The following is a 56,749-nucleotide window of genomic DNA, read 5'->3' as shown; positions in this document are numbered from 1 at the left end:
CGCCGGGGTGCCGTCGGCGGAGGCGATCGCCGTGACGCCGAGCGTGGCGGCCGCGGCGACGGCACCGCCAACGAGCCAGCGGGACATGCGCTTTGACATGCCTAATCCTTTTCGTTCATCTCGCGTTGCCCTGATGGGCAGATCTTCGGAATCGGGTGACCGGCCTGAATGGTGGGCGAACCAAACGGGCGTGGCGCGACGTCATTGTCGGTGCGAATGACACGAATTGACTGAGCCACAGATGTTGGAGCCGCAGGCGGAATCCGGTCCATCGAACCAGACGGGCCGGTGCCCGGACAACCGCTTTCGGCGACTGGCCAGGCAAGATGTCACGCTTTCAAGGTCATTGGGTGCTTGTAGGCGATGCGGCTGTATTTGCTTGGCTATGCTCGCCGTCGGGTGTTTCATTGCGCTCGCTTTGCCCGGCAACTCCCAGAATTCGTGGACGCTCTGATGTGACGTCATTTATCGTGGCTCCGCCGCGGCCGGGATACGGCCGATGTCGACAGTGGAGGTTTCCCGTGCGCCAATCGATATCCCGCTCACGACGGCGAGGGAGGGGAGGGCCGCCGCTGTTGGGCAGGCTCTCCCTGGGGCTGTTGCCGCTCGCGCTCACGGCGGGGCTGGTGGGGGCGGGCGTCCCGAGCGCCGGCGCCGCCACCGGGCCGGTCGACGAGTCGACCCGACTGAACGATCGTGGCCGCGCCGTGCAGGCGTGGCTCAACGGTGGTCCCCGGCTCCATGCGCTCGCAGAGGCCGCACTGACCGGCTCCGATCAGAGCGTGAAGCAGTTCGTCGACAACGAGTTCGCCGGTGCCCGACGCGCGGACGACCTGCTCGCCGCGACGCAGATCTCCAGCGTGGGCGGGCCGAAGGTCCGTGAGGCGGCCGACAGGGCCATCGACGGCACCGCCGCCGAGCTGCGCGCCTTCCTGGAGGGCGGCTGGCAGGCGGCGCTCGACGCGGACCGGCGGCTGTGGATCACCCGGCTGACCGACCCCGCGATGGGTGCCGGACGCAGCCTGCAGGCCGCGGGTGATGCCGCGCTGCGCAGCAACACCAGCAACGATCTGCAGCAGTTCCTGACGGATGGCCAGTTCGCGGCGAAGGACGCCGACGACCGGGTCAAGCTGGTCCAGATCCTGAGTTCCGGTGGGCCCAACGTCCAGGCGGCGGCGCGGATCGCGCTGAACGGCTCGATCCAGGACGTGCGCGAGTTCCTGGCGACCGGCCGGTACATCGCGCAGAGCCGTGACCTGGAGCGCGCGAGCATCGCGCAGCTGGCGCAGCAGGCCAAGGACGCGAGCGCGCAGGCGGCGCAGGAGACGGCCGCGGCGATCGAGGCCAAGGACCAGGCGGTCCACAATTCGGAGCTGGCCAAGGCGGATGCGGCGAGGGCCGCGGCCGAGACGCAGCAGGCCGGCAATGACACGGCCAAGGCCACGGAGGCGGCGAACAGGGCCGCGAGTGCGGCCGAGCGTGCGGGTGCGGCGGCGCAGACGGCGATGACGGCCGCCCGTGCGGCCAACGCGGGTGCGCGGGCTGCCGCCGTCGCGGCGTCGAACGCGGCGGCCGCCGCGGCCGGGGCCCAGCGGGCCGCGGCGAACGCGCGGACGGCGGCTGCCGCTGCGGCCGGTGACGAGACCAAGGCGCACGAGGCGCGGGTGGCGGCGGACGCCGCCGACGCGGCATCCAAGATCGCCGCGGACGCGAACGCCACGCTCGTCAAGGCGAACGAGGCCGCCAAGAGCAGCAAGGACGCGGCGGGTGCCGCGCTGAGCGCCAAGGGCAACGCGGATTCCGCGGCGGGTTCGGCCGAGCAGGCCGGTGCCTACGCGGACAGCGCCGGCGGGCAGTCTGCCAAGGCCAAGCAGGCCGCGGCGGCGACGCGCCGCTCGGCCGCCGAGGCCGGCCGTGCCGCCGCCGCCTCCCAGCAACTGGCCGGCGAGGCCGCCACACAGGCCGAGAACGCCAAGACGCTGCTGGCGTCCGCGGCCTCCCACGCCGCCGCGGCGGCGCAGGCCGCCCGGGACGCCGCCGACCACGCCGGCCAGAGCGCCAACGCCGCCCAGGAGGCGACCGACCACGCGAACGCCGCCTCCGGCTTCGCCGCGGACGCCCAGACCGCGGTTGACAGGGCAAACGCCCTCCAGGACCTGACCCGTCGCACCGAGGCCGAGGACCTGGCCAACCGCACCGCGGCAGCGGTGGAGAAGGCCCGCAAGGACAAGGCCGACCTGGCGGACAAGCAGGCGCAGACCGACCAGGCCGCCCAGGACGTCCAGAAGGCGAAGGCCGAGGCCGACCGCCTGGCCCAGCTGGCCAACCAGCCCGGCGCCACGCCGGCGCAGGTCGCCACCGACGGCCGCAAGCTCGCCCTCATCTCCCGCAAGATCTCCGGAGAGTGGGGAGCCGCAGCGGCCGAATCCGCTCTCACCGGCAACGACACCGCCGTGTTCGCCTACCTCAAGAGCGGACGTCGGGCGGCTGAGGAACGCGATACGCGGCAGAGTGCCACCGCGCTCTACACGGATTCGGACAATGACGCGGTCCGTACCGCCGCCTACACCGCCCTGCAGGGCAACGCCACCCAGGTCGCCGCGTTCGTGACCAGTGGCCGGGACGAGGCCGCGGCGCCGGACAACCGGCTGACGATCACCCGCATCAGCGACAACGCCGGCCCGGCCGTCAAGGCCGCCGCCGACGCCGCGCTGCGGGTCAACACCCCCGCCGCGCTGCGGGACTTCCTCGGCAAGGGCCTGTCGGACGCCCAGGCCGCCGACGACCGGCTGACCGCGGTCCGGCTGGAGGACGCCCCGGACACCGAGCCCGAGCTCAGGGCCGCGGCCAAGGTGGCCCTCGAAGGCCCCGTCCAGGACCTGCGCACCTTCGTGGCCCGGGGCCAGTTCACCGCCCAGCAGAAGGACCGGCTCACCGCCGTCCACGTCGCCGACGTCAAGGGCCTGATCGCCGAAGCCACCGCCAACGCCGCGACGGCCCAGAAGAACGCGGCCACGGCCCAGGCCGCCGCCGCCACCGCCCGCAGCGCCGCCGAGGAGGCCAAGGGCTATCAGGCCTCGGCCGACGCCTCGGCCGCCACCGCCGCGGACCAGGTCACCAAGGCCCAGGCCGCCGCCGATGCCGCTCAGGCCTCCGCCACCAGGGCAGCCGCCTCCGCCAAGAGCGCCAATGCCGCCAAGGCCTCCGCCAACCGCGACGCCGCCAGCGCCGTCTACTCCGCCAACAGGGCCGAACAGTCGGCCCGGCAGGCCCGATGGTCCGCAGCGGACGCCAACGAGTCCGCGAGTGCCGCCCGGGCTTCGGCGGAGGCGGCCGGCAAGGACGCGACGGCCGCCCAGGCCGCCGCCGATGACGCCCACGCGACCTACGAGACGCGGCGGGACGCCGAGGAGAAGGCCCGGCTCGCCAAGCTCGAAGCCGAGCGCAAGGAGGCCGAGAAGCAGGCCCAGGCCGCCAAGGAGAAGCAGGACTCGATCGCGGCGATCGAGGAGGAGATCAAGAAGGCGAAGGAGGACAGCGAGAACGTCAGCTACCTCTACCACCTCTTCTCCGAGAGCATCCACCTCACCCTCGACGTCATCGGCGGCGCCGGCGGCGTCATCGCCCCGGGCCTCGCCGACATCGCGGACCTCGTCAACTGCGCCTACTACGCGGTCGAGGGCCGCACCACCGACGCGGTCACCTCCTGCATCGGCGCGATCCCCTTCATCGGTGACGGTGCCGCCGTCGCCAAGCTCGCCCAGTGGGCCAAGAAGTTCGGCTCCTGGGGCGAGAAGGCCGTCGAGTTCATCAAGAAGCTCGTCACGCGGCTTCCTCCCTCGTGCCCGCTGAACAGCTTCCCCGCCGGCACCCGCGTCCTGATGGGCGACGGATCCGCCCGTGCCATCGAGACCGTCAGGATCGGCGACGAGGTCCTCGCCACCGACCCCACGACCGGGCTGACCGGACCGCGTGAGGTCTCGGCCACCATCTACACCCCGGACGACCGCGACTTCACCGACATCTCCCTCGGTGTCGGACAGTCGCTGACCAGCACCGACCACCACCCCTTCTGGTCCGAGAACCGGAAGCAGTGGACCGACGCCGCCGACCTCAGGACCGGCGACGCACTGCGCGACCCGGCCGGACAGCCCCGGCCGATCGAGAGCGTCCGGCACTGGAGCACCCTCCAGCCCGCCTACAACCTCACCGTCGACGGCCTCCACACGTACTATGTGCTGGCGGGCCGGACCCCCGTGCTGGTTCACAATTCCAATTGCGGGGAGATCGCACTCGGTCTCAGCAGCTTTGATGACGAACCGATGTTCCTGCAGCTGTTCGCCAGTAAGGTCGGCGCCAAGTCTTACCACGATTGGCCCTCTGGCGGTGACAGGTGGGTCAGCGAGTTCAAGGCCTTTGTCGATGACGGAAAGACGAAGATCCACTTCAATCTGGATGGCATCGACAACGCGAAGGAAGCCGCCCGTATCGGCAGGGGGACGGATCCGATCTTCGACGGTCACTCGACCGGCTGGGAGTTGGCCTACATTCAGGACAATCCGAGTTCGTGGTCGCGCGTGATCTTCTACAAGGGAGGGAAACGCCTGGATGACAACCCACTTGCCGGCTGACGAGGAGCTGCCGAAGCCGGTTGCGAGCCTGCCCGTCCTCTTCGACGGGGAGTTCCAGCTGTGGCGGTACGGCTCCAGTCATTCGGAGCTCAAGCTGCGAAGCGTCGGGCCCTCCTCGGCGCGCGATTTCATCGAGATGACGTTCTACGGCGTCGTGGGAATGAAATTGAGGTCCGTCTATCGGCCGCTCACGCTCGCCAGTGCGGAGCCGGCGCAGATCGAAGAGATTCTGGGAATCTCCGAAGTGCGGGAATCCCAGTCCTCGCGGGTTCGCTGCCTGGCACTGAAATCGGGTGGCATCGACGGCCTCGTGGCGTGCCTCAGCTACAGTGTTTGGTCACACCCCAGAGGCTCGGAGCGTGACGTCACCGGAATCCAGAGCCCGGATTCCGTGCTGATACTCAGAGGGTAGCGAAGGGCCCCGCCGGAGCAACTCCGGCGGGGCCCTTTGTGTGCGGACCGGGGAAAGCGCTCGGCCGGGTGTCCCGGCCGAGCGTTCGGCGTCGCGGCCGGCGGTTACGGGTGGGTGAGGCGCAGCGCCAGGTCGCGGGCGTGGGTGGCGGCGGTGGGGCCGCGGGTGGGGTCGGGGGCTTCGGAGAGGAAGACCAGGGCGAGCATCAGGGCGGCGTCCAGGCGGCAGGCGAGGAGGCAGGGGTCGTCCTCGTCGGGGACGGGGGCGACGGTGGCGTAGCCGGCGCGCAGGGCGGCCAGGTCGAGGTCGTTCTCCGGGTAGCGGGCGTACTCGGCGAGGCGGCCGAACTCCAGGGCGGGGGTGCCGAGCAGCGCGTTGGACCAGTCGAGGAGGGCGGTGGTGCGGCCCCGGCTGCGGCGGATGTTGGAGCTGCGGACGTCGAGGTGGAGCAGGCTGGTCCCGGTGAGGGAGGAGAGGTGGCGGGCCAGGAGGTCGGCGGCCGGGGGCTCGGGCAGGTCGTCGACGCGGCGGGCGAGTTCGGCCCAGCGGCGGCCTATCCGGGTGGTGAGGACGTCGACCGTGCTGCCGCCCTCGGCGGCTACTGGGTGCAGCCTCGGTGGCGTCACCTGGTGCAGCTGGGCGAGGAGTTGCCCGAGGGTGTGGGAGTCGAGCGGTGAGCCGTCGTCGTCGACGTAGTCGGAGAGCAGCACGTCGGGGGAGTTCGGGTCGTCGGCGAGGACCAGTTCCCGGGCCCGGGCGACGGGCAGGCCGCGCTCGGCGAGGTGCCGGGCGATGGCGTGCTCCTGGACGAGCAGGGCGCGGGTGTCCACGTACGGGTCGTTGGCGTTGGAGTCGAACCGCCGGTGCGCGAGCCGTACGGCGACCGGCGCGCCGTCCCGGTCCAGGGCCCGGAAGACGGTGAACTCCAGTCCCTTGCCGACGAGTTCGAGGCCGCTCAGGCCCCACTGTTCGGCCAGTCGGTCCAGTACGGCGAAACGCTCACTCATTGCGCATCCTCGGAGTCTTGCGACGGTCGGTCGCCCTGCTGTCCTTCAGCAGGGCGTAGGCGATCGGCAGGCAGGTCAGCAGGGTGACCACGCCGCCGAGGGCGAAGGCGGCGCGCGGCCCGGCGGAGGCGCTCACCCGGCCGAAGACCAGCGCGCCGAGGGGCATCGTGCCCCAGGCGAACAGCCGGTAGACGCCGGTGGCCCGGCCGAGCATCCGGTCCGGGATGATCGTCTGGCGCAGCGAGACGGCGACGACGTTCCAGACCATCAGGGCGAAGCCGGTGGCGCAGTAGGCGGCGGACACCGCCCACACCCGGTCGGTCGCCCCCACCGCCAGGCCGGCGAGGCCCATCGTGGCCAGGCCGCCGACCAGTGCGGGGACCCGGCCGATCGCCGTGGACAGCCGGCTCGCGACCGTGCTGCCGATCACGCCGCCGATGGCCCCGGCGGCCAGCAGTGCTCCGTACGCGGAGTCCGGAAGCCCCAGCACGTCGTGCACCAGGATGACGAAGACGGCAATCTGGCCCAGGTAGACGGCGTTGATGACACCGGCGGAGACGGTCAGGGCGCGCAGCAGCGGATCGCGCAGGACGAAGGCGACGCCCTCGCGGATGTCCGCCAGCAGGCGGGGGCGGGGCTTCTCCGCAGGCGATCCGGGTTCGGATCCGGATTCGGGGTCCGGGGCGGGTCCGCGGATGCCGCGCAGCAGCACCGCGGAGACCAGGAAGGAGACCGCGTCGATCAGCAGCGGAACGGCCCGGCCCACGGTGAACAGCACGCCGCCGACGACCTGTCCGAGCAGGTCGCGGCCGATCGTCTGGACGGCGAAGAGCCGGCCGTTCGCCGACTCCAGGCGTTCCTCGGGGACGACGCTCGGCAGCAGGGCGAAGGACGCGCAGTCGAACAGCACCTCGCCGACGCCCAGCAGGAAGGCGGCGGTGAGCAGGGGCCAGAAGGTCAGCCGGTCGGCGGCGAGCAGCACGACGGCGAGGACCAGCACCGCCGCGCGCAGCAGGTCGGCGAGGACCATCAGCAGGCGGCGTTCGAAGCGGTCGGCGTAGGCCCCGGCGGGCAGGGCGAACAGCAGCCAGGGCAGCGTGGTCGCGGCGGTGACGGCGGACACCTGGAAGGCGTCGTGCAGCACCGCGGTGGACAGCAGCGGCAGCGCGGCGAAGCGCATGCCGTCGCCGATCGCGGAGGAGGCCGCGGCGCCGATGACCCGGTGGTAGCCGGAGGCGGGACGGACAGCGGTGTCGGTGCTCACCCGCGCGGCTCCGGGAGGGATTCCGGCCCGGCGGGCGCGCTGTCCCGGGCGCCGGCGCCGTCCCCCGCGGAGAAGACGGCGCAGCGCAGTTCGCTGGTGTACCGGTGGCCGTCCACCTCCAGCCAGCGCTGGTCGGGGGCGGGCAGCATTTCGGAGATCTCCAGGGTGCCTTCGGCCCTGGCGGCCAGCCGGCCCAACTGCCGTACCAGCAGGGGGGACTCCCAGTCGACGTAGACCGGTTTCGGTTCGCCGGGGACCTTGACGAAGACGTGCCGGGGCAGCCGGTGTTCGGCGCGCAGCCGGCAGGCGGCGACGAACCGGGCGGCGTCGTCCCGGCCGGTCGGCCGGCCGAGGGCGGTGGTGTCGCGCAGCCGCTCGGCGGGGATGCGCCAGGTCTCGCGCTGCAGTACGACGCGGCCGCAGCGGATGCGCGGGATGTGCGCGAGGTGGGGGGCGTTCAGTCCGGCGCCGCCGAAGTGGCGGGGGAAGGCGAACGGGGAGAGCGGGTCCTGCCGGATGCTCGGGCCGCCGGCCGGGGGTGCCATCAGCCGCAGCCGGCCCTCGACGCCGCGGGCGCGCAGTTCCAGCCGGTCGCCGCGCAGCACCAGGTAGAGCTGGGAGGGCTGCAGGACCCGGTCGCGGGTTTGCGCGGAGCGGCCGTAGACCTCCAGGTCGTGGCAGGGGTAGACGAGTTGGGTGGAGGACTTGTCGGGGTGGCCGCGGGAGAGGTTGGCGAGGACCTCGTCGTCCGCGAGCAGGGACTGGTAGCCGCGGTACACCTCGGAGAGCAGTTCGGGGGTGTGTTCCTGGATCAGCGGGCCGAAGCTGGTGTGGGTGATGACCTCCCGCACCGCGTGGCAGTCGCCGATGACGGCGGTGAACCGGCCCTCGGCCAGGTCCTCCCGGCTGGCGGCGGCGAACAGGACGTCCGGGTCGCAGACGGCCGGCGGGCTGCTGGGCCGGCCGGCGAGGACGGCCGCCATCCGGTCCCGGTCCACCACGACCTCGGAGCGGTCCGGGTCGGTCGCGGCCCCGCCGAGCAGGGCGGCGCCGATCGCCCGGTCCAGTTCGGCGAGTTCGGCCTCGACGGCGAGGCACTCGCGGGCGATGGCGTCCCGGTCGCGGAAGAACTCGGCGTAGAGCACGTCCAGCGGGATCTCCACCCCGGGGCCGAAGCGCTCGGCCACCCACCGGGTGAGGATGACCAGTTCGCGCCGCATCCGCAGGCGCGGGCCGGCCAGCACGGTCTCGTACACGATGGACAGCTCGTCGGTGATGAAGCGGGCGAGGTCCGGGCCGACGGTCAGGTCGGCGGGCCGGCCGCGGGCCTCCTCGAACAGGATGCTGCGGTCGGCGTAGTGCAGGCCGCTGTTGCGGTTGGCGGGGCCGCCGGTCAGCTGCTCGAACCGGGCCTTGCCGGCGGCGAGCGCGGCCGCGCGCTCGGGCAGCGGCAGCCTGGCGAAGCGGGTCAGGTCCGCCTCGAAGCCGTCGATCGCGGCGAGCAGCGGGGCGGCCGGTTCGGCGGGGGCGGCGAGCAGTTGCTCGCGCAGGGCGGCCAGCGGCCGGTGGTCGCCGATCGGGATCTCGAACTCGACGACCACCCATTCGCGGTCGGCGAGTTCGGCGAGGGCCGTGTCGAAGGGGACGGGGCCGGGCGGCTCGTCCTGCCAGGCCTGCCGCAGTTCGCGCAGGGTGCGTTCGCCGTCGCAGTGCTGCCACAGCCAGGCCTCGTACGGTTCCACCGGCCGCCCGCCGAGGTGCTGGAAGTCCCAGTCGGTGTCGAGGCCGTCGCGGGTGGTGAAGGCGTACAGGTCGATCCGGCCGTCCCGCAGGAAGGACAGCGGGCGGCGCCGGGGCCGGGCGTGGTCGAGCAGGCCGGGGACGGCGGCGGCGCTCTGGGCGAGCTTCTCGGCGGCCCAGTGGCTGAACAGCGCGTGCCGTTCCAGCTCCCGCTCGCCGGTCCAGGTGATGCCGGGGGCGGTGCCGAGGCGGCCGGGAGTGAAGGGGCCGAAGTGCGAGTGGGTCTCGTTCTTGGTGGTGACCCGTTGGAGGTACATGGTGAGCAGGTCGGTCATCTTGCGGGTGCGCCGGCCGGTCGTGCCGTCGTGGCCGTCGAGCCAGGCGGCGAAGGTGGGGTAGGCGGAGTCGTTGGAGAGCAGCAGGACCTGCCGCAGGCGTTCGTCGCCGAAGGCCTCGACCACGGCGGCCCCGGCCCGGTCGAGGCGGTCCTGGTGCCGGGCGGCGAAGCGGGTCTGCTCCTCGGCGAAGTGCCGGGCGGCGTCCTGGTAGCCGCGCAGGGTGGCGGCCGCCTCGGCGGGTACGGCGGCGGCCGCCTCGGCGAGCGCGGGCTCGGGGACGGGCAGCAGGAAGCCGGCCGGGGAGGAGAGCCGGGCGGCGCCGGGCACCGGGTGCCGGCGCAGGGCGGCCTTGAACTCCTCGGCCAGTGCCTTCAACCGCTGCCCGTGGGCGACGAGTTCGCGGGCCTCCTCGGCGGCGGCCGGGTCCGCCAGGGGGGCGAGCAGCTCCATCGGGAAGCCGGCCTGGCGGAGCACGACGACCGGCGCGAGCTGCCAGGCGACGCGCGCACCGGGCTCGGCGGTGGTGGTCCGGGGGTCGTTGACGGTGGTCACAGCCTCACCTGGGAGTCGAGTGGACGGGCGGACGCCGGTCGTGCAGGGCGTCCAGGACGGCGAGCGGGTCGGTGGGGAGCGCGGGCAGCAGGCCGGGGCTCGGCGCCCAGGGCTTGACCCGCACCCCGTGGTAGTCGGACCCGGCGGTGGCGACCAGGCCGAGCCGCCCGGCCGCCGCGGCGAGCCGGGCGCTGTCGGCCGGGGTGTGCCAGCTGGTCCACACCTCCAGCCCGGCCAGGCCGGCCGCGCGCAGCGGCTCCAGCAGCGCCGCGCACTGCGGGGTGTCCAGGCCGGCGGTGAGCGGGCCGGGGTGGGCGAGGACGGCGACCCCGCCGGCCTGCTCGATCCAGGACAGCACCTCCACCAGGTCGGGGTTGACCGGGTGTTCGACGTGCAGCGGCCGGCCGGGCCGGCACCAGTCGGCGACGAGCCGGGCGAAGCGGTCGCCGCCCTCGCGGTACGGGGCGAACCGGGGATCGCCCTCGGCGGCCTCCAGCAGCAGGGCCAGGTAGTCGTTGACGTAGGCGACCCGGTCGCCGCCGAGGCGCCGCTCGACGTCGGCCCGGGCGAGCGGCACCCCGAGGGCCTGCGCCCGGTCGGTCCAGGTGCGCCACCAGGCCAGTTCGGCGTCGTGGACGCGCCCGATCCGCTGCCGGAACGGTTCGTCGCCGGGGTCGACGAAGTAGGCCAGGCAGTGGGTCTCCTCGCCGCGCCAGCTGGTGGTGATCTCGCAGGCCGGTACCACGGTGAGGCGCCCGCCGGCGGCCCGCTCGAAGGCGGCGACGCCCGCGAGGGTGTTGTGGTCCGTCACGGCGGCCACCCGCAGGCCGGCCTCGACGCACCGCCGGGCCAGTTCGGCCGGCGCCTCGTCGCCGTCCGAGTGCCGGGTGTGCAGGTGCAGGTCGACCGGGGTGGCCAGGGTGGCGGGCACGCCCCGCATCAGCAGGCCCCCCGCATCGGCTGGATCCGCATCAGCAGGCCCCTCGCATCAGCGGGCTCCGGGCAGGGTGCGCCGCCAGGAGGCGGCCAGCCAGCGCTCGTACTCGGGGCCGGACGGGTCGTCCACGACGAGGCAGAGCGGCTCGATGATCCGCCCCGCGCCGCCGGCCAGGCCGCCGTGCAGCATGGTCAGGTTGTGGCCGAGCAGCAGGTCGCAGTGCTCGCCCGGGGCGAGCACCTCCCAGCGGCGGCGGAACCGCGTCCAGGTCAGGCCGGTGGCCATGAGCACCTGGTGGCAGAAGAGCCGGGTCGCCTCGCCGCGGCACTCGCCGCACGGACAGCCGTGGGCCAGCGGCACGGCGGCGGGGAAGCGTCGGCGCTCCTCCTTGGTCAGCACGGCCTCGCCGTGGTGGAAGGACAGGCCGTGCCAGAGCGGCTCCTCCAGTCCGAGCATGGCGCCCACCGAGGGGTAGGCGCAGCCGTGTTCCGGCTGGCGCTCCAGGCCGCGGGCCAGGTTGTCGCCGAGCCAGCGCGCCGCCGTGGCCGCGGCGTCCGGCCCCCGGTCGATGCCGCGCCGCTCCAGCACGTCGTCGATCACGCCGAGCCAGTCGTAGTACGTGGTGACGCTCAGCCCCTCGCCGACCTCGGGCAGGAAGATGCCCTGGTACATCTTGTGCGCGGGGGTGGTGGTGTACCCGGAGTCGCCGTAGGTGCGCCGGGCCGGGTCCCAGTCGGGGTCGTCCTGGAGACTGGGCGTCAGGTACGAGCAGTGCTGGCCGTCGTGGTGGGGCAGCAGGGTCCGGGTGGTGAAGCCCTCGGGCACGTGGGTCTGCTGCGTCCGGTCGACCTCCAGCCGCATCCGGGCGGGGGCGCCGCGGGCGATCAGCGTGGTGCGGACGCGTTCGACGATGGAGGTGGACAGCCGCCGGCTGTCCTCGACCCCGAGCCGCAGCCGGCCGATCCGGAAGACCGCCCAGCCGGTCCGGTGGATGACCTCGACCGCCTCGGCGGCGAGGGCGTCCAGCGCCCGCTCGCGCTCGGCGGGGGCGTCGGAGAGCAGCGGGGTGCAGTCGAACCGTGCTTCGTGGGAGGTGAATCTCACCGGTGCTCCTGGGGTGCGGAGGGGGTGCCGGGGGCCCAGGGCGCGAGTTCGGCCGGGGCCACGTCGGTGCGGAACAGGAACTCGAAGAGCAGTCGGGCGGCGATCTGCGCGGTGCCGCCGGACGGGTCGTAGCGGGGCGCGATCTCGGCGATGTCGACGGCGCCGACGGGCAGCGCCCGCAGCTCCTCGTAGACGTCGAGGAGGTCGCCGATGCCGATGCCGCCCATGGTGACGTGCCCGGTGCCGGTCGCGGCGGCGCTGTCGAGCACGTCGATGTCGAGGGAGACGTAGACGGTGTCGCAGCGCGAGCCGAGGTCCTCGATCACCGGGCGCAGGGCCGCGGCGGCGCCGTCCCGGGTGATGGAGGAGCCGGGTACGACGTGGAAGCCGCTGTCGAGCAGGCCGCGGAACTGGTCGTACTTGGTGACGTCCCCGACGCCGACGAAGGCGATGTCCTCCGGTCGCATCCGCGGGATCTCGCTGATCCGGCGGGAGTTGGAGCCGTGGTACAGCGGACCGTGCAGGGCGCTCCAGTTGCCGAAGTCGAAGTGGTGGTCGATGTTGATGAACCCCACCCGGCCGGCGCCGCGGTCGAGCCGTCCGGCGCGGAAGCCGGCGAAGGTGGGGAAGGTGCAGGAGTGGTCGCCGTTGAGGAAGATCAGGCGCGGGGCGTTGCAGCTCAGGCGGCGGCTCTCGGCGGCGACGGCCTGGAAGGTCTTCACCGTGTCGGTCGGGTAGATGTGCAGGTCTCCGGCGTCCGCGACGCTGGGCGCGTGGTAGCGGAAGGTCTGCCCGGTGCGGGTGTCCAGCATCCGCCACTGGCCGAGGCTGGTGAGGTAGCTGGAGAAGACCAGGCTGGCCTGGCGGATCGCCCGCGGCCCCTCCGCGGCGCCCGGGCGGGAGCTGGCGGTGGCGTCGTAGGGCACGCCGGACACCACCCAGCCCGTCTCGCCGACGTCCACCTGCTCGGCGGTGGTGGTGGGGGCGCCGAACAGGGTGCCGACGCCGGCCCAGCCCGGCAGCGGGTCCTGCTCGAAGTCCTCGGGCTTGACGCTGTTCCGGAGCGCTTCGAAGTCGGGGAGCTCGGTCATGTCAGTCCTCCTGCACGGCGGACGCGGCGGGCACGCCGGGCGCCGTGGGTGCGGTGGGCGCGGCGGGCGGGGTGGGCGCGGCGACGGGCAGCGGGGCACGGATGACGTCGTGCGCGGCGGCGATCTTCTCCTGGAACAGGTCCCAGCTGGCCTCGGGGGACAGGTGCCGGGGCCGGTAGACGACCGGGGCGTCCTCCCGCCAGTCGGCGAAGTCCCAGTTGAAGATGCGCTCGCGCAGCCTGGGGAAGTCCGGGGTGAGCGGGTACGGCACGAAGTTGTACAGGTTGAAGAGCCACAGCGCCGATTCGTTCTCCCGCATCCAGGCGACGGTCTGGCCGTGCGCGGCCTCCGTCTCCTCGTCGAGGCCGCCCATCATGTTGAGGACGATCTTCAGCCCGGCGTCGCTGAGTTGACGGATCTTCGAAGTGTAGTCGTCCAGGCCGCGGGAGAGCTTGTTGAGCCGCTTCAGCATCTGCGAGTCGGCCGACTCGAAGCCGAGCTCCACGGCGACGACGCCGAGTTCGAGCATGGCCTCGACGATCCACTCCTTCACCTGCATCACGTGGGTCTGCACGATGAAGCGGTAGCCGGGGCGGTCGCGGAAGACGTCCAGCAGGTTGCCGACGGCCTCGCGGGACTGGCCGAAGGTCTTGTCGCCGATGTAGAAGAGCCGGGTGTCGGGGAACCGGGTGGTCAGCTCGTCCACTTCCCGGGCGAGCGCGTCCTTGGCGACCAGGGTGAGCTGCTTGCTCCAGGCGTCGCCGCAGAACGAGCACTGGTACAGGCAGCCGTGGCTGGCGTTGAGCCGCAGCAGCGGGACCCGGCCGTGGTAGCCGCCGAGGTGGCGGTAGTCCGGTGCCCAGGTGATCCGGTCGGAGACCAGGCCGGGCAGCAGGGGCTTCTCCAGGCTGCCGCCGGAGCCGGAGGCGAGTTCGACGAGGCGGCGCACGAAGCCGGCGTCGAGCTGGCCGCGGTGCACGGCGTGCACGGCGCCGTCCGGGGCGAGCGGGGCCATGTTCCCGCCGAGGACGACGCGCCGGCCGGCGTGCTCCAGCCGCTTGGCCACCTCCAGGGCGAGGCGGAGGTTCTGGGCGAGCGGGGACATCAGGACCAGGTCACCGGGGGCGGTCGCGTCCAGCAGCGGTTCGGCGCAGTTCTCCGGCTCGGCCGGGGTCCTGGACAGGTCGCGGAAGACGGAGTCGAGCCCCGCGGTGTTCAGCAGGGCGGTCAGGTGGGCGACCCACAGCGGCATCTCCCACAGGCCGTCGGTCGGGATGAAGTACTCGGGCAGCAGGGCCCGGAAGCGCCGGTCGTAGTCGTCGTAGTAGCGCGACAGGTTCGGGTCGGGGTCGTGGCTGGAGGGGAAGGGCAACTGGACGATGCAGCTCTTGGTCATGAGCGGTGCCTTCGGTCGGTGAGGGCGTGGGGTCCTCGACGTGGAGCACTCAGTGGGACCGGCGCGAGAAGACCGCACAACGCAGCTCGCTGGTGTGACGTTCTCCGTCGATGTCGAGCCAGAGGTGCTCCGGGGCGGGGAGCATTTCGCTGAACTCCAGGGGGACGGCCGTCCTCCGGGCGAGCCGGAGGACCTGCCGGACGATGAGGGGGGACTCCCAGTCGACGTAGACCGGTTTCGGCTCGCCGGGGATCTTCAGGAAGCCGTGGCGCGGCAGGCCGAGGTCGCGGCGGAGCCTGCGGGCGGCGGCGAACTCGGGGGCGTCGCCCTTGGACCGGTGGACGCCGGGGCTCCAGCCGCGCAGCGCCTCGGCGGGGATGCGCCAGCGTTCCCGGTGCAGCACGATCCGGCCGCAGCGGATGCGGGGCACGTGGTCGCGGTCCCGGTCGCGGATGCCGACCCCGCCGAAGTGCCGGGGGAAGGCGAACGGGGAGAGCGGGTCCTGGCGGATGCCGGGGCCGCCGGCCAGCGGGGCGAGCAGCTTCAGCCGGCCCGCCAGGCCGTGGGCGCGCAGCTCCATCCGGTCGGCGGTGGCCACCAGGTACAGCCGGTCGGGCCGCAGGACGTCGCCGCGGGCCTTCGGGGAGAGCCCGTACACCTCCAGGTCCGGGCAGGGGTAGGTGAGTTGGGCGCCGGTCTTGTCGGGGTGCGAGCGGGAGAGGTCGACCAGCACCTCGTCCTCGTCGAGCAGTTCCCGGTACCGGGTGTGGATCTCGTCCAGCAGCTCCGGCGCCTCGGCCTGGAGCATCGGGGCGAAGCTGGAGTGGGTGAGCGCCTCGCGCACGGCGTGGCAGTCGCCGACGACGGCGAGGAAGTCGCCGCGGGCGATCGCGGCGGCGTCCGGCGCGGCGAGCATCACGTCGGGGTTGCACAGCGCGGGCGGGGTGTCCGGGTGGCGGGCGAGGAGCTCCTCCAGCCGGGCCCGGTCGACGACGCTCTCGGGCCGGCCGTCCTCGGCGCCGTCCAGCAGCAGGGCGACGACCTCGCGGTCGAGTGCCTCGATCTCCCGGTCCACCTCCTCGCACCGCGCGGCGAGGCGCGGCTTGTCGGCGAAGAAGGCGGCGTAGAAGTCCGGCAGCGGTACGGGCGTGCCGAGGCCGAAGCGCCGTGCCGTCCAGTGCCGCAGGACCTCCAGTTCGCGGCGGATCCGCAGCCGGGGGACGAGCAGGGTCAGGTCGTAGACCGCGGACAGCTCACGGCCGATCAGCCCGGTGACGTCCGGGCCGAGGACGACGTCCTCGACCGGGCTGTACGCCTCCTCGTAGAGGATGCTCCGGTCGGCGTAGTGCCGGCCCTCGGAGCGGTTGGCCGCCGATCCGGTGACCTCCTCGAAGGCCTCCTTGAGCTCGCCGAGCAGGGCCGCGCGCCGTGCCGTGGGGCCCTCGGCGAAGCGGCGCAGCCCGTCCTCGAAGCGGCGCACCACGGCGAGGTCGGGGGAGTCCTCGGCGAGGTGCCCGGCGAGCGAGCGCAGCACGTCGGTGGACCCGATCGGGATCTCCCAGCGTCCGATCAGCCAGTCCTGGTCGACGAGTTCGGCGAGCACGTGGTCGAAGTCGAGGTCGGCCGGGCGGTCCGGGCGTTCGGCCCAGGCGGCGCGCAGCCGCGCCACCGTGCGTTCCCCGTCGCAGCGCTCCCAGAGCCAGGAGCGGTGGGTGTCGAAGGTGTCGGACTTCACGGCGACGAAGCGCCAGCCGTCCGGCATGCCGGTGGTGGACTCGAACGCGTACAGCCTGACCAGGGGGCCGTCGGCGAAGGCGAGCGGGCGCCGGCGGGGGCGCACCGTCTCGAAGGCCTCCGGCCGGGCGCTGAAGACCTCGGCCATCGCCTCGCCCGCCCAGTGGCTGAGCAGGGCGATCCGGCGCAGCGGGCCGGTGGACCAGGTGATGCCGGTGGCGGCGGTGCCCTCGGGGGCCGCCCGGGCGACGGCGAGGGGGCCGAAGTGCGAGTGGGTCTCGTTCTTGGTGGTGACCCGCTGGAGGTACATGGCGAGCAGGTCGGTCATCCGCTTGACGTGTCCGTCCGACCCGGTGCCGCCGGCGGCGATCCAGGCGGTGAACTCCTCGAAGCGGGCGTCGTTGGACAGCAGCAGGACCTGCTGGAGGGAGGGTTCGCGGAACAGGTCCACGACGGTCCGGCGGGCCCGGGCGAGGGCGGCGCCGTGCTCCTGTTCGAAGGCCTTCCAGTGGCTGTCCAGGGTCTGCACCGCGTCCTGGTAGCGCTTGGCCGAGTCCAGGGCGGCGGGGCCGAGTTCGGCTTCGAGCCGGGCGAGGTCGGCGGGCGGGAAGGGGCGGAGCATGCCGACGCCGGAGGCGAGATCGCCCCGGGTGCCGGCCTGTTCCGCGCGCAGGGCGGCCTTCAACTCCCGCCCCAGTTCGACGGCTTCGTCCCGCAGGGCGAGGACGGTGTCGGCGGCCCGGGCGGTCGGACGGTCGACGACGCGGTCCAGTAGCGAGAGCGGGTAGCCCGCGTGGCGCAGCATCGCGACCGGGGCGAGCGACCACCCCCGGCCGCCGCCCTGTGCGGGTTGCACGGTGTCCGGGCGCTGCCTCGGTTCGTCCATGATCGTCCCCTCATGGCTGACTTGATCACGACAGTTCGTGACCATACCCAGACGTCGAGAGGTCTTTCAATAACGATGTGGTCAACCCGTCGGTTTCCGGCCGGAACTGACCGGTCGACAGCCGAAACCCCGAGGTCGTGCAGCAGGGCCGGTCCATTGGGATGGCCTCGGTGGGGCTCATTCGTCCGGAAGTTGACGACGGGTCAGGCATCGGGCCGATCGTGGCGTGCGCCCTCGGCCCCGGGGCCGGACGCGCCGGAGGGGCGCCCCGGGCGGGGCGCCCCTCCGGGTGGGTCAGGACTGCGCGGCGAGCAGCGCGGCCAGCCCGTCCAGTCCCCGGTCCAGGGTGGCCGGGTCGACCTGGCTGACGGAGAGCCGCAGCTGGTGCTCCCCGCCCGCGCCCGGATAGAAGTGCGACATCGGGGTCCAGATCACCCCGTACTCCGAGGCCGAGCGTTCCAGCAGCGCGTCGTCCACCACGCACGGCACCGTGAGCACCAGGAAGAACCCGCCGCGCGGCTCGTTCCAGGTCACCCCGCTGCCGGGCGGGAAGCGCTCGGCCAGGCCCTCCAGCACCAGCGAGAGGTTGCGCCGGTACAGCGCGGCCACCTCGGTGTTGGCGGCCCGCAGGCTGTGGCCGTGCTCCAGCAGCGCGCCGCCGATCACGGCCTGGGCGATCGGCGAGGTGTTCACCGTGGTCATACTCTTGATCATGCCGAGCAGGTCGGCGAACAGCTCGGTGCCTCCCCGCCCGTCCGCCACCAGCTGGTCCGCCACCACGTAGCCGACCCGGGCGCCGGGCAGGGCCGTCTTGGCGAAGGAGCCGAGGTGGACCACCCGCCGCTCGGTGTCCAGCGCCTTGAGCGAGGGCAGCCGCTCGTCACCGGCGAAGACGCAGTACGGGTTGTCCTCCAGCAGCAGGAAGTCCTCCTCGGCGGCCAGCGCCAGCAGCTCCCGGCGCAGCTCCAGCGGCAGGCTGGCCCCGCTCGGGTTGGCCACGTCCGGCACCAGGTACAGCGCCCGCGGGCGCAGGCCCTCGGCGCGGGCGGCGGCCAGCCGGCGGCGCAGGTCGGCGAGGTCCACGCCGTCCGGGCCGTCGGCCACCGCCCGCACCGGCAGGTCGGCGAGCAGCGCCGCGCCGGTCAGGCCCACGTAGGTGGGGGAGACGGCCAGCACCACGTCCTCGGGGCCGCGGCGCAGCGCCCGCAGCACCAGGAACATCGCCTCCTGGCAGCCCACCGTCACCACGATCGACTCGGCGGGCACCTCGATGCCCTCGTCCGTGGCGAGGTGGGTGGCGATCAGGTCGTGGATGATCCCCTTGGTCCGCCCGTACTGGAGCACCTGGCGGCGGGCCGCCTCCTCGCTCAGCCCGCGCTCGGTGCGCAGGTGGTCGAGGTAGCGGTCCAGGTGGCGGTGGACGGCGTCCAGCTCGAAGAACTGCTCGGCCGGGCGCCCGGCCGCGAAGGAGACCGCCTCCGGGTAGCGGATGGAGATCTCGTTGAGCAGGTTCATCGAGGTCATCGCCGGGTCGGCGAGGGAGGTGTGCAGGCCCGCCAGCAGCAGGTCGTGCGGTGCGGCGATGGTGGTCACGGGGTGCTCCAGGTGGTGCCGGGCAGGGTGGTGGTGCGCAGTTCGGCGGCGGCCCGCAGGTCGGCGCAGCCCGCGAGGCCGAGCGCGTGCCGCAGCTCGGCGGCGAGCAGGTCGAGGACCTCGGTGCAGCCCGCCTCGCCGCCGGCCGCCAGGCCCCAGATCAGCGGGCGCCCGAGCAGGACCCCGGAGGCGCCGAGGGCCAGCGCGGTGAGCACGTCCGAGCCGCCGCGCACCCCGCTGTCCATCAGCACCTGGCAGTCCTCGCCGGCCAGCGCCTCGGCGACGGCCGGCAGGACCGTCACCGCGGGCACGGCCCGGTCGAGCTGGCGGCCGCCGTGGTTGGAGACCACCACGGCCGCGGCGCCGATCCCGGCGGCCCGCCGCGCGTCGGCCGGGTCGAGCACGCCCTTGACCACCAGCGGCAGTTCGGTCTCCCCGCGCAGCCATTCGAGATCGGCCCAGGTGACGCCGGGGGAGAGCAGTTCGGCGGTGTGCGCGGCCACCGCCGAGACGGCGGCGGTGGACTCGTGCGCCCGCCCGGCCGCGCCGCCCTCCAGCAGCGCCGCGCGGACGTCGGCGGGCAGCGCGAAGGCGTTCCTGGCGTCGCGCAGCCGGCGGCCCATGTACGGGACGTCGGCGGTGACCACCAGGGCCTCGCTGCCGGCCTCCTCGGCGGCCCTGACCAGGTCGAGCAGCCGGCCGCGGTCGCGCAGCCAGTACAGCTGGAACCAGAGCGTGGCGCCGGTCCCCGCCAGCTCCTCGAAGCCGACGCTGCTGAGCGTGCCGACGGTGAACGGCACGCCCGCGGCCGCGCAGGCGCGGGCCGAGGCCAGCTCGCCCTCCGGGTGGAACAGCCGGTGGTAGGCGACGGGCGCCACCGCCACCGGCAGGGCCGCCCGGCTGCGCACCAGGGTGGCGGTGGTGTCCCGGGTGCTGACGTCGGTCAGCACCCGGGGCACCAGGCCCACCCGGTCGAAGGCGGCCCGGTTGGCGGCGAGGGTCAGTTCGCGTTCCGCGCCGCCCTCCAGCCACTCCCAGACCTCGGGCGCGAGCGCGGCCCGGGCCCGGTCGGCGTACTCCGCGACGGACAGCACCGGGCGCCCGGCGGCCGGGCCGGCCGGTGGAACGCTACGGACGGACGCGCTCATCCGGCCACTTCGCCGGCGTTGCGCTGCAGCTCCACGGCCTCGTAGAGGGCGCGGATGTTGTTGCTGCCGAAGTTGCGGGCCCGGATGCGCTCGATCACCTCGAAGAAGTAGGTGTTCCGCGGGTGCTGGGAGCGGGTGAAGATCTGGAACAGCTGGCCGTCGTGGTCCTGGTCGACCAGCAGGTTCAGCTCGCGCAGCTGCTCGAAGGAGTGCCGCAGCGGCGTCAGGCGGTCGGGCAGCGCGTCGTAGTAGGTCTGCGGGGTGCGCAGGAACGGCACGCCGCGCTCGGCCATGGTGGCGACGGAGTGCACCGCGTCCTCGGCGGCGAAGGCGACGTGCTGGACGCCGGCGCCGCCGTGGCCGGTCAGGAAGGAGGCGATCTGGCCGCCCGCGTCCGCGGTGAGCGGCTCGATCAGGGTGAGGGTGACGCTGCGGTCGGCGCTCTGCACGACGGCCGAGTCCATGCCGAGCGTGCCGACCTCGACCCGCTCCTCGAAGATCGTCCGGAAGCCGAAGACCTCGCGGTAGCGGTGCTCGGTCTTGCGCAGCTCGCCGAACGGGATCAGGACCGCGAAGTGGTCGACGGAGTGCAGGCCGACCTCGCCCTCGCCGGTCGGCTCGGCCGGGTCCGGCAGGCCGGGGAGGCGGCCGGCGGGGACCTCGGGGCCGCGCTCGACCAGGGTGTGCACCACGTCGCCGAAGGCGTCGACCACCGCGGTGACGCAGCCGTCCGCGGCCTGCGGCTCGCGCAGGGCGGCGGCGCCGCGGGCGGTCAGCGTGCGGAACGCGTCGGCGGCGTCCGGCACCCGCAGGCCGAGGGCGCCCACGCCGTCGCCGTGGCGCTCCAGGTAGTCGGTGGCGGGGTGGCCGGCGGCCAGCGGCTGGGTGATCAGCAGCCGGATGCCGGACTGGCCGACCAGCGCGGACAGGCAGCGCTCGGCGCTGTCGCCGCGCTCGGTCGGCGGGACGAGCAGCTCGAAACCGTACTCCGTGGTCAGCTTGGCGGTCTCGGCGCCCACGTCGGCCACGTAGAACTCGACGTGGTCCAGCTCGACGGGGATCGGGGTGACGGCGGGCGAGGAACGGTCGGTCATCTGAGGAGCTCTCTCGTGAGGAGGAACGGGAGGGTGCTGAGGGGCGATCGGGCGGGCGGACGTGCTCGGCGGTGCGGGTGCGCGCGGCGGTGGTGCGGGAGTTCGGGTGGTGCGGACGTTCGGGCGGTGCGACGTTCACGTGGTGCGGAGTTCGGGCGGGCGGGCCGGTGGGCCGGCCGGGGCCGGTCAGGTGGGCTGGAGGTCCTTGGCGTCCTCCGGCTCGGCCGGGCCGTCGCCCTCGGACGCGCCCTCGGGCTCCGGCGGCTCCGTCGGGGCCTCCGGCTTGCCGATCAGGTGGGCGGCCGCGAGCAGCGCGCCGACCACCATCACGCCCAGCACCACCCGGAAGTCCAGGGCGGCCACCAGACCGGAGCCGACGCCCACGGCCAGCGCCTGCGGCGCGGTGAGCGAGAGGTTGACGGCCGCCTGGGCGCGCCCCATCAGCTGCGGCGGGGTGGACGCCTGGGCGGCGGTGGCGAGCCCGACCAGGGCGGCCGGGATGCCCGCGCCCGCGATCACCAGGCCGGCCGACACCACGTACAGCGACGGGGCCAGCAGCAGGACGATGCCGAGGCCGAACACCGCCGATCCCGCCATGACCGTCCGGCGCGGTCCGAGCCGGCCGATCAGCAGACCGCCGACCACCGAGCCGACCAGCGCGCCGACCGCCTCGGTGGTCTCCAGGACGCCGAGGAACTGCGGCGAGCGGTGCAGCCCGTGCTGGGTCAGCGCGAACAGCACCGGCTGGAGCAGGCTCAGCACGAAGCCGGCGCCGGCGGTGGCCACCACCAGCGGCCGCAGCCCGACCGAACCGCGCAGGTGGACGAAGCCCGCCAGCACCTCGGTGCGCCAACGCAGGCCCGAGGGCTCCGGCTTGACCTCCGCCACCCGCAGGGTGAGGAAGCTCAGTGCCGCCAGCAGCAGCACGGCGAGGTCGGCCACGGCCACCACGTGCCCGCCGAACCAGCCGTAGAGCCCGGAGCCGAGCAGCGGTGCCACCAGCGTGGTGCCGGCCCGGGCGCTCTGGGTCAGTCCGGCCGCCGCGCCGAAGTCCTGACGCTCCGTCAGGATGCTGCGCAGCAGCGCGCTCTGCGCCGGGGCCAGGACGGCCCCGGCCAGACCGCAGACCGTGGCGGTGCAGTAGATGATCCAGACCGTGTCCCGGCCGTCGACCAGCAGCAGCGGCAGCAGCGACACCGCCACCGTCAGGTTGACCCCGACCAGCAGCGGCTTGCGCCGGACCCGGTCGGCGAGCAGGCCGCCGAGCGGCAGCAGCAGCAGGGGCGCGGAGAAGCAGAACAGCACCAGACCGGCGGCGGAGTTGCTGCCGGTCAGCACCTTGGCCCAGATGCCGAGGGCGATGGAGAGGGCGCTGTCACCGAGAACGGACAGGGTCTGCCCGGCGAGGTAGCGCCGGAACTCCGGGCGGGCCAACAGCGGGTGCATGGCGGTTCCTTCGCTGCGCCGACGGCGCTTCGGGGTGTGCGGGGGTGTGCGGTGGAACGGGGTGGTGCGGGGCCGTGCGGTGGTGCGGTGGAACAGGGCCGTGCGGTGGTGCGCCGGTGCCGGGGCGCCCGCCGGCGCCCCGGGGGCCGGGGGTGCGCCCTGACGCACGCGGGGTGCTCGGGGCGCCGGGCGGTCAGGGTGCGACGGGGTGGGCCGGGGCGAGCGGTGCGACGGCGGCGAAACCCTCGATCACCGCGTCGTTGGCATCCTTCTCGCCGATGGCGACCCGGATGCCCCGGCCGGGGTAGTACCGGACGGCGACGCCCAGGCGCTCCAGCTCCGCGCGCAGCGGGAGCTGGTCACCGGGGGCGTCGACCCACAGGAAGTTGGTGACGCTGGGCGCCACCGTCCAGCCGAGCCGCAGCAGTTCGGCCTCGGTGCGCTCCCGCTCCGCGGCGATCTCGGCGATCCGGCGCGCCATCTCGTCCTCGGCGGCGACGGCCGCGAGCAGGCCCGCCTCCTGGAGCCGGTTCACCGCGTACGGCACCTGGTGGTCCCGCACCCGCCGGGCCACCGACTCCTCCGCCAGCGCGTAGCCGATCCGCAGCGCGGCGATGCCGTGGGACTTGGACAGGGTGCGCAGCACCACCAGGTTCGGCCACTCGGCGATCCGGGCCGGGACCTCCGGGGCCTGCCAGTCCCGGGCGAAGTCGACGTAGGCCTCGTCGAGCAGGATCAGCGCGGTGGACGGCACCCGGCGGAAGAACTCCGTCAGCTCGGCCCAGGAGTAGACCGTGCCGGTCGGGTTGTGCGGGTTGCACAGCACGACGATCCGGGTGCGCTCGTCCATCCGCTCGGCCATCGCCGCCAGGTCGTGCCGGGCGTCGGGGCCGAGCGGGACCGGCCGGGCCTCGGCCCGGGCGATCTCGCAGAACAGCGGGTACGCGTCGAAGCAGGGATCCGAGTGCACCACGTTGTCGCCGGGCTCGACCACCGTGTGGAAGAGGTCCAGCGCCACGCCCGCCGAGCCGTGGCCGACCACGACCTGGCCGGCCGGGACGCCCTGCCAGTCGGCGACGATCCCGGCGATCCGCTCCGGCCGGAAGTCCGGGTAGCGGTGCAGGTCGGCACTGGCCTCGGCCAGCGCGGCCAGCACCGACGGCAGCGGCGGGTACGGGTGCTCGTTCTGTGCCAGCAGGTGTCTGGCGGTCGACGGGGCGGCCATCAGTCGGCCTGGAGGACGTAGAGCCAGGAGTGCGGGGTGGCCAGCGCCTCGACGCGGTCGATCCGCAGGCCGGCGTCGGTGAAGAGGGTCTCGTAGGTGGCCTTGGTGTGCAGCGGGACGCCCATCATCGCGTGCGCCAGCTCGAAGCCGACCGAGAAGACCGGCTGGGCGCCGTCGGAGGTGCCCGGGTCGCGCAGCATGGTGTCGCCGAGGACGAAGGTGCGGGCCTTCGGGAAGGCCTCCCGCATCCGGGTGAAGATCGAGGAGCGGGTGGCCGGGTCGGCCAGCAGGTCGTGCAGCAGGAAGAAGCTGATCACGGTGTCGACCTCGGCCACCTCGGCGGCCTCGGCGTCGTTGTCGATCTGGGTGCCGAGCAGGCCCAGGACGTCCGCGCGGACGGCGGTGACCCGGTCCTGCATGCCGGCCTCGACGATGTCGCGGCGGGCGATGTCGGTGGCCGGGCGGCTGATGTCGATGCCCAGGCCCCGGGTGCCCTCGCGCTGCGAGACCACGCGGCGCACCCGGGCGGAGGTGCCGGAGCCCAGGTCGGCGATGGTGCGGAAGTCGATCCCGCTGAGCACGTCGGTCAGCTGCGCGGCGAACAGCGACTGGTCGCACTGGGCGGAGCCGAGGGCGACCATCGCCTCGTCGCGGAAGACGTCCTGGTCGTAGCGGTGGGTGCCGGCGCTCAGGTGGCCGGCGCGGCCGAACACGTCGTGGTAGCCGCCGACGGCCCAGGTGAAGTAGCCGCGCGCGGCGGCGATCTCCAGGCCCGCCTCGGTGGGCAGGTAGGCGTCGCCGTCGGCCTTGAGGTAGCCGTAGTCGGCGGCGGCGCGCAGCACGGCCTCGGTGCGGGCGGTGTCGCCGGCCCGGGCGGTGGCCTCGGCGGCCGAGAGCGGCTCGCCGCGCCCGATCGTCTCCAGCAGGCCGATCCGGTCCAGCGCGAAGATCACGTTGGCGGCGATGAAGCCGTTGTAGGCGTCGGTCGAGGTGATCGGCGACGGGGTGATGCCACGCCAGGTGTCGGGGATGGCCGCAGTGGTCATGGTGGTGTCCGTTTCTCGGTGGGCGGGCCGGGTGCGGCCCGCGTGGTGTGCGCAGGTCGGTCGCCTGCGGTCGGTAGGGGTGTCGAGTCGGTGGTGCGGGCGGGTCAGGGAGTCAGGTGGGCGGCGAGCACCGGGCCGATGACGGCGAGCGCCTCGGAGCCCGTCATCGCGCCGTGGGTGCTCGGCACCTCGTGGACGTCGAGCCGACCGCCCAGGTGCGGGCGCCAGCTCTCCGGGTCGGGGGCGTCGGCCGGACGGTCCTTGGCGGCGGTGAAGAACACCGCGTCGCCGTCGTAGCCGGGCAGCGGGAGTTCGTGGGACAGCTCGGCGTTGGACTGGAAGACCGAGACCACCCGGGCCACCCCGGCGCCGCTGAGGCCGGCGAGCGGGCCCTCGCCGCCCCGGACGAGCGCTGCGTAGCCGTCCTCGTCCGCGGGCCAGGCGGTGATCTCCCCGGCCGGGTGGCCGAGCGAGTCGAGGATCACCGCGAGCTGCGCCGGGTCGTCCCGCCACTGCTCGGGCCCCGGCTCGCCGGTGCCCGGGTAGGCGTCCAGCAGGGCCAGCAGCCGGACCTCCTCGTCCTGTTCGCGCAGCAGCGCGGCGATCGCGTGGGCGACGGCCCCGCCGAAGGACCAGCCGAGCAGGGCGTACGGGCCCTCGGGGCGCACGGAGCGGATCTGCGCCAGGTAGGTGCGGGCCAGGTCCTCGACCGAGGCCGGGTGCGCGGTCGGGTCGGCCAGGCCGGGGGCCTGGAGTCCGTAGATCGGCTGCTCGGCGTCGAGGTGGCGCAGCAGGCCGGTGTAGACCCAGCTGATGCCGGCGGCCGGGTGGACGCAGAACAGCGGCGGGCGCGAGCCGCGGGTGCGGATCGGCAGCAGGACGGGGAAGCTCTCGGCGGCCGGGCCCTGGGCGAGCCGCTCGGCCAGCCGGGCGACGGTCGGCGCCTCGAACAACGTGCGGACGCCGATCTCGTCGCCCTCGCCGACCAGTTCGCGCAGGCCCGCGACCAGCCGGCTGGCCAGCAGCGAGTGCCCGCCCAGCTCGAAGAAGTTGTCGTCCACGCCGACCTTCTCCAGCCCGAGCAGATCCGCGAACAGGCCGCAGAGCAGTTCTTCCCGGGGCGTCGCGGGTGCCCGCCCGGAGCCGAGCCAGGCGGTGTCGGGGACCGGCAGGGCCTTGCGGTCGACCTTGCCGTTGGCGGTCAGCGGCAGGGCGTCCAGGGCGACGATCGCCGAGGGCACCATGTAGTCCGGCAGGGTCGCGCCGACGTGGGCCCGCAGGGCGGCCTGGTCGACCGCGTGCCCGGGGCGGGCGACGGCGTAGCCGACCAGCCGGCGGTCGCCCGGGCGGTCCTCCCGGACCAGCACGAACGCCTGGGCGAGGGAGGGGTGCCGGGCGAGCACGGCCTCGATCTCGCCGGGCTCGATCCGGAAGCCGCGGATCTTGACCTGGTGGTCGGTGCGGCCCAGGTACTCCAGGCTGCCGTCGGCCTGGCGGCGGACCAGGTCGCCCGAGCGGTACATCCGGCTGCCGGGGGCGCCGTACGGGTCGGCGACGAAGCGCTCGGCGCTCTGGCCCGGCCGGTTGAGGTAGCCGCGGGCCAGGCCGGCGCCCGCGATGTACAGCTCGCCCTCGACCCCGGCCGGGACGGGCTGGAGCGCCGCGTCCAGGACGTAGAGCCGGGTGTCCGGCACGGGCCGGCCCATCGGCGGGGCGGTCCGGCCGCTGAGCGGGCTGCTCATGCTGGCGCAGACGGTCGACTCGGTCGGGCCGTAGGCGTTGACCATCCGCAGCCGGGCCGACCAGTGCTCGACCAGGTCGGGCGGGCAGGCCTCGCCGGCGACCACCAGGGTGGCGCCCTGCGGCAGCGCGTCCGGGGCCAGCACGGCGAGCGCGGTCGGCGGCAGGGTCAGGTGGGTGACGCCCTGTTCGGCGATCAGGTCGGTCAGCGAGGGGCCGGGCAGCAGTTGGTCGGCGTCGCCGAGGACGGCCCGGGCGCCGGTGAGCAGGGCCATGCCCAGCTCCCAGACGGCCGCGTCGAAGGACGGCGAGGCGAACAGCAGCACCCGGCTGTCGGGGGTGACGGCCAGGCCCCGGCGCTGGCCCTCCACCATGGCGGCGAGGCCGGTGTGGGTGACCACCACGCCCTTGGGGCGGCCGGTGGAGCCCGAGGTGTAGATGACGTACGCGGCCGAGTGCGGGGTGATCGCGGTGCCGGTGAGGTCGTGCGCCGGGTGGCCGGAGGCGTCCAGGTCCTCGATCAGCAGCCGCGGGACGGTGCTGTCGGCGAGCAGGCCGTCGGCCAGCGCCTTGCTGGTGAGGACCAGCGCGGGCCGGGCGTCGTCCAGCATGTAGGCGATCCGGTCGGCCGGGTAGCGCGGGTCCAGCGGCTGGAAGACCGCACCGGCCTTGAGCACGGCGAGCTGGGCGACGATCAGCTCGATCGAGCGCTCCAGGGCGATCGCGACGAACCGCTCGGGGCCCGCGCCGTGCTCGATCAGCAGCCGGGCGAAGCGGTTGGCGCGCTCGTTGAGTTCGCCGTACGTGACCTGCTCGGTGCCGAAGGAGAGCGCGACGGCGTCCGGGCGGGCGGCGGCCTGCGCCTCGAAGAGCGCCGGGAAGGTGCCGGGCGGGAGGTCCTCCCGGGTGTCGTTCCAGCCGGTGAGCAGCTGCTCGCGCTCCTCGGGTGCCAGCACCTCGACCCGGCCCGCGGACTGGTCCGGGTCGGCCAGCACCGCGCGCAGGACGCGCTCGAAGCGGGCGGCCGTCGCCTCGGCGGTGGACCGGTCGAACAGGTCGACGGCGTACTCCACCGTCAGGCCCAGCCCGGCGGGCGCGCCGTCCGCGTCGAAGCTCTCGCTGAAGGCGAAGGTCAGGTCGAACTTGGCGAGGTCGGAGTCCAGTTGCTCGACCCGGCCGGGCAGGCCGCCGAGGCTGATCCCCCCGGCCTCGCCGCCGGAGGTCAGCATCACCTGGCACAGCGGGTGGCGGGCGGTCGAGCGCACCGGGTTGAGCAGCTCGACCAGCCGCTCGAAGGGCACGTCCTGGTGCTCGAAGGCGTCGAGGGTGGCGACCCGGACGCGCTCCACCAGCTCCCGGAAGCTCGGGTCGCCGGAGGTGTCGGTGCGCAGCACCAGGGTGTTGACGAAGAACCCGACCAGGTCCTCCAGCGCCTCGTCGGTGCGCCCGGCCACCACGGTGCCGATCGGCAGGTCGGTGCCCGCGCCGATCCGGCTCAGGGTGGTGGCCAGCGCGGCCTGCATCACCATGAACACGCTGGCCCGGCTCCGCTGCGCCAACTCGGCCAGGGAGGCATGCAGTGCGGCGTCCGTCCGGAGTTCCACCGCGGCGCCCCGGCGGCTGGGGGCGGCGGGGCGGTGGCGGTCGAAGGGGAGCGTCAGCTCCTCCGGGAGGTCGGCCAATGTGCGCTGCCAGTAGGCGAGTTGCTTGCTCAGCAGGGCGCTGGGCCGCTCGTCGGTGCCGAGCAGCTCGTGCTGCCACAGGGTGTAGTCGGCGTACTGGACCGCGAGCGGCCGCCAGTCGGGGGCGGCGCCGGCGAGGCGGGCCCCGTACGCCTCGGCGAGGTCGCGCAGCAGCGGGACCACGGACCAGCCGTCGGTGGCGATGTGGTGCATCAGCACCAGCAGGACGTGCTCCTCGCCGGGCAGCGAGAGCAGGGTGGCGCGCACCGGCAGGTCGCGGGCGAGGTCGAAGACCTGCGACCCGGCCTCGGCCAGCGCCCGCGCGAGCTCCTCCTCGCCGTCCACCGACACGGTGTGCAGGGGGAGTTCGGGGGCGTCCAGGAGCAGCTGGTGCGGCTGCCCGTCGGTGGTCGGGTAGACGGTGCGCAGCACCTCGTGGCGGTCGAGCACGTCCGCCAGGGCCGTGCGGAGCGCGTCGGCGTCGACCGGGCCGGTCAGCCGGACCGCGCACGGGGTGTTGTAGAGCGCGCTCGGGCCCTCGAACTGGTCGATGAACCAGAGGCGTCGCTGCGCGGGGGAGAGCGGGACGCGCTCGGGCCGCTCGACCGGCCGCAGGGCCGGACGGGCGGCGCCCGGGGCGGGCAGGACGGCGGCCAGCGCGGCCACGCTGGGGGCGTCGAACAGGGCCCGGACGGGCAGTTCGGCGCCGAGCGCGGTACGGACCCGGCTGACCAGCTTGGTGGCGAGCAGCGAGTGGCCGCCCAGGTCGAAGAAGCTGTCGTCGATCCCGATCCGGTCCAACCCGAGGACGTCGGTGAACAGTTCGCACAGCGCCCGCTCGGTGTCGGTGCGCGGGGCGCGGCCCTCGCCGGCCCCGGTCCAGTCGGGGGCGGGCAGGGCGCGGCGGTCGACCTTGCCGTTGGCGGTCACCGGGAGGGCGTCGAGGACGACCACGGCGGCCGGGAGCATGTAGCTGGGAAGGCTGTCGGCGACGGCGGCGCGCAGCTCGGCGGGATCGCCCTCGCCGGTGGCGTACACCACCAGGCGCTTGTCGCCCGGCTGGTCCTCGCGGACCACGGCGAAGGCCTGGCCGACGGCCGGGAGGGCGGTGAACGCGCCCTCCACCTCGCCGAGTTCGATCCGGAAGCCGCGGATCTTGACCTGGTCGTCGGCCCGGCCGAGGAACTCCAGCACGCCGTCGGCGGTCCAGCGGACCAGGTCGCCGGTGCGGTACATCCGGCTGCCGGGCTCGCCGAACGGGCAGGCCGTGAAGCGCTCGGAGGTCAGGCCGGGGCGCCCGACGTAGCCGCGGGCCAGGCCGGCCCCGGCGAGGTACAGCTCGCCCGCCACGCCGACCGGCACCGGTCGCAGCGCGGTGTCCAGTACGTACGGCCGGGTGTTGTTCAGCGGGCGCCCGATCGGGACCACGGCGGGGACGGGCCCGCCCGGGCTCATGGTGAAGGTGGTCTTGATGGCGGTGGTCTCGGTGGGCGCGTACACCGCGACCACGTCGGTCTCCGGGCAGACCCGGTGGAGCCGGCGCACGGACTCCGGCGGGACGACGTCGCCGCCGGTCCACACCTGCCGGACGTTGCGGAAGGCGGCCGGGTTCTCGTCGGCCATCAGCCGCAGCAGGCCGGACGGGGCCTGGACCAGGGACACCTCGTGGGTGGTGATGGTCTCGGCGAGGCGGCGGATGTCCAGCTCGCCGGGGTCGGCGAGGACGATCGCCCCGCCGGTGACCAGCGGTGCCCAGATCTCGGTGGTGGAGGCGTCGAAGGCGGTGGGCGAGTGCAGCAGCACGCGCTCGTGGTGCCCGGCCCGGAAGTGCGGGTTGCCCAGCAGGTCCACCACGTTGCGGTGGGTGACGGCGACGCCCTTGGGCACCCCGGTCGAGCCCGAGGTGTACATCACGTAGACCAGCTGGCCGGGCAGGACCGGCACGTCCGGGTTGCCCGCCGCGGGGGCCTCGGCGAGCAGCGTCGCGGTGACCTCGACGGTGGCGAAGCCCTCGGTGGCGAGCACCGGGTGGCCCCGGTGGGCGGGGTCGACGAGCAGCAGGCCGGTACGGGTGTCGGCGAGGATGTGCTGGAGGCGGTCCAGCGGGTAGCGGTCGTCCAGCGGGACGTAGGTGCCGCCGGCCTTGGCGATGGCGAGGACGGCGGTGAGCAGTCCGGCGGAGCGTTCCATCAGGACCGCGACCGGCTGTTCGGTGGTCAGGCCGCGCTCCAGCAGCAGGGCGGCGAGCCGGTTGGCGCGGTCGTTCAGCTCGGTGTAGTCGAGCCGCTCGGTGCCGGAGACCAGGGCGAGGGCGTCGGGGGTGGCGGCGGCCCGGGCCTCGAACAGTCGGGGCAGGCTCCGCTCGTCGACCGGTACGGCCGGCCCGTTCCAGCCGGTGAGCAGCTGCTCGCGCTCGGCCGGGTCGAGGATCTCGATGCCGCCGATCGGCGCGTCCGGGGCGGCCGCGGCGGCGCGCAGCACGCGCACCAGCCGTTCGGCGAGGGAGACGGCGGTGGCGTGGTCGAAGAGGTCGGCGGCGTAGTCGACGGCGGCGCGCACGCCCAGGCAGGTGCCGTCGGGGGCGAGCCGCTCGACGAAGTTGAAGTTGAGGTCGAACTGGGCCTGCGCCTCGCCGACCTCGACCGGGGTGCCCGTCGCGGCGCCGAAGGCGAGGTCGCCGGCCCGCTCCGCGTTCAGGGTGACGACGGTCTGGAAGAGCGGGTGGCGGGCGGGGGTGCGGGTGGGGTTGAGGTGTTCGACCAGCCGCTCGAAGGGGATGTCCTGGTGGTCGTAGGCGTCGAGGTTGGCGCGCCGGACCCGGTCGAGCAGCTCGTGGAAGCTCGGGTCGCCGCTGGTGTCGGTGCGCAGCAGCAGGGTGTTGACGAAGAAGCCGACCAGGTCGTCCAGGGCCTCGTCGGTGCGGCCGGCGACGGGGGTGCCGAGCGGCAGGTCGGTGCCGGCGCCGAGACGGGTGTAGAGGGTGGCGACCGCGGCCTGCAGTGCCATGAACAGGCTGGCGTGCCGGCCCGAGGCCAACTCGGTGAGCGCGCCGTGCAGTTCGGCGTCGAGCTCGAAGTCGGCGGCGCCGCCGCGGCGGCTCGGCCGGCCCGGGCGCGGACGGTCGTACGGGAGTGCCAGCTCCTCCGGCAGGCCGGACAACTCCTGCTGCCAGTGGGCGAGTTGCAGAGAGACGACGCTCTCCGGGTCGTCCTCCTCGCCGAGCAGCTCGCGCTGCCAGAGGGTGTAGTCGGCGTACTGCACCGGCAGCGGCTCCCACTGCGGCCCGGTGCCGGCCAGCCGGGCCCGGTACGCCTCGGCGAGGTCGCGGAAGAGCGGGCCGACCGACCAGCCGTCGCTGGCGATGTGGTGCGTCAGCAGCAGCAGGACGTGCTCGTCCGGCGCGGGCAGGGCGTACAGCCAGGCCCGGACGGGCAGGTCGGCCGCGAGATCGAAGACCTGCCCGGCGGCCTCGTGCATCAGCGCGTGCAGCTCGGCCTCGTCGGCGACCGGCACCCGGTGCAGCGGCGGGCGCCCCTCGGCGAGGATGTGCTGGTGGGGCTGGCCGTCGGTGGTGGGGAAGACGGTGCGCAGCACCTCGTGCCGGTCCACCACGTCGCCGAGCGCCCCTTCGAGGGCGGCGGCGTCGAGCCCGCCGGTCAGCCGGAGGGCGAACGGAGTGTTGTAGAGGGCGCTCGGTCCCTCGAACTGTTCGATGAACCAGAGCCGCTGCTGGGCGAACGACAACGGGATCAAGGTCTGCCTCCGACTGGCGACGTACGGCGGTTGTGGCTGGTGGGGCTGCTCCGTCCGGTAGGGCGGAGCGGTCGTGCGGCGGGGGCGGGCCGCGCCACCGGTGGGACCGGTGGGCGGACCCGCGTCCCGCCGCCGGTCAGGCCTGGCTTCCGGGGCGGCGCATCGGCCGCAGGGCCGGGCGGGCCTTCTTCGGTGCCGGCGCCGCTTCGCCGCCGGGCAGGACGGCGGCGAGGGCGGCCACCGTGGGTGCGTCGAACAGCGTGCGGATCGGCAGCTCCGCGCCGAGGGTGGCGCGGATGCGGCTGACCAGCCGGGTGGCGAGCAGGGAGTGGCCGCCGAGGTCGAAGAACCGGTCGTCGATGCTGACCGTCGGCACGCCCAGCACCTCGGCGAACAGGGCGCAGAGCTCCCGCTCGCGCTCGGTGCGCGGGGCGCGGCCCTCGGCCGCCCCGGCGTACTCGGGCGCGGGCAGGGCCCGGCGGTCGACCTTGCCGTTGGCCGTGACCGGCAGGCTGTCCAGGACGACCACGGCGGCCGGGAGCATGTAGCCGGCGAGGCGGTCCGCGACGAAGGCGCGCAGTTCGCCGTCGGTGGCCTTGCCGGTGGCGTACACCACCAGGCGCTTGTCGCCCGGCTGGTCCTCGCGGACCACCGCGAGCGCCTGGCCGACGCCCTCGTGGGCGGTGAACGCGGCCTCCACCTCGCCGAGTTCGATCCGGAAGCCGCGGATCTTGACCTGGTCGTCGGCCCGGCCGAGGAACTCCAGGACGCCCTCCGCGGTCCACCGGGCGAGGTCGCCGGTGCGGTACATGCGGCTGCCCGGCCCGCCGAAGGGACAGGCGACGAAACGCTCGGCGCTGAGCGCCGGACGGCCGACGTAGCCGCGGGCCAGGCCGGCCCCGGCGATGTACAGCTCGCCCGCCACGCCGGCCGGCACCGGCTGCAGACCGGCGTCCAGCACGTACAGCCGGGTGTTGGCCAGCGGACGCCCGATCGGCACTGTGCTCGGCACCGCGGCGGCGTCGGGCATCGGGTACTGGGTGGCGCACAGGGTGGTCTCGGTCGGTCCGTACAGGGCCCGCACCGCGATGCCCGGGACGGCCTCCAGCACCCGGCGCACGGCCGGGGCGGAGACCACGTCCCCGCCGGTCAGCACCTCGCGCACGCCGGCGAAGATGTCCGGGTCCTCCTCCGCGATGACCCGGAAGAGACCGGCGGTGACGTGCACGTGGGTGAGCGCGTGGACCCGGACCAGCTCCCGGATGGCGGCCGCGTCCAGGTCGCCCTGCGGCGCGACGACCACCTGGCCGCCGGAGAGCAGCGGCACCCAGATCTCGTAGGTCGAGGCGTCGAAGGCGTGCGGCGCGTGGAACAGCACCCGCAGGCCCTCGTCGTGCCGCCAGCACGGGTCGGTGGCGAGCTGCACCACGTCCCGGTGGCTGATCGCGATGCCCTTGGGCTCCCCGGTGGAGCCCGAGGTGAACATCACGTACGCGAGCTGCTCCGGGTGGGGCGCGGCCCGGTGGGCGCGCCGCTCGCGCGGACCGTCGAACCAGCCCGCGGTGAGCGGCAGGACGGGGCAGGGGGCGTCGGCGGCCAGCGGGTGGTCGCGGTGGGCCGGGTCGACCAGGACGAGGGCCGCGGCCGTCTCGGCGGTGATCCCGCGCAGCCGCTCGGCCGGGTGGCGGTCGTCCAGCGGGACGTAGGTGCCGCCCGCCTTGGCCACCGCGAGGATCGCCGTCAGCAGGTCGGCGGAGCGGTCCATCAGCAGGACCACCGGCGTCTCGGCGCCGACCCCGGCGTCGGCCAGGTGGGCCGCCAGGTGCTCGGCCCGGGAGTCCAGCTCGGCGTAGCTGAGGGTGCCGTTCTGCGAGACCACGGCCGGCGCGTCGGGGGTGGCGGCGGCCCGGGCCTCGAACAGCTCCGGCAGGGTCGCGTCCGGGACGGGCGCGGCGGTGTCGTTCCAGCCGGTGAGCAGCTGCTCGCGCTCGGTCGGGTCGAGGATCTCGATGCCGCCGATCGGCGCGTCCGGGGCGGCCACGGCGGCGCGCAGGACGCGCAGCAGCCGCTCGCCGAGGGCGGCCACGGTGGCGTGGTCGAAGAGGTCGACGGCGTACTCGACCGCCACCGTCAGGCCCGCCTGCGGGCCCTGCTCGGTGAAGCGGAAGGACAGGTCGAACTTGGCCACGTCCAGCTCGAAGGGGTGCTCCGCGCAGCCCAGGTCGCCGAAGGCGTCCGGCACCGTGACCCGGCCCTCCAGCGCCACCAGGGTCTGGAAGAGCGGGTGGCGGGCGGGGGTGCGGGTGGGGTTGAGCTGTTCGACCAGCCGCTCGAAGGGGATGTCCTGGTGGTCGTAGGCGTCCAGGTCGGTGCGGCGGACCCGGTCCAGCAGCTCCCGGAAGCTCGGGTCGCCGGAGGTGTCGGTGCGCAGCAGCAGGGTGTTGACGAAGAACCCGACCAGGTCGTCGAGCGCCTCGTCGGTGCGCCCGGCCACCACGGTGCCGATCGGCAGGTCGGTGCCCGCGCCGAGACGGGTGTAGAGGACGGCGACCACGGCCTGCAGCGCCATGAACAGGCTGGCGTGCTGTGCCGCCGCCAACTCGCCGAGCGCGCCGTGCAGTTCGGCGTCGACGGCGACCTCCACCAGGCCGCCGCGGTGCCCCGGCACGGCCGGGCGCGGACGGTCGTAGGGGAGCGCCAGCTCCTCCGGGGCGTCGGCCAGGGCCCGCTGCCAGTAGGCGAGTTGCTCGGTCAGCAGGGTGCTGGGCCGCTCGTCGGTGCCGAGCAGCTCGCGCTGCCAGAGGGTGTAGTCGGCGTACTGCACCGGCAGCGGCTCCCACCGCGGCCCGGTGCCGGCCAGCCGGGCCCGGTACGCCTCGGCGAGGTCGCGGAAGAGCGGGCCGACCGACCAGCCGTCGCTGGCGATGTGGTGCATCAGCACCAGCAGGACGTGCTCGTCGTGCGGCAGCGACAGCAGGGTGGCGCGCACCGGCAGGTCGCGGGCGAGGTCGAAGACCTCCTCGCCGGCCGCGGACAGCGCGGCCCGCAGCTCCGCCTCGTCGGCCACCGTGACGTGCCGAAGGGCGAGTTCGGCGGCCTCGGTGACGAGCTGGTGCGGGCGGCCGTCGACGGTCGGGAGGACGGTGCGCATGACCTCGTGCCGGCTCACCACGTCCCGGACCGCACGCTCCAGGGCGGGCAGGTCGACGGCGCCGGTGAGCCGGACCGCGACGGGGGTGTTGTAGAGCGCGCTCGGTCCCTCGAACTGCTCGATGAACCACAGGCGCTGCTGGGCGGAGGAGAGCGGCACGCGCTCGGGGCGCTCGGCCGGCCGCAGGGCCGGACGGGCCGTCGCGGAGTCGGGCAGCGCGGCGGCCAGCAGGGCCACCGTCGGGTTGTCGAAGAGCGTGCGGATCGGCAGTTCGGCGCCGAGGCCGGCGCGGATGCGGCTGACCAGCTTGGTGGCGAGCAGCGAGTGGCCGCCGCGGTCGAAGAAGTTGTCGTCGATGCTGATCCGGGCCAGCCCGAGGACCTCGGCGAACAGCCCGCACAGGGCCTGCTCGGTGGCGTTGCGCGGCTCGCGCCCGCCGTCGGCGCCGTTGTAGTCGGGCGCGGGCAGGGCCTTGCGGTCCACCTTGCCGTTGGGGTTCACCGGCAGCTCGTCGAGGACGACGATCGCGGCGGGCAGCATGTAGCCGGGCAGCCGCTCGGTGACGAAGTCGCGCAGCTCGTCGGCCCGCACCTCGCCGGTGACGTAGGCGACCAGGCGCTTGTCGCCCGGCTGGTCCTGGCGGACCGCCACGCAGACCTGGCCGACGGCCGGGTGGGCGGTGAACGCGGCCTCCACCTCGCCGAGTTCGATCCGGAAGCCGCGCAGCTTGACCTGGTCGTCCGCTCGACCGACGAACTCCAGTTCGCCGGCGGGGGTCCAGCGCACCACGTCGCCGGTGCGGTACATCCGGCTGCCGGGCTCGCCGAACGGGCAGGCGGTGAAGCGCTCGGAGGTCAGGCCGGGGCGCCCGACGTAGCCGCGGGCCATACCGGTGCCGCCGATGTACAGCTCGCCGGCCACGCCGACCGGCACCGGGCGCAGCCCGGCGTCCAGCACGTACAGCCGGTTGTTGGGCAGCGGCCGGCCGATCGGCACGACGGCGGGCACCTCGGCGGCCGAGGTCATCGGGAAGTGCGTCGCGAAGGTGGTCGTCTCGGTCGGCCCGTAGACGTTGACCAGCCGCAGCCCGGGGCAGGTGTCCAGGACCCGCCGCATGGCGACCGGCGAGGCGATGTCCCCGCCCGTCCACACCTCGTGCAGCCCGGCGAAGGTCTCCGGGGCCTCGGCGGCCAGCACGTTGAACAGGCCGACGCTGATCCAGGCGGAGGTGGTCCGCTCGTGGCCGATCACCGCCGCCAGCTCGGCGATGCCGAGCCGGCCGGCCGGGGCGATCACCAGCTGGCCGCCGGAGAGCAGCGGGGTCCAGATCTCGTAGGTGGAGGCGTCGAAGGCGGAGGGGGCGTGCACCGGCAGCCGCTCGTGGCCGCCACCGGTGAACTGCCCGCCGAGCGCGAGGTCCACCACCGCGCGGTGGGTGATGGCGATGCCCTTGGGCACGCCGGTCGAGCCGGAGGTGTGCATCACGTACACCAACTGGTCCGCGTGCTGCGGCAGTCCGAGGTTCTCGGGGTGCTCCCCGGCGTGCGGGTCGAGCACCGTCAGCCCGGCCAGCGCGGGGTGCTCGCGGTGCGCGGCGTCGGCCAGCACCAGCCCGGCCCCGGCGTCCGCGAGGACGGTCCGCAGCCGGTCCGTCGGCTGGGCGTCGTCCAGCGGCACGTAGAGGCCGCCGGCCTTGAGCACCGCCAGGATCGCCACCACCTGGGCGGCCGAGCGGTCGATCATCAGCGCGACCGGCGTCTCCCGGACGACCCCGGCCTCGACCAGCCGCAGCGCCAGGCCGTTGGCCCGGGCGTTGAGCTGGGCGTAGGTCAGCTCGGCGTCCTCGGCGGTGAGCGCGATCGCGTCCGGGGTCGCGGCGACCCGCGCCTCGAACAGCTCGGGCAGCGAGCCCTCCGGCAGCGGGGTACTGGTGCCGCTCCAATCGGTGATCAGCTCGGCGCGCTCGGCCGCGGTCAACACCTCGACGGTGCCGACGAGTTCGGCCGGGTTGGCGACGATCCGGTCGAGCAGGGCGAGGAAGCGGTCCAGCAGGGCGCGGGCCTCGTCGGAGGTGAAGGCGTCCGGCTGGTGGTCCAGTCGCAGCTGCAGGCCGTCGCCGGGGGTGAGGGCGAGCGCCAGCGGGTAGTGGGCGCTGTCGACGTCCTCGACCAGGTGGACGCGGGTGGCGCCGCTCGGGTCGGCGTCGTCCAGGGCGGACGGGTCCGGGTAGTTGCCGTACACCGTGACGGTGTCGAACAGGCTCCCCATGCCCGCGAGTTGCTGGATCTCGGTGAGGCTGAGGTGCTGGTGGTCCAGCAGGGCGGACTGCTCGTGCTGGAGGCGCAGCAGCAGCTGGCCCCAGCTCTCCGCCTGGTCCAGGCGCACCCGCACCGGCACGGTGTTGATGAGCAGGCCCATCATCCGCTCCACGCCCGGCAGGTCGTGCGGCCGGCCGGAGACGGTGGTGCCGAACAGCACGTCCTCGCGCCCGGTGAGCCGGGCCAGCAGCACGCCCCAGGCCGCCTGGACCAGGGTGTTGAGGGTGACGCCGTAGCGGCGGGCGGTGCGGGCGAGGGCCTCGGTGGTCTCCGGGGTGAGCCCGGTGTGCAGGCGCAGCGGCAGCTGCGGGGTGGCGGCGGAGCGGCCGGGGGCGAGCAGGGTGGGCTCGTCGGCGCCGGCCAGGGCCTGCGCCCAGGCGGCGCGGGCGGCCGCGCCGTCGCGCCGGGTGATCCAGCGCAGGTACTCGCGGTACGGGGCGGCCGGGGCGAGCGGCTGCTCGAAGTACAGGCCCCACAGCTCCTCGGCGAACAGCGGGGTGGACCAGCCGTCCAGCAGGATGTGGTGGGCGGAGGCGATCAGCTGGTGGCGCCCGGGCGCGAGCCGGATCAGGGTGTAGCGCAGCAGCGGGGGGCGGTCGAGGTCGAAGCGGCGGCCGTACTCGGCGGCGGCGATCCGGGCGGCCTCCGCCGCCGGGTCGGCGTGGGCGCTCAGGTCGACGACGGTGAAGGGCAGCTCGACGCCGTCCGGGACGACCTGCACGGGCGGGCCGTCGTGCCGCTGGTGGAACGCGGCCTTGAGGTTCGGCTGGCGGGTCAGCAGCGCCTCGGCGGCGGTGCGCAGGCGGTCGGCGTCCACCGGGCCGGTGAGGTCGAAGGTCACGACCGAGGTGTAGACGTCCGCGCCGTCGGCGTCGTACGCCGAGTGGAAGGCCATGCCCTGCTGGAGCGGCGAGGTGGGCCAGACGTCGACCAGGCGGGCGGGGGCGTGGTGGGCGGCGAGCTCGTCGACCTCGCTCTGGGTGACGGCGACCAGCGGGAAGTCGGAGGGGGTGTGCCCGCCCGCGTCCGGCCGATCGGCGTGCTCGGCGAGCGCGCCCAGTGCGGCGAACCAGGCCTCGGCGAAGGCGCGCACCCGCTCCTCGGAGAGCAGCCCGGTGGCGTAGGACCACTGGGCGACCAGCAGCGGGCCCTGCGGGGTGTCCACGGTGGTGGCGTCCAGGCCGAGCACCCGGCCGAGCGCGAGGCCGGTCGCGGCGCCCTCGGACATCGCCTCGGTGCCGGCGAGCACGTCCTCGGCGGTGACGCCCTCGGGCGCGAAGCGGCCCAGGTAGTTGAACTCGATCTGCGGGTCGGCGCAGCCGGCCAGGACGGCGGCGGTGTCCGGGTTGAGGTGGCGCAGCAGGCCGAAGCCGATGCCGTTGTCCGGCACGGCGCGCAGCTGCTCCTTCACCCGGCCGAGGGCCCGGCCGAGCCCGGGGCCGGCCGCGGTGACCTCGGACCAGTCCAGTGCCCCGGGGGCGAGCCGGACGGGGTAGACGGAGGTGAACCAGCCGGCGGTGCGGTGCAGGTCGACGCCGTCGACGATCTCCTCGCGGCCGTGGCCCTCCACGGTGACCAGCACGGCGCCGTCGGGCCCGGTGGTCTCCCGGCCGCGCCAGTGACCGAGGGCCAGCGCCAGCCCGGTCAGCAGCACGTCGTTGACCTGGGCGTGGTAGGCGGCGGTGACCTTGGTGAGCAGCGCCCGGGTGGTCTCGGCGGGCAGCACGAGCCGCAGCAGGCCCTCGGTGGCGTAGGTGTCCGTGGCCGGGTCCAGCGGACGGTCGCCGAGCAGCGGGTCCGGGGTGGCCAACGCGGCCTGCCAGAGCGGGAGTTCGGCGGCCCGGCGGTCGGTGTTCGCCTCGGCGGTGAGCCGCTGGGCCCAGCGGCGGAAGGAGGTGGGCACCGGCGCGAGTTCGACGGCGCGGCCCTCGCGGAGCGCGGCGAGCGCGCCGAGCAGGTCCTCCTCGACGATGCGCCAGGTGACGCCGTCCACCACCAGGTGGTGGATCACCAGCAGCAGCTGCGAGGGCGCCTGCGGACCGGCGTCGAAGCGCACGGCCTGCACCATCCGCCCGTCCTCGGGGGACAGGCGCTCGCGGGCGGCCCCGGTCTCGGCGCGCAGCGCCTCGGCGGTGGCCGGGCCCTCGACCCGGCGCAGCACGGCGTCGGCGGGGACGGCGCCGGCCTCGGGCACGTGCAGCGTCCAGGGGCGCTCGGCGAGCGGGGAGGTGCGGGCGCGGAACAGGTCGTGGTGGTCGAGCAGGGCCTGGACGGCGGCGGTCAGGTGCTCCTGCGGGGTGCCGGCGGGCAGGGTGAGCACGGTGGACTGGTAGAAGCTCTCGACCGCGCCGTGCTGGGCGGCCAGCCAGTGCACGATGGGCGTCGGCGGCACCTCGCCGAGGCCGGCGCCGGCGGGCTCGACGACGACCGGGCCCTCCAGCGGACGGGCGATCTGCGCCAGCGCCTCGACGGTCGGGGCGAGGAACACCTCGCGCGGGGTGAGCTGGAGGCCCGCGTGCCGGGCCCGGGAGACCAGCTGGATGGCCACGATGGAGTCGCCGCCGAGCTCGAAGAAGGAGTCGGTGACGCCCACCCGGGGCAGTCCCAGCACCTCGCCGAACAGCCGGACCAGGGTGTGCTCCAGCTCCCCGGCGGGGGCGCGGCCCTCCTCCTCGCCGGCGCCGAACACCGGCGCGGGCAGGGCGCGCTTGTCGACCTTGCCGTTGGGCGTGAGCGGCAGCCGGTCGAGCACCACGACGGTGGGCACCATGTGGTCGGGCAGCCGCTCGGCGCAGTACGCGCGCAGCTCGGCCGGGTCGGCGGCGCCGACGGTGTAGCCGACCAGGCGGCGCTCGCCCGGACGGTCCTCGCGGACCAGCACCACGGCCTGGCGGACCTCGGGGTGGGCGGAGAGGGTCTGCTCGATCTCGCCGAGCTCCACCCGGAAGCCGCGGATCTTCACCTGGTCGTCGGCCCGGCCGAGGAAGTCCAGCTGGCCGTCCGGGCGGTAGCTGCCGAGGTCGCCGGTGCGGTACATCCGCTCGCCGGGCCCGCCGTACGGGTCGGCCACGAAGCGCTCGGCGGTCAGGCCGGGGCGGTTCAGGTAGCCGCGGGCCAGGTGCGGGCCGGCGAGGTACAGCTCGCCCACGGTGCCCGGCTCGACCCGGCGCAGCTGCTCGTCCAGCACGTGGATGCGCACGTCCTGGCAGGGCCGGCCGATCGGGGGCAGCTCGTCGCCGGTCAGCGGCTCGCTCATGCTGACGATGACGGTGGCCTCGGTCGGTCCGTAGCTGTTGAGCATCAGCCGGCCGCGGCCGCAGCGGGCGGCCAGCTCGCGGGAGACCGCCTCGCCGCCGCCGATCAGGGTGCGCAGCGAGGGCATCGGGAGGTCGGGCAGGGTGGAGATCATCGCGGTGGCGATGTCGGCGTGGGTGACGCCGTACTGGTCGATCAGGGCGGCCAGCGGCTCGCCGACCAGCTGGCTCTGCTCGCGCGGCAGCACCAGGGCGGCGCCGGTGGTGAGCGCCACGGACAGGTCGGAGACCGAGACGTCGAAGCTGAGCGAGGAGGCCTGGAGCACCCGGCTGCCGGGGCCGACCCCGGTGGCGGCGACCTGGGTGCCGATCATGCTGGGCAGCCCGGTGTGGGTGACGGCCACGCCCTTGGGCACGCCGGTGGAGCCGGAGGTGTAGATGACGTACGCGGTGTTCAGGGCGCTCACCGGCCGGACCCGCTCGGCGGCGGTGAACGGCGTGCCGGGCCGGGCGTCGAGGTCGGCCCGGTGCTCGGCGGAGTCGAGCAGCAGCCGGGGGGCGTCGGTCGCGGGCAGCTGCCCGGCGGCCCCGGCGGTGGTGAGCACCAGGGCGGCGCGGGAGTCGGTCAGCATGTGGCGCAGCCGCTCGGCCGGGTAGGCCGGGTCGGCGGGCAGCCAGGCGGCGCCGGTCTTGGCGACGGCGAGGATCGCGGCGACCGCCTCGGGGGACTTCGGCAGGGCCAGCGCGACGACGTCCTCGGTGCCCAGGCCGCGGGCGGCCAGCACCCGGGCCAGCCGGTTGGCGCGGGCGTCCAGTTCGGCGTAGGTGAGGGTGGTGCCCTCGGCGTACAGGGCGGGGGCGTCCGGGGTGCGGGCGACCTGGGCGTCGACCAGCTCGGTGAGGGTCGGGCGGGCGGGTGCCCCTGCGGCCAGCCGGGCGGCCAGCGCGGTGGGGGTGGGGGCGTCCGTCAGGACGGGCAGCGCCAGGCGCACGCCGAACTCGGCGTGCACCCGGGCCAGCAGCCGTTCGGCGGCGGGCCGGTCGCCGCCCAGGTCGTAGAAGCCCGCCGCGGGGTCGACCGACTCCCGGCCGAGCACCTCCGCGAACAGTCGGCACAGGACCTCGGCCGCTTCCGGCCGCTGCTCGGATCTGTGCGTCTGCTGGACCCCGGACATGTGACTCTCTCCCTTGTGCGGCTGGCCCCCGCGGTGGCGGGAGCGGCGAGCTGGGTTGACCTCGGGGCGGTCGGCCCGGGGGTCGGCGGAGCGATGTTGCGGTCGTCTCGCGGTGCTGCGGTGCTGCGGTGTGCTTGGTGTGACGGCCGTGCGGCGCGGCGGTGCGGAGGGTGGGAGTGTGCCGGGGCCGTTTCGGTGCACGCGCGTAGACGTCGGACACGGGACAGCGCCGGCGGCGTGAGGGTGCGTCGCGCGGCGGTGGGGTGCTGCGGTGGTGGGGCGGGGCGGTGTCGGCGGGTTCCGGCGGGGCGGTGGGCCGACGGCCGGGGGAGCGGCCGGACGGGCGGCGGCTCGGGCGCGGTACCGCGCCGGGTGAGCGGGCGGTGTGCTCTGTGCTCTGCGCTCGTCGCCGGGGCGGTGCGGCCGGGGGAGCGGCTGCTCGACGCGGATCCCCGTGCGGAGGCCGTGTGGTCGTTCAGGCGTCCGACGGTCGGTGCGCGGAGGCCGCGATCAGTTCTCGGACAGGTGCGCGATCAGGCTCTTCGGCCGCAGATCCTGCCAGTTCTGCTCGACGTAGTCGAGGCAGTCCTGCCGTCCGGCGGCACCGAACGCCTGCTGCCAGCCGGCGGGCACCGGGCTGAAGGCCGGCCACAGCGAGTGCTGGCCCTCGTCGTTCACCAGGACGAGGTAGCTGGCCTCGGCATCCTCGAACGGGTTCGCCATCGTCGGTTCCTCTCTGTTCGGAGCTGTCTGGAGCTGTTCGGAACTGTGCGGGAGGGTGAGGAGCGGGGTGGTCGAACGGAGCCGCGGCTCACGCACCCCAGCCGGAGTCCTCACTGGGGCCGGCGACGGCGGCGACGGTGGGCAGGTGCGGCAGGGCGTGGAGTTGGAGGCCCACCACGGCGGCCAGCAGAACGGCGAGTGTCCCGAGCATCTTGTGGACGCGGACGGCAAGGCTTGGCATCGCGAATTCCTCTTCCTGAGGAGGGCGGTCTGCCCTCTTCGCTCTGAAACGCATCCTGCCGAAGGCCCAAACGTGCGTGGAAGCTCTGACTGTGATCGTGAACACGCAATGCGGGAACCGGAAGCCCGGGCAGATCGTGTCAAAAACAGACAGACATGATCCAAATCACACCCGGCACTGTCAGATCAGTGGTGGGAACTCCGATGGCGCGGGGGACATCGCAGCGCGGAGGCGGGCACCCCGGCGCGTCGCAGTGAGCCCCGGCGCAGTTCCTCCCGGACGGCCGGCCAGTCCTCGACCCACGGCCGTCCCGTCCCGGCCGGCGACTCCAGGGCGAGCGTCGCCAGGTACGCGCGCTTGAGCGCGGCCCGTTCGTCCTGCACCCGACCCGCGGACTGCTCGATCCGGCGCAGCCGCGCGTGCAACCGCTCCAGCGCGCCCCCGCCCGTCAGCAGCCGCCGTGCCTCCGGCCCGAAACGGAAGCCGGGCGCCAGCAGCGGCCAGGCCGCCCGCCACGCCCGGAACACCTCGCGGTGGCTCGGCCCCCACTCCCGCTCGGCCAGCGACAGCCGCTCCAGCGCGGCCGCCTCGGCCGGCGCCGTACAGGTCTCGCGCAGCGCCCGGGAGAGCGCACTCCAGTCCTCGCCGGGCGCGTGCCGCAGCGCCCCGTGCAGCAGGTGGGCCACCGAACCGTGCACCACGGTGCGGGGCCACTGCTCGGCCGCCGCCTCGGCCAGCACCGCGCCGGTGCCGCCGACCAGCACCCAGACCTCCCGCACCCCGCGCCCGGCCAGCCCGGCCAGCACCTGGGGCCACTGCTCCCCGTCCGCGGCCGGCCACAGGCCCAGCACCTCGCGCCGGCCCTCGACCGAGATCCCGAGCGCCAGGTGCACCAGCGGACCGCCCGAGCGGCCGCTGCGCACCGAGTCCACGAAGACCACCGGGTAGACCGGGTCGAGCCGCCGCCCGCGCCGCTCGGCGAGCTCGTCGAGCACCTGGTCGGTGATGGCCGAGACGGTCTCCCGGCTGAGCTCCACGCCGTACACCTCGGCCAGGTGCGCCACCAGTTCGCCCGAACTGAGGCCGCGCGCGGTCAGCGAGATCACCAGCCGGTCGAGCCCGGGCAGCCGCCGGGCCCGGGGAAGGACGGACTTGGGGGCGAAACTGCCCTCGCGGTCCCGGGGCACCCGCACCTCGACCGGACCGATCTCGGTGAGCAGCCGTCTGGCCCGGGCGCCGTTGCGGCCGTTGGTGCCCGCGCCGGTGCCGGACCCGCGCAGATGCTCCTGGAGTTCGAGCTCCAGGGCGCCCTCGATCAACTGCTTGGCGAAGGCCTGGAGAATCCCGCCGTCGCCCAGCAGCCGGACGGCGCCGGAGCCGACCTGTGCGGCGGCGGCCTCCGCCAACTGTCGCACCAGGCGCTGGTCCACCAGGCCGGCGAGGGCGGCGGGCGGTGTCGCCGGATCGGAATCAGCTCGCAACTGGGGGTGCCTTCCGTCTGTAGGCCGTTCCATTCACCGACCGCCCGCTCCGGACGCCCCGACGGGACGTCAGGTGCGATGGGCCGGCAATCCCCCGGTCACCGCTGCCGGGTGCGGTCGTGCTCGTGCCCGACGGCTCCCCACTTGCGTGCACGCCCGACTACCGTCAGCCGATGATTTCCGCGCCCTTTGGGCGTACACTCACGGCTGTCGGAGCCCGGGGGGCGGCTTCCGAACGGCAGTCACTTCTCATCTTGCCGGTTCTGATGCCTGGTGGAAGCCGGTTCGGGCATTCGTGAAACCGCAATGCCGAAGCCGGAAGGATGCCCAGATGTGCCCAACCCAGGACAAGAGCATGGAAAGGGGAACACCCCAGCTCTGCGACCGGGGCATCGAGTTCTACCGCACGGCGCTGGTCGAGGGTGAGGCCACCGGCGAGGCCCCCGAGTGCCTGCTCGCGATGGGTCTGCTGCGCCCGCTGCCCGGCTCCGGCCAGCGGCTGGCCCCCGTCCCGCCCGACATCGCCGTCACCGGGTTGACCCGGCCGCTCGAACTCGCCGTACTGGCCCACCAGGAACGGCTCGCCGAGTTGCACACCTCCTTCCACGCCGCCGAGCACGCCTACAAGGACGTCATGCGGCGGGCCAAGTTGCCGATCCGGCTGCTGGCGGGCGACGAGATCAGCCCCGCGCTGGAGAAGGCCGTCGCCAGCTGCTCCGAGGAACTGCTCACCGCCCAGCCGGGCGGCGGCCGCGCCACCGAGCAACTGGCCGACGCGCTCCCGCGCGACCTCGCCCTGGCCGGCCGCGGCGTACGCCAGCGCACCCTCTACCAGCACACCGTGCGCTCGCACGGCCCGACGCTGGCCTACATCGAGCAGGTCACCGCCCAGGGCGCCCAAGTGCGCACCCTGAACGAGGTCTTCGACCGGGTGATCATCTGCGACCGCTCCACCGCCTTCATCCCGGCCGGCGCCGACCGCGCCGCCGCGGCGATGCTCATCCAGCTCCCGCCGCTGGTCGAGTACCTGCTCAAGATCTTCGAGCTGATGTGGGAGCGCGCCGAACCGGTCACCTACCAGCAGGGCCACCACCGCCCCCGGCTGCTGACCGCCCGCACCCGGCAGAACGTCCTGCGCCTGATGGTCAACGGCTACACCGACGAGGCCATCGCCTCCCGCCTCGGCATGAGCACCCGGACGGTCTCCAGCCACATCCAGAAGGCCAGCGAACTCCTCGGCAGCCGCAGCCGCGGCCACCTCGGCTACATCATCGCCCGCCAGGGCGTCCTCGACGAGCCGCTCGACGAACTCTGAGCGAGCCGGGGCAAACTGACGAGGACGCGAAAGAGCGGGCCCGGCGGAATCTCCGCCGGGCCCGCTCGGCAGTTGCCGGGGGAGGCCCTTGGTCGGGCGGCCGGAGGACGGTGGCCCGTCCGCCCGGTCGAGGACCTCGGTGCCGCCTCACCTGGTGGTGGTGAGGAGGCCGCGGCCGCGCAGGGCGCGGCGTTCGACGGGGGTGAAGACGAGGCGCTCGATGGCGGTGCCGACGAAGAGGATGAGGATGATGCCGAGGAGGACGCCGGGCATGGGGCGTCCGGCGGATCGACCTGGACGCGCCGGAGACCGTCAACGCTCCGAGTGCGCAGCCGGTTTCGAACCCCGAGAGCCCGGCGCACGTCATCCACACCTCCGGTTCCACCGGTCGCCCCAAGGGCGTGGTGGTCTCCCGCCAGGGGATCGTCAACCGCCTCTCCTGGGGGCGGCAGGACTACGGCCTGACGCCGTCGGACCGGGTGCTGCAGAAGACTCCGGTCGGGTTCGACGTGTCGGTGTGGGAGTTCATCTGGCCGTTGACGACGGGTGCGACCCTGGTGGTCGCCCGCCCGGACGGGCATCGCGATCCGGCGTATCCGGCGGAGGTGATCCGTGCGGAGGGCGTGACGGTCGCGCACTTCATTCCGTCGATGATGCAGGTGTTCCTGCTGGAGCCGGCCACGCGGACCTGCACGTCTCTGCGGGCGGTGTTCGCGGGTGGTGAGGCCTTGCCGCCGGAGCTGCGTGACACCTATCCGAACCGTCCGGGACTGACGGCGGAGCGCTTCGTGGCCTGCCCGTTCGGCGGGGCGGGGGGGAGCGGGGCGGGGGCGAGGACGTACCGCACCGGTGACCTCGCCCGTTGGCGCGAGGACGGCACGCTCGACCACCTGGACCGGACCGACGACCAGGTGAAGGTGCGCGTTTACCGCATCGAGTTGGGCGAGATCGAGGCCGCGCCGCTGGGCCGACCCGGTGTCGCGCGGGTGGCCGTGATCGTTCGCGAGGACGTTCCGGGAGGCAGGCGCCTCGCCGCCTACCTCCCGGGCCGGGGCGGGCGAGGGCGGTGGTGGTGGCGCCGCGGCTTATGACAACGCCATTGACGTGTGACGGGGCCGCCGGTTTCATGGCTCGCACTTCCCGCCCGCGTCACCCCCCTGCGACCGGTGCCGGGATTCCCCCACACGCGCACCCCACGACCAAGGCGGTGATCCGTTGGCATCGACGGTGAAGGACACGGGCGGCGGCCCGAGAGCGGACGTACGCGGCTCCCACGTCACGATGCGCAAGTCGCTCGGCCTGGTGGACGGAGCGGTGATCGCCGCCTCCAGCACGGCCGCCACCAGCAGCATCGGGATCGGCCTGGGCCTGATGGCCGGGGTGGTCGGCCTGCACCTTCCGGCGATCATGCTGCTGGCCTTCCTGCCGGTGCTCGCCATCGCCGGCGGGTACGGGCGGCTGAACGCCGTCGAGCCGGACGCGGGCAGCAGCTACCGGTGGGTCGGGCGCATCCTCAGCCCCTGGCTGGGCTTCCTGACCGGGTGGGTGAACACCGTGGGGACCGTGGTCTTCATGGCGTACACCACGACCGTCACCGGCTCCTCGATCGTCCAGCTGCTGGACCAGGCCCACGTCCGCAGTGTCGCCGGGCTGCGGCTCGACGCCGACTCGACCGTCCAGTGCACCCTGATCGGTCTGGTCGTGCTGGTGGGCGCCGCACTGGTCGCGGTGCGCGGGCTGGACCTGGCCGCACGGCTGCAGAAGACCCTGCTGATTTTCGAGTACGTCGTGCTGCTGGGCTTCTGCGGCTACGGGCTGTTCGCCGGCGACCAGCCGTTCTCGCTCCAGTGGTTCAACCCCTTCGACATCCCCTCCTTCGACGCGGTCGCCCAGGGCATGGTGCTGGCGGTGTTCTGCTACTGGGGTTTCGAGTCGGTGTTCAGCGTCGGCGAGGAGGTCCGCGACCCGCGGGACGCCTCCCGGGGCGGCCTGCTGGCCCTGCTGGTGATGCTGGCGCTGTTCCTGCTGGCCGGAACGGCCTTCCAGCGGGTGCTGCCGATCGACGAGCTGGCCGACAACGGCGCCCACGGGCTGACCTACTTCGGCACCAAGCTCGCCGAACAGCCGCTGGCCGCACTGCCGTTGATCGCGCTGATGTTCTCCGCCGTGGCCTCGCTGCAGTCCTCGGTGATCCCGACCGCCCGCGGGATGTACGCGATGGGGCGCGACCAGGTGCTCGGCCCGGTCTGGACCCGGCTGCACCCCCGGCACGCCACGCCCGCCGTCGGCACCCTGCTGATCACCGGCGTCGCGGTCGCCCTGGCGCTGGCCTCGATCGCCATCCCGACCGTCAACGACCTCATCTCCGCCGCCGTCAACGCGATCGGCATCGTCGTCGCGCTCTACTACGCGCTCACCGCCGTCGCCGCCGCCGTCCGCTTCCGCGGCCTGCTGCGCACCAGCGTGCTGGAGGGGCTGCGCGCGGTCGTCGGGCCGCTGCTGGGCGCGGCGGCGCTGCTCGCCGTCGGCGGCTACCTGGCCTGGAGCTTCTACGACTCCACTGACCACTTCGAACTCGCCGCCGACAACGGGTGGTTCGAGCTGTCAGTGGTGATCATGATGATCGTGAGCGGGCTGCCGGCGGCGGCCTGGGCCCGCTGGCGGCGGCGCTCGCCGTATTTCCTGCGGGAGGGCGCCGTGGCCGAGTGACCCCGCAGCACGGCACGACGAACCACGAGTACGCAAGAACGGAGCACCACCCATGACCGACGCCGATCTGGTCTTCACCCGCGGCCCCGTCCACACCGGTGACGCGGCCCGCACCCGGGCGAGCGCCCTGGCGGTCGTCGGCGAGCGCATCGCCGCCGTCGGGCACGACGAGGTCCGGGAGCTGATCGGCCCGAGGACGGAGGTCGTCGACCTCACCGGCAAGCTGCTGCTGCCCGGCTTCCAGGACGCGCACATCCACGCGGTGGGCGGCGGCGCGGAGCTGGCCGCCTGCGACCTCACCGGGACGATCGGCGTCGCCGACTACCTGGCGCGCGTCCGGGCGTACGCCGAGGCCAATCCGGGGCAGGAGTGGATCACCGGCAGCGGCTGGTCGATGGAGAGCTTCGAGGGCGGACTGCCCACCCGGCACCTGCTCGACTCCGTCGTCCCCGACCGCCCCGTCTACCTCACCAACCGGGACCACCACGGCGCCTGGGCCAACACCAGGGCGCTGGAGCTCGCCGGGCTCACCGCCGAGACCCCCGACCCGGCCGACGGACGGATCGAGCGCGAGGCCGACGGCACCCCCAGCGGCACCCTCCAGGAAGGCGCCACCGCCCTGGTCGCCCGGCTGGTGCCGCCCTCGACCGCCGCCGACCGGCTCGACGGGCTGCTGCGCGCCCAGCGCCTGCTCCACTCCCTCGGCATCACCGGCTGGCAGGACGCCCTGCTCGGCGAGTTCAACGGAATGCCCGATCCCTCCGACGCCTACCTGGCCGCCGCCCGCTCCGGCGCCCTCACCGCACGCGTCACCGGCGCGCTCTGGTGGGAACGCAACCGGGGTGCCGAACAGATCCCCGAACTCGTCCGGCGCCGCGCGGAGTTGAGCCACGGACGGTTCCGGGCCGGCTCGGTGAAGATCATGCAGGACGGCATCGCGGAGAACTTCACCGCCGCCATGACCAGCCCCTACCTGGACGGCTGCGGCTGCGCCACCGCCAACTCCGGCCTCAGCTTCGTCGACCCGGCGGCGCTGCGCGGCCACGTCACCGAACTCGACGCGCTCGACTTCCAGGTGCACTTCCACGCCCTCGGCGACCGCGCCGTGCGCGAGGCCCTGGACGCCGTCGAGGCCGCCCGCACCGCCAACGGCCGGCGCGACACCCGCCACCACCTCGCCCACCTCCAGGTGGTCCACCCGGACGACCTCCCGCGCTTCGCCCGACTCGGCGCCGTCGCCAACATCCAGCCGCTCTGGGCCGCCCACGAACCGCAGATGGACGAGCTCACCATCCCCTTCCTCGGCCCCGAACGCGCCGCCTGGCAGTACCCGTTCGGCGCCCTCCAGCGCGCCGGCGCCACCCTGGCGGCGGGCAGCGACTGGCCCGTGAGCAGCCCGGACCCGCTGGCCGGCCTGCACGTGGCGGTCAACCGGATGGAACCGGAGGCCACCGACGGGCGGGTCTTCCTGCCCGAACAGCGGCTCGACCTGGGCTCCGCCATCGCCGCGTACACGGCCGGCAGCGCGTACCTCAACGGGCACGACGACGCCGGCGTACTGGCGGCCGGGAACCTGGCCGACCTCGTCGTACTCGACCGCGACATCCTCACCGCCCCGGCCGAGGAGATCGCGCACGCCCGGGTGCTGCGCACCTACGTCGGCGGCAAGCTGGTCCACGCGGCGGAGTGACCGTGTCCCTCCGCGGCCGAGCCGTGGGCGGGCCCCCCCGCGCCCCGCGACGGCCCGGGTCGGGGCGGCGCGGGGGCGGGCGCCCCGGGGGCGGGGTAGGGCCGCCCCCGCCGCGTTTATCGCCCCCCCCCGGGTGCTCCGAACCTACGTGGGGGGAATGCTGGTCCCGGGGGGTTCTTGACGGTGACCCCCCGCGGCCGAGCGGGCGCCGCACCCCCCGGGCCCCGGCGACGGCCGTGCTCGGCGCGCAGCGGTGCCGGACTCCCGGTAGGCGCTGTCGAGCGTCCCGCGCTGCGGACTGCCCCCGCGGAGAGCAGTACCGCCCTGCGGGCGAGCCGCCATGTCGTCGACGCCCGCGAGGCCGGCCCGGCCAGGCCGGACAGGGCCTAGCCGAGTGCGGCGCGGGCGCGGTTGAGGTAGGCGCGGAAGGCGGTGCGCTCGCGGGCCGTGAAGCCCGTGAGCATCTCGTCCTCCAGTTCCCGGACGGCCGGGTCATAGCGGGCCAGCAGGGTGCGGCCTTCCTCCGTCAGGCTGATGACGTGGCGGCGCCGGCTCGCCGGGTCCGGGGACCGGGCGATGAGGCCCCGCCGCTCCAGCGCGCCGACCAGGTCGGACATGGACTGCGGTCTGACGAAGGAGTTGCGGGCGAGCTCGGCCGAGGACATGCCGTCCCGGCGTTCGAGCACGGTCAGGGCGGTGTACTGCAGGGCGGTGACGCCCGCGGGCTTGAGCAGTTCGTCGAGCCGGGCCCGGGTGACCAGCTCGACCTGCTTCACCGAGTACAGCAACGACGGCGGAGCCATGTCCGTCACAAGCCCTCCCTCATCATCAGGAAACCTGTCAAAAATTCTAGCCCAACCCCCTTGCCTGCCGGCGAAACGCTCTCCGATACTCAGGATTCCTGATAATTGAGGAGCCTTTCTTGACCACGCTTTCCATCGACCGCCGCGACGGGGTGGCGGTCCTGACGCTCCGCCGCCCGGCCAAGCGCAACGCCCTCGACGACGCCACCGTGCTGAGCGTCGAGCAGTTCTTCCGGAAGCCGGGCGCGGACGTCCGGGCCGTCGTCCTCGACGCCGAGGGTGATCACTTCTCGGCCGGGCTCGACCTCGGTGAGCTGACCGAGCGGTCCACCGAGGAGGCGCTGGAGCACTCACTCATGTGGCACCGCGTCTTCGACACCATCGAGGGCGGGCGCCTCCCCGTGGTCGCCGCGCTCAAGGGCGCGGTGATCGGCGGCGGCCTGGAGCTGGCCGCCGCCGCGCACATCCGCGTGGCCGAGCCGTCCACGTTCTACGCGCTGCCCGAGGGACAGCGCGGACTCTTCGTCGGCGGTGGCGGCTCGGTCCGGATCCCCCGGCTGATCGGCGCCCACCGGATGGCGGACATGATGCTCACCGGCCGCGTCCTCGACGCCGCCGAGGGCCAGGCCGCCGGCCTCTCGCAGTACCTGACCGCGGAGGGCGGGGCGCGCGCCCGGGCCCTGGAGCTCGCGGAGCGGATCGCGGCCAACGCACCGCTGACCAACTTCGCCGTCCTCCAGGCGCTCCCCCGGATCGCCGAAGCCTCGCCCGCCGGCGGCCTGCTGCTCGAATCCCTCATGTCGGCCGTCGCGGCCGGCAGCCACGACGCCCAGGAGCGGATGCGGGCGTTCCTCGACGGCCGCGCCGCGAAGGTCGCCGCCGCACACGGCCCCCACGGAAAGGACGTCCGATGAGCGAGATCCTCAGCACCCCCGGCCCCTCGGTCAGGGACGAATCGGAGATCGGCCGCTACCTCCGCTGGCTGGAGTCTCAGCGGCAGCTGAGCTTCCCGGACTACGACAGCCTGTGGCAATGGTCCGTCACCGACCTGGACGGCTTCTGGTCGTCGGTCTGGGAGTTCTTCGACGTCCGCCCCCACACCCCGCCCACAGCCACCCTGGGCCGCAGGTCGATGCCGGAGACCGAGTGGTTCCCCGGCGCGGCCCTCAACTACGCCGAGCACGCGCTCGGCCGCGAGGAGGACCTCGACGCCGTCGCGGTCGTCGCCCGCTCCCAGACCCGGGCGCCGATCGAACTGACCTTCGGCGAACTCCGTGACCAGGTCGCCCGGGCCCGCGCCGGGCTGCTGCGCCTCGGGGTCCGCAAGGGCGACCGGGTCGTCGCCTACCTGCCGAACATCCCGGAGACGCTGGTGGCCTTCCTCGCCACCGCGAGCATCGGCGCGGTCTGGGCGGCCTGCGCCCCGGAGTTCGGCCCGCGCAGCGTGGTCGACCGGTTCGCCCAGCTCGAACCGAAGGTGCTGCTGACCGTCGCCGGCTACCGCTACGGGGAGCGGGACGTCGACCGCCGTACCGAGGTGGCGGAGATCGCGTCCCGGCTGCCCACCGTCGAACGGGTCGTCCACGTCCCGTACGGACCGAACGCCCTCCCCGACGCGCTGGGCTGGACGGAGCTGCTGGCCGCACCATCCGAACTGTCCTTCGAGCCCGTGCCGTTCGACCATCCACTGTTCGTGCTCTTCTCCTCCGGCACCACCGGCATCCCCAAGGCGATCGTCCACCGGCACGGCGGGATCCTGCTGGAACACCTGAAGAACAACGCGCTGAGCTGGGACCTCAAGCCGGGCGACCGGATGCTCTGGTTCAGCACGACCGCCTGGATGCTGTGGAACACCCTGGTCTCGGCGCTGCTCGTCCGCGCCTCGATCGTCGTGATCGACGGCAACCCGGTCCACCCCGACCTGCGGGAGCAGTGGCGGATCGCGCAGGAGACGGGGACGACGCTGATGGGCGTGAGCCCCGGCTACCTCATGGCCTGCCGCAAGGCCGGGATCCGGCCCGCCGAGGAGTTCGACCTGTCGCGGCTGCGGCAGGTCGGCGCGGCGGGCAGCCCCCTCGCCGCCGACGGTTTCCGCTGGGTGGCCGAGCAGTTCGGGGACCAGGTCCTCCTCAACGTCGGCTGCGGCGGCACCGATGTCTGTACCGGAATCCTCCAGGGCAGCCCGCTCCAGACCGTGCGCGCCGGAGAGATCTCCGGCCCCTGTCTCGGGGTCGCCGCGTACGCCTACGACAGCGAGGGCCGACGGGTCGTCGGCGAGCTGGGCGAGCTGGTGATCACCGAGCCGATGCCGTCGATGCCCGTCGGCTTCTGGGGCGACACCGACGGCTCCCGCTACCGGGCCGCGTACTTCGAGGAGTACCCGGGCGTGTGGCGGCACGGCGACTGGGTCCGGTTCGCGCCCGAGGGCCACTGCGTCGTCGCCGGACGCTCCGACGCCACCCTCAACCGGGGCGGGGTCCGGCTCGGCACCGCCGAGTTCTACGCCGTCGTCGAGGACCTTCCCGAGATCGAGGACAGTCTCGTCGTCCACATCGAGGACCCCGAGGGCGGCAACGGGGAGCTGCTGCTCTTCGTCTCCGGCCCCGCGGAGCTGGACGACGCCCTCCGTACGAGGATCGCCCGCGCGCTGCGGTCGGCGCTGTCGCCGCGGCACGTCCCGGACGTCATCGAGCGGGTGCCGGCCGTCCCGCGCAACCGCACCGGCAAGAAGCTGGAGGTGCCGGTCAAGCGGATCCTGCTCGGCGCGCGTTCCGAGTCCGTCGCCAGTGCCGATGTCCTCGCCGACCCGCGTTCCCTCGACCCCTTCGTCGCGTACGCCGCCGGGCGGGCCGCCGGTACCGCGCGCGGGAGTGCGTCGTGAGGGTCGCCGTGGTCGGCACCGGAGTCATCGGGGCATCCTGGACCACGCTCTTCCTGTTGTACGGGCACGAGGTCGTCGCCGGCGATCCCGCGCCCGGCGCGGAGGAGCGGCTCCGGGCGGCCGTCGCCGCCGACCAGCGCCGGCTGTCGTTCACCCCCGACCTCGCCGAGGCCGTCGCGGACGCCGACTTCGTCCAGGAGAACGGCCCGGAGCGTGCCGACCTGAAGGACGAGCTCTTCGCCGTCCTCGACGCCGCCGCCCCGCCGGGAACGATCCTGGCGAGCAGCTCCTCCGGGCTGCTGCCGTCGCGGATCCAGCGGGCCTGCACGGCCCATCCCGAACGGGTCCTCGTGGGGCACCCGTTCAACCCGCCCCACCTCATCCCGCTGGTCGAGGTCGTACCGGGCGAGCGGACCGATGAGGCCGCCGTCGACGAGGCCATGGGCTTCTACCGCAGCCTGGGCCGCCATCCGATCCGGCTGCGCCAGGAACTTCCCGGCCATGTCGCGAACCGCCTCCAGGCCGCGCTCTGGCGGGAGGCGTACTCCCTGGTCGAGCGCGGCGCAGCGAGCGTCGCCGACATCGACGCGGCCATCGCCCACGGCCCCGGCCTGCGCTGGGCGCTGCTCGGGCCCTTCCTCAACCAGCACCTCTCGGGCGGCCCGGGCGGCATCGCGCACGTCCTGGAGCACCTCGGCCCGCCCATGGAGGAGTGGTGGGCCGACCTCGGCGCCCCGCGCCTCACGCCCGAGCTGACGCGCGCGATAGCCGAAGGCGTCATCGACGAGCTGGCCGGGACCGCGGAGGCCGACCTCGTCGCGGAACGCGACGCCCTCCTCTCCCTCCTCCTCGACGCCAAGAACCGGACCGACCACCTGTGAGCACTCCGATGAACCCCGCCGATTCGATCGCCGTCGACTTCCACGTCCATGTGGAGCAGGACGCCCATGGCCATCTCGCGCTCGACGCGGAGCTGATGGACGCCTCGGCCGCCTACTTCAAGTCCGGCCAGGACCGCACACCGACCGTGGAGCGCCTGGCCGCGTACTACCGCGAGCGCCGCATGGCCGCCGTGATCTTCACGGTGGACGCCACCACGGGCCTGGGCCATCCCGCCCTGTCCAGCGAGGAGATCGCCGAGGCGGCGGCCGCCCACCGCGACGTCCTCATCCCGTTCGGCTCGGTCGACCCGCACCGGCCGGACGCCGTCGCCCGGGCCCGCTCGCTCGTCCTCGACCACGGCGTCCGCGGCTTCAAGTTCCACCCGAGCCTCCAGGCGTTCGCGCCGAACGCCCGTGAGCACTACCCGCTCTACGAGGTGATCCAGGAACTGGGCGTCCCCGCCCTGTTCCACACCGGGCAGACCGGAATCGGCGCGGGCCTGCCCGGTGGGCGCGGCATCAAGCTGCGCTGGTCCGACCCGATGCTCCTGGACGACGTCGCCGCCGACTTCCCCGGCCTGACAATCGTCCTGGCGCACCCGTCCGTGCCCTGGCAGGACGAGGCGATCTCCGTCGCCACGCACAAGGCCAACGTGTACATCGACCTGTCGGGGTGGTCGCCGAAGTACTTCCCGCCGCAGCTCGTGAAGGCCGCCGGCTCCTTCCTCCGGCACAAGGTGCTCTTCGGCTCGGACTTCCCCGTCGTCACGCCCGATCGCTGGCTGGCGGACTTCGACACCCTCGACATCAAGCCGGAGGTCCGTCCCCTGATCCTCAAGGAGAACGCCGCCCGTATCCTCGGCCTCTGACGACCCGCACGTGCCCGGTTCCACCAGGCCGACATCGTTCGGCTGGAAACACGGAACCGGGCGCGGGCCCCGAATCCGCGCCCGTCGGGCCGCGTTGGCGCCCCACGGCACTTACCCGGAACAGAGCTGTGGTGGCAGCACCGACCGGAGCTGCCACCACCAAGCTCAGAACACCGTTCCATCTCGTCGGGCCCGGCGCTTGAGGGCTTCGCCCGTCAGCGGCCTGCGACGGACCCAGGTGTGACACAACCTACGCCTCGTAGATCTTCCCGTTTCCCGCTGCGGAGACGGAGGGCCTCCACCACCTCCCCCTCCGTCCACGCGGGCTGAGTGCTACCAGTGGTCATGGTCATCGCAGTGGTCATGATGCCCGTCGTGGCCGCCGTGCCCGCCGTGCCCGCCGTCGCCGTGCCCGTCGTCATCATGCCCGTCGTCGTCATGCCCGTGGCGCTTGATCGTGGTGGGGTCGGTGGCGGTGTGGGTGGTGATGTCGCCGCCTCCGGTGACGGTAACGGTGTTGGTGACCTGCTCACGGGCGTGGCAGGAGACATCGACGGTCAGGGTGATGGGTGGGTAGCTGTGCCCGGCGGAGAGGATGTCGCTGCGGGTACAGGTGAGGGTGGCCAGAACGCAGTTCCATCCCGTGCCGGTGATCCTGTCGGCCCGAAGACCTTCGGGGAGGAGGTCGTGGACGGTGACCGTGGTGCCACTGGTCGGGCTCGCCGTCGCGAGGTTACCCACAGTGATGGTATAGACGCCGTCCTCGCCCTCGATGAAGGGGTCCGTGTGACTCTTGGCGATGGTCAGGCTGACGGGGATGACCGTAAACGTGAGGCCGGTACTGCCGGTACTGCTGGTTCTGGCAGTGCGGCCGGGGCCGGTGGCGGCGCCACTGGGTCTGGTGAGGCCGAGGGCGGTGAAGGGGTCGATCACCGGCGTTGTGGCGTCGCTGACCTGGGCGACGTAGGTGGGTTGAACCGGGGCGGTCCAGGTTGTGGCCAGGACGATCGCCAGGACGGCCAGCCCGGTCAGCGTGACCGCCGCCGCCCTCCGGGCCCGCGCCCTCAGCCACGATCGGAACATGCCGCCCGTACCTCCCGTGCCGCGGCTTGCTCCGGCCCGCCCTCTCCCATGTCTGAACACCGGCATCTCCGCTTCCAACCGTCGATAAACAAGCCGTGGATACTCATCGTGACGTGGGAATTACTTTAAGCATCCGCAAGGCGGGGGCGGGCGAGAGGTGTGCCGACGTCGGCGCGCCGGCGCGGATGGCGCCGGCGCAGAAGGAGCGGTGACGCGCTCGACGAGGACCGTCATACGTCGCTCACGGAGCGGATCAGCCGGCTGCGCGGGCGGGTCACGGTCGGAGTGGTCATCGACGGCGCCGGAGGAACCTGGAGAGCAGAAGGCAGAGAGCGGCGAGGGCGAGGGCTGAGATC

29 protein-coding genes and 3 pseudogenes are annotated in these 56,749 nt (G+C 74.0%); 10 read left to right on the top strand and 22 right to left on the bottom strand.

Going from position 1 to position 56,749, the window contains the following annotated elements; all coding sequences use genetic code 11:
- Positions 1–575: 575 nt before the first annotated feature.
- Both ACWGJO_RS21150 and ACWGJO_RS21145 read left to right on the top strand, forming a co-directional pair.
- Positions 576–4,631 carry a polymorphic toxin-type HINT domain-containing protein gene (locus ACWGJO_RS21150; RefSeq protein WP_452185819.1) on the top strand — a complete coding sequence of 1,352 codons (4,056 nt, stop codon included), beginning with the start codon at positions 576–578 and terminating at the stop codon, positions 4,629–4,631.
- A complete protein-coding gene (locus ACWGJO_RS21145) occupies positions 4,609–5,043 on the top strand; it encodes a hypothetical protein (protein ID WP_452185817.1) in 435 nt (144 codons plus the stop codon). The genes ACWGJO_RS21150 and ACWGJO_RS21145 overlap by 23 nt, the downstream gene beginning before the upstream one ends.
- 104 nt (positions 5,044–5,147) lie before the next feature.
- Here ACWGJO_RS21145 and ACWGJO_RS21140 read toward each other — a convergent pair whose 3' ends face one another.
- From ACWGJO_RS21140 to ACWGJO_RS21050, 19 genes and pseudogenes are all read right to left on the bottom strand, one after another.
- Positions 5,148–6,050, bottom strand: a complete 903-nt coding sequence (locus ACWGJO_RS21140) for a phosphotransferase family protein (protein WP_452185816.1) — start codon at positions 6,048–6,050, stop codon at positions 5,148–5,150.
- Complete coding sequence (locus ACWGJO_RS21135; RefSeq protein WP_452185814.1) at positions 6,043–7,314, bottom strand: MFS transporter; 1,272 nt, start codon at positions 7,312–7,314, stop codon at positions 6,043–6,045. Before ACWGJO_RS21135 ends, ACWGJO_RS21140 begins: the two co-directional genes overlap by 8 nt.
- Positions 7,311–9,944, bottom strand: a complete 2,634-nt coding sequence (locus tag ACWGJO_RS21130; RefSeq protein ID WP_452185812.1) for a lantibiotic dehydratase — start codon at positions 9,942–9,944, stop codon at positions 7,311–7,313. Before ACWGJO_RS21130 ends, ACWGJO_RS21135 begins: the two co-directional genes overlap by 4 nt.
- Positions 9,945–9,948: 4 nt before the next feature.
- Positions 9,949–10,875: a PHP domain-containing protein gene (locus ACWGJO_RS21125; RefSeq protein WP_452185810.1), complete on the bottom strand. Its 927-nt coding sequence runs from the start codon at positions 10,873–10,875 to the stop codon at positions 9,949–9,951.
- Between the two features lie 57 nt (positions 10,876–10,932).
- The gene (locus ACWGJO_RS21120; RefSeq protein ID WP_452185808.1) at positions 10,933–11,985 is read right to left on the bottom strand and encodes a hypothetical protein; all 1,053 of its coding nucleotides are present in this window, start codon (positions 11,983–11,985) and stop codon (positions 10,933–10,935) included.
- Positions 11,982–13,076, bottom strand: coding sequence for an arginase family protein (locus tag ACWGJO_RS21115; protein ID WP_452185807.1), 1,095 nt, complete (start codon positions 13,074–13,076; stop codon positions 11,982–11,984). Before ACWGJO_RS21115 ends, ACWGJO_RS21120 begins: the two co-directional genes overlap by 4 nt.
- A gap of 1 nt (position 13,077) precedes the next feature.
- On the bottom strand, positions 13,078–14,472 hold the full coding sequence (locus ACWGJO_RS21110) for a B12-binding domain-containing radical SAM protein (protein ID WP_452185805.1): 1,395 nt from the start codon (positions 14,470–14,472) through the stop codon (positions 13,078–13,080).
- A gap of 49 nt (positions 14,473–14,521) precedes the next feature.
- A complete protein-coding gene (locus ACWGJO_RS21105; RefSeq protein WP_452185804.1) occupies positions 14,522–17,092 on the bottom strand; it encodes a lantibiotic dehydratase in 2,571 nt (856 codons plus the stop codon).
- Positions 17,093–17,386: 294 nt separating this feature from the next.
- Positions 17,387–18,616, bottom strand: a complete 1,230-nt coding sequence (locus ACWGJO_RS21100; protein ID WP_359909586.1) for a PLP-dependent aminotransferase family protein — start codon at positions 18,614–18,616, stop codon at positions 17,387–17,389.
- Positions 18,617–18,681: 65 nt separating this feature from the next.
- Positions 18,682–19,833, bottom strand: a complete 1,152-nt coding sequence (locus ACWGJO_RS21095) for an alpha-hydroxy acid oxidase (protein ID WP_452185802.1) — start codon at positions 19,831–19,833, stop codon at positions 18,682–18,684.
- Positions 19,830–20,927: a 4-hydroxyphenylpyruvate dioxygenase gene (gene hppD, locus ACWGJO_RS21090; protein WP_452185800.1), complete on the bottom strand. Its 1,098-nt coding sequence runs from the start codon at positions 20,925–20,927 to the stop codon at positions 19,830–19,832. Before hppD ends, ACWGJO_RS21095 begins: the two co-directional genes overlap by 4 nt.
- A 186-nt stretch (positions 20,928–21,113) precedes the next feature.
- Positions 21,114–22,373 (bottom strand): MFS transporter, encoded by a 1,260-nt coding sequence (locus ACWGJO_RS21085; RefSeq protein WP_452185798.1) that lies wholly within the window; start codon positions 22,371–22,373, stop codon positions 21,114–21,116.
- A gap of 193 nt (positions 22,374–22,566) precedes the next feature.
- Positions 22,567–23,598 carry a pyridoxal phosphate-dependent aminotransferase gene (locus ACWGJO_RS21080; protein WP_359909565.1) on the bottom strand — a complete coding sequence of 344 codons (1,032 nt, stop codon included), beginning with the start codon at positions 23,596–23,598 and terminating at the stop codon, positions 22,567–22,569.
- Positions 23,598–24,644, bottom strand: a complete 1,047-nt coding sequence (locus ACWGJO_RS21075; RefSeq protein WP_452185796.1) for an SAM-dependent methyltransferase — start codon at positions 24,642–24,644, stop codon at positions 23,598–23,600. The genes ACWGJO_RS21080 and ACWGJO_RS21075 overlap by 1 nt, the downstream gene beginning before the upstream one ends.
- A 104-nt stretch (positions 24,645–24,748) precedes the next feature.
- A pseudogene (locus tag ACWGJO_RS21070) lies at positions 24,749–31,819 on the bottom strand (amino acid adenylation domain-containing protein); the annotation flags it as partial.
- A gap of 136 nt (positions 31,820–31,955) precedes the next feature.
- Positions 31,956–41,717, bottom strand: coding sequence for an amino acid adenylation domain-containing protein (locus ACWGJO_RS21065; RefSeq protein WP_452185794.1), 9,762 nt, complete (start codon positions 41,715–41,717; stop codon positions 31,956–31,958).
- Positions 41,718–42,227: 510 nt separating this feature from the next.
- Entirely contained in the window at positions 42,228–42,440 is a 213-nt protein-coding gene (locus tag ACWGJO_RS21060) for an MbtH family protein (RefSeq protein ID WP_359909576.1), read from the bottom strand.
- Between the two features lie 88 nt (positions 42,441–42,528).
- Entirely contained in the window at positions 42,529–42,681 is a 153-nt protein-coding gene (locus tag ACWGJO_RS21055; protein ID WP_452185792.1) for a hypothetical protein, read from the bottom strand.
- Positions 42,682–42,935: 254 nt separating this feature from the next.
- Positions 42,936–44,162: pseudogene (locus ACWGJO_RS21050) on the bottom strand (IS256 family transposase); the annotation flags it as partial.
- A gap of 331 nt (positions 44,163–44,493) precedes the next feature.
- On the opposite strand from ACWGJO_RS21050, the gene ACWGJO_RS21045 reads away from it, so the two are divergent.
- Complete coding sequence (locus ACWGJO_RS21045) at positions 44,494–45,477, top strand: LuxR C-terminal-related transcriptional regulator (RefSeq protein ID WP_452185791.1); 984 nt, start codon at positions 44,494–44,496, stop codon at positions 45,475–45,477.
- Between the two features lie 147 nt (positions 45,478–45,624).
- On the opposite strand, the gene ACWGJO_RS21040 is transcribed toward ACWGJO_RS21045, so the two are convergent.
- A complete protein-coding gene (locus ACWGJO_RS21040; protein ID WP_452185789.1) occupies positions 45,625–45,750 on the bottom strand; it encodes a hypothetical protein in 126 nt (41 codons plus the stop codon).
- A 71-nt stretch (positions 45,751–45,821) separates the two neighbouring features.
- Here ACWGJO_RS21040 and ACWGJO_RS21035 point away from each other — a divergent pair.
- The 3 genes and pseudogenes from ACWGJO_RS21035 to ACWGJO_RS21025 form a co-directional block, all read left to right on the top strand.
- Positions 45,822–46,529: pseudogene (locus ACWGJO_RS21035) on the top strand (AMP-binding protein); the annotation flags it as partial.
- 229 nt (positions 46,530–46,758) lie between these two features.
- Positions 46,759–48,186: an APC family permease gene (locus ACWGJO_RS21030; RefSeq protein WP_452185823.1), complete on the top strand. Its 1,428-nt coding sequence runs from the start codon at positions 46,759–46,761 to the stop codon at positions 48,184–48,186.
- A gap of 52 nt (positions 48,187–48,238) precedes the next feature.
- Positions 48,239–49,876, top strand: a complete 1,638-nt coding sequence (locus ACWGJO_RS21025; RefSeq protein ID WP_452185788.1) for an amidohydrolase — start codon at positions 48,239–48,241, stop codon at positions 49,874–49,876.
- Positions 49,877–50,262: 386 nt separating this feature from the next.
- Here the strand turns inward: ACWGJO_RS21025 and ACWGJO_RS21020 are convergent, their stop codons facing one another.
- Positions 50,263–50,679, bottom strand: a complete 417-nt coding sequence (locus ACWGJO_RS21020) for a MarR family winged helix-turn-helix transcriptional regulator (protein ID WP_452185821.1) — start codon at positions 50,677–50,679, stop codon at positions 50,263–50,265.
- Positions 50,680–50,798: 119 nt separating this feature from the next.
- On the opposite strand from ACWGJO_RS21020, the gene ACWGJO_RS21015 reads away from it, so the two are divergent.
- From ACWGJO_RS21015 to ACWGJO_RS21000, 4 genes are read left to right on the top strand one after another with little or no spacing between them, the layout of a single operon-like run.
- Entirely contained in the window at positions 50,799–51,593 is a 795-nt protein-coding gene (locus tag ACWGJO_RS21015) for a crotonase/enoyl-CoA hydratase family protein (protein WP_452185786.1), read from the top strand.
- Positions 51,590–53,560, top strand: a complete 1,971-nt coding sequence (locus ACWGJO_RS21010) for an acetoacetate--CoA ligase (protein ID WP_452185784.1) — start codon at positions 51,590–51,592, stop codon at positions 53,558–53,560. Before ACWGJO_RS21015 ends, ACWGJO_RS21010 begins: the two co-directional genes overlap by 4 nt.
- On the top strand, positions 53,557–54,441 hold the full coding sequence (locus tag ACWGJO_RS21005) for a 3-hydroxyacyl-CoA dehydrogenase NAD-binding domain-containing protein (RefSeq protein ID WP_452185782.1): 885 nt from the start codon (positions 53,557–53,559) through the stop codon (positions 54,439–54,441). Before ACWGJO_RS21010 ends, ACWGJO_RS21005 begins: the two co-directional genes overlap by 4 nt.
- Before the next feature lie 8 nt (positions 54,442–54,449).
- Positions 54,450–55,310: an amidohydrolase family protein gene (locus tag ACWGJO_RS21000; RefSeq protein ID WP_452185780.1), complete on the top strand. Its 861-nt coding sequence runs from the start codon at positions 54,450–54,452 to the stop codon at positions 55,308–55,310.
- A gap of 333 nt (positions 55,311–55,643) precedes the next feature.
- Here ACWGJO_RS21000 and ACWGJO_RS20995 read toward each other — a convergent pair whose 3' ends face one another.
- Positions 55,644–56,393 (bottom strand): hypothetical protein, encoded by a 750-nt coding sequence (locus ACWGJO_RS20995; protein ID WP_452185778.1) that lies wholly within the window; start codon positions 56,391–56,393, stop codon positions 55,644–55,646.
- Between the last annotated feature and the right edge of the window lie 356 nt (positions 56,394–56,749).

It is taken from the genome of Kitasatospora sp. NPDC054795 (genome assembly GCF_053611565.1).
The sequence above is the reverse complement of the archived record's forward strand: the minus strand, read 5'-3'. Positions and strand labels throughout refer to the sequence as shown.

Excerpts from the sequence above, each read along its gene's own strand:
- ACWGJO_RS21145 (WP_452185817.1), top strand. The coding sequence starts at position 4,609 with ATGACAACCCACTTGCCGGCTGACGAGGAGCTGCCGAAGCCGGTTGCG.
- ACWGJO_RS21140 (WP_452185816.1), bottom strand. The coding sequence starts at position 6,050 with ATGAGTGAGCGTTTCGCCGTACTGGACCGACTGGCCGAACAGTGGGGC.
- ACWGJO_RS21115 (WP_452185807.1), bottom strand. The coding sequence starts at position 13,076 with ATGACCGAGCTCCCCGACTTCGAAGCGCTCCGGAACAGCGTCAAGCCC.
- ACWGJO_RS21110 (WP_452185805.1), bottom strand. The coding sequence starts at position 14,472 with ATGACCAAGAGCTGCATCGTCCAGTTGCCCTTCCCCTCCAGCCACGAC.
- ACWGJO_RS21105 (WP_452185804.1), bottom strand. The coding sequence starts at position 17,092 with ATGGACGAACCGAGGCAGCGCCCGGACACCGTGCAACCCGCACAGGGC.
- ACWGJO_RS21100 (WP_359909586.1), bottom strand. The coding sequence starts at position 18,616 with ATGACCTCGATGAACCTGCTCAACGAGATCTCCATCCGCTACCCGGAG.
- ACWGJO_RS21095 (WP_452185802.1), bottom strand. The coding sequence starts at position 19,833 with ATGAGCGCGTCCGTCCGTAGCGTTCCACCGGCCGGCCCGGCCGCCGGG.
- hppD (WP_452185800.1), bottom strand. The coding sequence starts at position 20,927 with ATGACCGACCGTTCCTCGCCCGCCGTCACCCCGATCCCCGTCGAGCTG.
- ACWGJO_RS21085 (WP_452185798.1), bottom strand. The coding sequence starts at position 22,373 with ATGCACCCGCTGTTGGCCCGCCCGGAGTTCCGGCGCTACCTCGCCGGG.
- ACWGJO_RS21080 (WP_359909565.1), bottom strand. The coding sequence starts at position 23,598 with ATGGCCGCCCCGTCGACCGCCAGACACCTGCTGGCACAGAACGAGCAC.
- ACWGJO_RS21075 (WP_452185796.1), bottom strand. The coding sequence starts at position 24,644 with ATGACCACTGCGGCCATCCCCGACACCTGGCGTGGCATCACCCCGTCG.
- ACWGJO_RS21065 (WP_452185794.1), bottom strand. The coding sequence starts at position 41,717 with ATGTCCGGGGTCCAGCAGACGCACAGATCCGAGCAGCGGCCGGAAGCG.
- ACWGJO_RS21060 (WP_359909576.1), bottom strand. The coding sequence starts at position 42,440 with ATGGCGAACCCGTTCGAGGATGCCGAGGCCAGCTACCTCGTCCTGGTG.
- ACWGJO_RS21055 (WP_452185792.1), bottom strand. The coding sequence starts at position 42,681 with ATGCCAAGCCTTGCCGTCCGCGTCCACAAGATGCTCGGGACACTCGCC.
- ACWGJO_RS21045 (WP_452185791.1), top strand. The coding sequence starts at position 44,494 with ATGTGCCCAACCCAGGACAAGAGCATGGAAAGGGGAACACCCCAGCTC.
- ACWGJO_RS21040 (WP_452185789.1), bottom strand. The coding sequence starts at position 45,750 with ATGCCCGGCGTCCTCCTCGGCATCATCCTCATCCTCTTCGTCGGCACC.
- ACWGJO_RS21030 (WP_452185823.1), top strand. The coding sequence starts at position 46,759 with ATGCGCAAGTCGCTCGGCCTGGTGGACGGAGCGGTGATCGCCGCCTCC.
- ACWGJO_RS21025 (WP_452185788.1), top strand. The coding sequence starts at position 48,239 with ATGACCGACGCCGATCTGGTCTTCACCCGCGGCCCCGTCCACACCGGT.
- ACWGJO_RS21020 (WP_452185821.1), bottom strand. The coding sequence starts at position 50,679 with ATGGCTCCGCCGTCGTTGCTGTACTCGGTGAAGCAGGTCGAGCTGGTC.
- ACWGJO_RS21010 (WP_452185784.1), top strand. The coding sequence starts at position 51,590 with ATGAGCGAGATCCTCAGCACCCCCGGCCCCTCGGTCAGGGACGAATCG.
- ACWGJO_RS21000 (WP_452185780.1), top strand. The coding sequence starts at position 54,450 with ATGAACCCCGCCGATTCGATCGCCGTCGACTTCCACGTCCATGTGGAG.
- ACWGJO_RS20995 (WP_452185778.1), bottom strand. The coding sequence starts at position 56,393 with ATGTTCCGATCGTGGCTGAGGGCGCGGGCCCGGAGGGCGGCGGCGGTC.